This window comes from Saccharopolyspora terrae, from assembly GCF_004348435.1.
Lineage (GTDB): Bacteria > Actinomycetota > Actinomycetes > Mycobacteriales > Pseudonocardiaceae > Saccharopolyspora > Saccharopolyspora endophytica.
The window spans coordinates 1-57375 of sequence record NZ_SMKS01000031.1 but is presented as its reverse complement, the minus strand read 5'-3'; the positions used below and the strand labels follow the sequence as shown (position 1 = coordinate 57375).

The following is a 57375-nucleotide window of genomic DNA, read 5'->3' as shown; positions in this document are numbered from 1 at the left end:
TGTCCTTGAGGACGTCGAAGGCGCCGTCGTTGAAGATCGGGCAGTTCTGGTAGATCTCCACCAGCGCGCTGCCCCGGTGCTCGGCGGCGGCCTTGAGCGTCTCGGTGACGCTCGCGCGATCGGAGTCGATCACCCGCGCCACGAACGACGCCTCCGCACCCAGGGCCAGCGACACCGGGTTGAACGGGTAGTCCAGCGAACCGGCCGGGGTCGACTTGGTGACCTTGCCGACCTCGCTGGTCGGCGAGTACTGGCCCTTGGTGAGACCGTAGATCCGGTTGTTGAACAGCAGGATCTTCAGGTTCACGTTGCGGCGCAACGCGTGGATCAGGTGGTTGCCGCCGATGGACAGCGCGTCGCCGTCACCGGTGACCACCCACACCGACAGGTCCGGCCGCGAGGTCGCCAGACCCGTCGCGATGGCCGGGGCACGTCCGTGGATGGAGTGCATCCCGTAGGTGTTCATGTAGTACGGGAACCGGCTGGAGCAGCCGATGCCCGAGACGAACACGATGTTCTCGCGCTTGAGCCCCAACGACGGCAGGAAGCTCTGCACCGCGTTGAGCACGACGTAGTCGCCGCACCCCGGGCACCAGCGGACCTCCTGGTCGGACTTGAAGTCCTTGGCCTTCTGCGGCGCATCGGCGGCCGGCACCCCGGCCAGTCCGCCGAGCGACGGCATTCCCAGCTCGGTGGCGGTCACGCGGACACCCCCTGCAAGACATCGGTGAGCACGTTCTGCAGTTCTTCGGCTTGGAAGGGCAGACCGGCGACCTTGGTGTAGGACTGCACGTCGACGAGGTAGCGGGCGCGCAGCAGCATCGCCAGCTGGCCGAGGTTCATCTCCGGCACGATCACCCTGTCGTAGCCGCGCAGCACCTCGCCGAGGTTGGCCGGCATCGGGTTGAGGTACCGCAGGTGCGCCTGCGCGACCTGCAAGCCCTGCGCCCGCACCCGGCGGCACGCCGCGCCGATCGGGCCGAACGACGATCCCCAGCCCAGCACCAGCACCCGGGCCTCACCGGACGGGTCGTCGACGGTGAGGTCGGGGACGGTCACGCCGTCGATCTTGCGCTGCCGCAACCGGACCATGTGGTCGTGGTTGTCCGGGTCGTAGGAGATGTTGCCCTTGCCGTCGGCCTTCTCCAGACCGCCGACCCGGTGCTCCAGCCCCGGCGTGCCCGGAACCGCCCAGTCGCGGGCGAGGGTCTCCTCGTCGCGCACGTAGGGCCAGAACTCGCCCGAGCCGTCGGTGGCGTTGGGTTCGGTGGCGAACTCCACGCTCAGGTCCGGCAGCGACGTCACGTCCGGGATCAGCCACGGCTCGGAACCGTTGGCGATCGCCCCGTCGGACAGCAGCAGCACCGGCGTCCGATACTCCAGCGCGACCCGCACCGCCTCCATCGCGATCTCGAAGCAATCCGCCGGCGAGCACGGCGCCAGCACCGGCACCGGCGACTCGCCGTTGCGCCCGTAGAGCGCCTGCAACAGGTCGGCCTGCTCGGTCTTGGTCGGCAGACCCGTCGACGGGCCGCCTCGCTGGATGTCGCACACCAGCAGCGGCAGCTCCAGCGCCACCGCCAGACCGATCGTCTCCGACTTCAGCGCCAGACCCGGACCCGATGTGGTCGTCACGCCCAGCGAACCGCCGAAGGAGGCCCCCAGAGCGGCACCGACACCGGCGATCTCGTCCTCGGCCTGGAAGGTGGTGACGCCGAAGTTCTTGTGCTTGGCCAGCTCGTGCAGCACGTCCGAGGCCGGGGTGATCGGGTAGGTGCCCAGGAACACCGGAAGCTTGCTGCGCTGCCCAGCGGCCACGATCCCGTAGGCCAGGGCGGTGTTGCCGGTGATCTGCCGGTAGGTGCCCTCCGGCAGCTTGGCCGGAGCGACCTCGTAGGTCACCGCGAACGACTCGGTCGTCTCGCCGTAGTTCCAGCCCGCGCGGAAGGCCAGCACGTTGGCCTCGGCGATGTCGGGCTTGCGGGCGAACTTCTCCCGCAGGAACCGCTCGGTGCCCTCGGTCGGCCGGTGGTACATCCACGACAGCAGACCCAGCGCGAACATGTTCTTGCAGCGCTCGGCGTCCTTCTTGCCCAGTCCGGTGTCCGCCAGCGCGCCCTGGGTCAACGTCCCCATCGCCACCCGGTGCACCGCGTACAGCTCGTCGAGGACCTCGCCCTCCAGCGGGTCGCCCTCGTAGCCGACCTTGGTGAGGTTGCGCTTGGTGAACTCGTCGGTGTTGACGATCAGGATCCCACCATGCGGAAGATCGCCGAGGTTCGACTTCAGCGCCGCCGGGTTCATCGCCACCAGCACGTCCGGCCGGTCGCCGGGCGTGAGGATGTCGTAGTCGGCGAAGTGGAGCTGGAAGCTCGACACGCCCGGGAGCGTGCCTGCGGGGGCCCGGATCTCGGCCGGGAAGTTCGGCAGCGTGGCCAGGTCGTTCCCGAAGGCCGCGGCCTCCGAGGTGAACCGGTCGCCGGTCAGCTGCATGCCGTCACCGGAGTCACCGGCGAAGCGAATCACGACCCTGTTGAGCTTGCGGGTCCCGTTCGTCCGGTGTCCGTTCGTCGCACCCAATTGATCCGTTCCCCTTCAATTGCAGGCAACGTTCGTCCTGTGGCGAACGATACAGGTACAGGAGTGGCCGCGATCACGGAGTCGATCTTGACGACCACCGTGCGCGATCCTCCGCGCGGAACGATCCAGTTCCAGATCCCCGCGCAGGCAGGAGTACCTGTATCGATGGTGCAACCGGGAAGTGAACGGACGCTACGGGCTGCTCATCGGCAAATTTGTGATCTGCCACACCATGACTGGTTCCCATGATGCGGGAAAACGATCGCTCAACTGGCCGATGCCCACCCGGGGCCGGGTCGGATTACATCTCAAGCCGGGCTACAAGTCCGGTCGAGCCTGCCCGTGGAGGACACCATGCCGCTGCATCCGGAAGCCGAACCCTTCGTCGCACAGGCGAAGCAGCTGTTCCCCGACCTCGGCGGCGAGGTGACCGACGCCGCGACGGCCCGCAGGCTCTCGGCGGCCAGAGGCGATGACCGACCGCGCCCGGAGGTCGAGCGCGTCGAGGACCGGCTGATCCCGGGCTCCTACGGCGTGGAGATCCCGGTGCGGATCTACTGGCCGAGCACCGGGACCGGGCTGCCGCTGCTGGTGTACTTCCACGGCGGCGGCTGGGTCTTCGGCGACCTGGAGTCCCACGACGGCCTGGCGCGCTCGCTGGCCAACGAGGTCGGCGCGATCGTGATCTCGGTGGACTACCGGCTCGCGCCCGAGCACCGCTACCCCGCCGCCGTCGAAGACGCCTACTCCGCGACCGTGTGGGCCGCCGCCCACGCCGAGGAGCTCGGCGCCGACGCGTCCCGGCTGGCCGTGGCCGGCGACAGCGCAGGCGGCAACCTCGCGGCGGTGACCTGCCTGCAGTCCCAGGAGCGCGGCACCCCGGAGGTGGCCTTCCAGCTGCTGATCTACCCGGTCACCGACCACGACTTCACCACGCCGTCCTACGTGGACAGCGGGCCGGACTGCCTGCTGACCAAGCAGCACATGATGTGGTTCTGGGACGAGTACGCCCCCGACCTGGAGGTCCGCGACCACCCGCACGCCTCGCCGCTGCGCGCCGACGACCTCACCGGCCTGCCACCCGCGCACGTGCTCACCGCGGGCATGGACCCGCTGTGCAGCGAGGGCAGGCGCTACGCCGAGCGCCTCGAGGAAGCCGGTGTGCCGACCTCGACCCAGCACTGCCCAGGGCTCTTCCACGGCTTCGCCCCCGACGCCGAGGCGATACCGGTCGCGGCCGAGGCGATGCGCGAGGTCTACGCGGTGCTGCGCACGGCGCTCGGCTAGCGCTCCCGCCCCTGCAGTGGTGCGCTGGGGGCGAGACGAGAGCGGGGGGTGGGCCAGGTGGCCGACGAGGTCGATGTCGTGGTGATCGGCATGGGGCCGGGTGGCGAGGACGTGGCCGCCCGACTCGGACGTGCCGGGTTGTCGGTGATCGGAGTCGAATCGCGCCTGGTGGGCGGCGAGTGCCCGTACTACGCGTGCATCCCGACCAAGATCATGGTGCGCGCCGCTGACGCGCTGGCCGAAGCGCGCCGCGTGGGCGAGCTGGCCGGGTCGTCGACCGTCCGGCCGGACTGGTCCCCGGTGGCCGCTCGCATCCGCGACGAGGCCACGACCGGTTGGAACGACGAGATCGCGGTCCGCCGGTTCGAGGGCACCGGCGGTCGGCTGGTGCGCGGCGTCGGGCGGATCACCGCTCCCGGCGAGGTGACGGTCGGCGAGCAGGTGCTGCGGGCCCGGCGCGCCATCGTGCTCAACCCCGGAACCGAACCGGCCGTCCCACCGATCGAGGGCTTGGCGGGCACTCCGTTCTGGACCAACCGCGAGGTCGTGTCGATCGAGAAGCTCCCGGAGTCGCTCGTCGTGCTGGGCGGCGGCCCGGTGGGGCTGGAGTTCGCGCAGGTCTTCGCCCGGTTCGGCAGCGAGGTCACGGTCATCGAGGCGCAGCCGCAACTGCTCCCGCTGTCCGAGCCGGAGGCCGCCGAGGTGATCACCGACCGCCTGCTGGCCGAGGGGCTGCGCGTCCGGGTCGGGAGCGCCGTGCAGCGGGTGTCCCACGACGGGCGCTTCCAGATCTCCACCGAGGGAGAGCAGTTCGAGGCCGATCACCTGCTGGTCGCCACCGGCAGGCGCACGGACCTGGGCGCGCTCGGCGTGGCGGCCGTGGGCCTCGACGACACCGCCCGCACGATCTCCGTCGACGGCCGGATGCGCGCCACCGACGGCGTCTGGGCGGTCGGCGACGTGACCGGCCACGGAGCGTTCACCCACACCTCGGTCTACCAGTCGCGGATCGCGGCGGCCGACATCCTCGGCGAGCAGGTCACCCCCGCTGACTACCGCGCGATGCCGTCGGTGACGTTCACCGATCCGGAGGTCGCCACCGTCGGGCTGACCGAGACCCGAGCCGTCGCCGAACTCGACCGGGTGCGCACCGCGATCTCCCGGCTGCCCGAATCGACCAGGGGCTTCATCCACAAGGTCGGCAACGAGGGCCTGGTGAAGCTGGTCGCCGACGGCGATCGCGGTGTCCTGGTCGGTGCCACGGCCGTCGGCCCGTCCGGCGGAGAGATCATCGGCGCGCTGGCCGTCGCGGTGCACGCCGAGGTGCCGATCTCCCGGCTCAGCGAGATGATCTTCGCCTACCCCACGTTCCACCGGGCGATCGAACCCGCTCTCGACGAGCTCGCCGCTCCCTAGTCGCGGGCCGCGCCCCGGCGGCGCTTGCGCTCGTACATGTCCTGGTCAGCGGCGTGCAGCAGCTCGTCCCGGGTGGCGTGCGGATCGGTGGTGACGGCGAGCCCGACGCTGGTGCGCAGGCGCAGGGTCGTTCCGCTCACCGTCACCTCCCGGTTGAGGCGCTGCTCGATGCGGTCGCGCAGAGCGGCGGCTTCTGCTGCGCTCTCGACCAGCCCCACCACGACGAACTCGTCGCCACCGAGGCGCGCGACCGCGTCGCCTCCGGGGACCGCCTCCTGCAGCTCGTGGGCGGTGGCGATGATGACCTTGTCCCCCATCAGGTGGCCGTACTGGTCGTTGAGCGGCTTGAGCTCGTCGAGATCGGCCACGATGACGGCGAGCATCCCGTCTCCCCTGGCGATCCGCCTGAGCCCCAGGTCCATCAGGTCGGCGAGCATCGTGCGGTTGGCCAGGCCGGTGAGCGGGTCGTGCAGCGCGAGCTGCGCCAAGCGTGCGTCGGCGAGGCGGCGCTCGCCGATGTCGTCGTACTGGCTGACCACGAAGGCCGGCCTCCCGCTGGCCCCCGGGACCGCGGTGGCGCGGATCAGCATCCAGATCGCGTGGCCGTCCTTGCGCCGGTAGCGCTTCTCGATGTTGACGCTCTCCACCACGCCGTTGACGAGATCCTCCAGCGCCGCGCGGCCGCGCTCGTCGTCGTCCTCGAAGGTGACCTCGCTGAAGTGCTTGCCGAGCATCTCCTCGCGGGTGTAGCCGAGCATGTCGCAGAGCGTGTCGTTGACCTCGGTCCAGTACCCCTTGAGGTCCAGCAGCGCCATGCCGATCGGGGCGTTGGCGAAGCTGCGCTGCCACAGCAGTTCTGCCTCGCGGCGGCTGGTGATCTCCTGGCTCTGGGAGAGGAAGTAGACGGGTGCACCGAGGGCGTCCCGGATGAACGAACGAGAGACCAGCACCCAGATCACGCTCCCGTCGGAGCGGATGTAGCGCTTCTCCAGCGGCACCTCCGACTCGATCGGACCCTCGGCGTCGATGTCATCGGGGTGCGTCACGCTGCGGTAGTCGCGACCGACCAGCTCCTCCGGGCGGTAACCCAGCATCGTGCAGAACGCATCGTTGACGTGCAGGTACTTGCCCTGCAAGTCGATGATCGCCATGGCTGCCGCAGCCTGTTCGAAGAGCGGCTGCCAGGGGCTCGGCACAGCGTCTCCGCCCGGTGATGAGGAGTGGGACATACGAAACGCACGATAGCCGCCGCGCACCGGGCACGCATCGACTGACGAAGACCACATCTCCGCGTAAGACTCCGAACACGGTGCGTTACTATCCCGGCACCGATCCAGTCGAGCGCGGAGCGTGTGCAATGGCGGGAACCTCGGTGGGGCGCGCCGTCGATCAGATCCGGCGGATGCTGCGCAGTCAGGAACTGCTTCCGGGACAGCCCCTGCGGCAGGAGGCCCTGGCCGAACGGCTGGGGATGAGCCGGGTTCCGATCCGGGAGGCCCTCAAGTCGCTGGAGGCCGAAGGCGTCGTGCGCCACCAGCCGAACGTGGGCTACACGGTGACCCGGCTGTCCTCCGACGAGCTGCAGCAGTCGTACTTGATGCGCGCCGCGCTCGAGTCCACGGTGCTGCGCCGGGTTCCGCAGTTCAGCGACGCGCAGCTGGTCGATCTGCGCGAACTCAACCGGAGCATCGAGGCCGCCGCGGAGGCCACCGACGTGCTGCGGATGACCGAGCTCGACCACGACTTCCACTTCGTGATCTTCCGGAGCTCCCGGCTCGACCTGATCGTCGACGAGATCGAGCGAATATGGACCATGACCGAGCCGTACCGCTCGGTCCACTTCTACGACCAGGGCGCTCGGCGAAGACTGGTGCACGAGCAGCGCATGCTGATCGACGCGCTGCGCAAGGGCGAGACGGCCACCGCGATCTCGATCATGGACGCGCACCGCAACAGGCCGGCGCTCCCGCTCCCCGCCACCTTCGGCGCCGCGATCCCCTCAGCGCGCTGACGTCGTCGCGGCGCTAGAGCGATTCGATGCGGGCGGCGACGCCGTCCAGGACGCGGCGCAATCCGTACTCGAACGGAACGTCGGCCTTGCCCGGGCGGCGTTGCGCCACCGCGGCCATGACCTCGCAGACGGTCGGGAAGGCCTCCTGCTGACCGAACTCGGCCAGCATCGCCGCGCTGATCATCTGCGGTTCGTCGGAACCCCGGTCAGCCACGAAGGGGGCGCTGCCCCGGACGAAACCGTTGACCAGCAGCACGATGTTGAGCATGTCGGCCGGTCCGAGACCGGTGCCGCGCAGCGCCGCCAGCCCCGCTTCCAGGAAACCGACCTCGTTCGGCCCCATCACCCGCGGCCGGGTCACCAGCGCCAACGCCCACGGGTGGCGTTCGAAGACGCTGACGTTGGCTCGGGCCCAGGTTTCCATCGCGCTGCGCCAGCCGGCTCGCTTGCCGATGTCGGGTGGAGCGCCGATGGCCGTGTCGAGCATCAGGCTGGTCAACTCGTCCTTGCTCGGCACGTAGCGGTAGAGCGACATGGTGCCGACGCCGAGCTCTCCGGCGAGCCGTTGCATCGACAGCGCCTCCAGACCTTCGGAATCGGCGAGCTGGACGGCTGCCTCGACGATGCGGGGCAGGCTCATCGTGGGTTTCGGTCCGCGCGGTGGGCGGCTCCTGTCGCCCCAGAGCAGTTGAGCGCCACTGGGCTGGACGTGTCGATCGGGCATCGCTGTCCATCCTCGTGCTCGACGTCGGCGTCTTCGTCGCGCGTAGAGGCTACGCCGAACGGGTTAACAACCCGTGTTCTGCACGGCGTGTTCGGAGATTTCGCGAGTCCGGTTCGGCGGCATCACCCCCAGCCGATGCCGCCGAACCGCCCCGACCCCATCGCTTCGCAATCCCCTATTGCGTGCGGCATACGCATATTACCGCACGGCCCGACGGCGAGATCTAGAGGAGCTCCTCCGGCACGTCCACCAGCCGAGCGCGCAGGAACTCCCCCACCGCTTTGCCGATCGGATCGACCCGAAGGTTGCTGGAACCGCCGGTGCCCAGCAGTCCGCGCAGCACGAAGTGGACGGCGCGCAGGTTCGGGAACTCGTGCCGCACGATCTCCAGTCCCGCGGCCTCCGGCATCAACCGGCGCAGCTCCTCCGCGGTGAGCAGGCTCCGCAGCCACGGCCAGGCGTCCGGGTCCGACACCCACAGGCCCACGTTGCTGTTGCCGCCCTTGTCGCCTGCCCTGGCGTGCGCGACGCGTCCCAGCGGCACACGCCGAGTCGAACGCGGTTCCCAGAGCGGTGGCTCGGGATGCTCTGGCTGGGAGGGCTTTTCGACGACCGCGCTCGGTTCGACCTCGATGCGGGAACCGTCGTCGAGGACCACGACGTGCCCGACCGCGCCGACGTCCAGCAGCGCGGGCCAGTAGTCGATGCGCGTGCTCGGCGTCGCCGCCTGCCGTGCGGCGGTGTCGGTGAAGAAGCCCGGGATGCTCGACAGGTACAGCTGACCCACGCCGGCGACCAGTCGTTGCAGCGGTTCGCGTTCCGCCGCGGTGGCCATGATCCTCACCTGGGCGGTGGCGTCCCACTGCCGCTGCGGATCCTCGGCTGCGACACCGATCGCGGAGACATCGAGCTCGGCCTCGGCGTCGTCCAGCAGCGCCTCGGCCTGCTCGCGGATCAGCGCCACCTTCTCCTCGATGTCGAGACCGGTGGCGTAGAGGGTGGTGACGATCTGGTGGCCGATCGGCGCGAACAGCGCCACCTTGGTCGTCGGCGGTGGCGGCGAGCCGGTGGTGCCCGACAGCTCCACCCGGTCCGGCCCGATCTCGCTGAGCCGCACGGCGTCCAGGTGCGCGGTGACGTCCGGGTTGAGGTAGCGCGGCCCCTGGATCTCGTAGACCAGCTGCGCGGTCACGGTGTCCACTGTGACCGCTCCGCCGTGCCCGGAATGCTTGGTGATGACGGTCGTCCCGTCGGAGTCGATCTCGGCGATCGGGAAGCCCGGTGCGACCACACCTGGGATCTCGGTGAAGCCGGAGAAGTTGCCGCCGGTCGCGTGCGGCCCGCACTCGATGATGTGCCCGGCGACGACGGCCGCGGCGAGCTGGTCGAAGTCGGTGCGCTCCCACTCGTGCCACCAGGCGGCGGGGCCGACGGTCAGGGAGGCGTCGGTGACCCGCCCGCACACCACGACGTCGGCTCCTGCGCGCAGCGCGGCGGCGATTCCCCAGCCGCCGAGGTAGGCGTTGGCCGCCACCGGTCGCCCTCGCCAGCTCGACAGCGGTTCGCCGGTGTCCATGCTGGCCAGGTCGTGCCCCTCCGCCTGCAGCTCGTCCAGCCTCGGCAGCACGTTGTCGCCCTCGACGTGGGCGACCCGCAGGTCCGCTCCGGCTTCGGCGACCAGCCGCCGGACCGCCTCGGCCAGCCCCGCCGGGTTGAACCCGCCCGCGTTGACGACCACCCGCGTCCCGCGCTCGGCGATCGCGGGCAGGTGCGGTTCCAGCTGCGTCAGGAAGTACTCGACGTAACCGCGCGACGGGTCGTTGCGGTGCCGGGCGGAGAGCATCGCGAGGGTGAACTCGGCGAGGTAGTCACCGATGAGGACGTCGACCGGATCTCCCGCCATCGCCTCGTCGAGCGCGCTGCGCCTGTCTCCCAAGTAGCCCGAGAACCCTGCGATCCGAATCGGCCCAGCCATAGATCCCACCTCATCCGGGGTCGGCGAACTCGTCGGTGACGCTAGGCACAGTGAGGCGACGAGCACAAGAACGCGCCCGGGGCCCGATCTTGACTGCGCGCACGCGCGGCCCTTAACGTTCGCTAAGTTCCGCCGCGCACGGTTTCGCCCTGCAGCGCGCGGTTTTCGCAACCCTGCCTGGAGGAAGAGCCCGTGTCGACAGCAGAGCGGATCAGCTGCACCGTCACCGATGGAGTGGCCGACGTGCGGTTGAACCGCCCCGACAAGCTCAACGCCATCGACCAAGCGATGTTCGAGGAACTCGTCGCCACCGGCGAACGGCTGCGCGCGGATTCCAGCGTGCGCGCGGTCGTGCTCTCCGGCGAGGGGCGCGGTTTCTGCGCCGGCCTGGACTTCAGCGTCTTCGGCGAGATGGCCGAGGGCGCTCGCCCGCCGCGCCTGGAGACCGACGGCCCGGCCAAGGCGCTCGCGCAGCAGGCAGTGCACATCTGGACGCTGATGCCGCAGCCGGTGATCGCCGCGGTGCACGGCGTCTCCTACGGCGGCGGGCTGCAGATCGCGCTGGGCGCCGACATCCGGCTGGTCGCCCCGGACGCCCGGCTGTCGGTGCTGGAGATCAAGTGGGGCATCAACCCCGACATGACCGGCACCCAGGTGCTGCCGGAGCTGGTGGGCCGCGATGTCGCCAAGGAGCTGACGTTCACCGGCCGCGTGGTCAGCGGCGAGGAGGCCGTCGCACTGCGGCTGGCCACCCGCGTCGAAGAGGACCCGCACGCGGCGGCCCTGGCGCTGGCGCGCGAGATCGCGGGCAAGAGCCCGCAGGCCATCCGCGAGTCCAAGCGGCTGCTCGACCTGGCCGGGCGCATCCCGCTCGACGAGGGCTTCGAGGCCGAGCAGGTCGCGATCCACTCGCTGATCGGGACGCCGAACCAGCTGGAGGCGATCTCGGCGAACCTGGAGAAGCGCACCCCGAACTTCGCCGACCCGGCCTAGTCCAGGTCGGTCGCGGCGCTGGCCTGCACCGCGTCCGCCACGGCGGCCAGCGCGGGCGAGTCGAGCTTCCACTGCTGCCAGTACAGCGGCACGTCCACGCCGCGGTCCGGTGCGATGTCGACCAGCGCACCGGACCTCAGCAGCGAATCGGCCTGCACCCGCGGAACCATTCCCCAGCCGAGGCCCACCACGATGGCCTCGACGAACCCCTCCGAGGAGGGGACGAAGTGCCGGGGACCACCGGCACCCCGACCTCGGGTGATCGTGCGGGCGAAGGCGTCCTGCAGGTCGTCGTGGCTGTCGAAGATCAGCACCGGGACCTCGTCGAGGACCTGCGCGAGCGACCGCTCCCCCTTCCGCCCCGGAGCCACGCACGCCAGGTAGCGCATGTGCCCGAGCCGGCGCACCGAGCAGCCCTGGACGGGGTCCGGGGTCGAGGTCACCGCCGCCATCACACGCCCTTCCCGCAGCAGCGTCGTGGTGTGCGACTCGTCGGCGCGGTGCAGCTCGAAGCAGATCCCCAGGTCCTCGCGAACCCGCGCCAGGGCCGGCACGAACCAGGTGCTCAGCGAGTCGGCGTTGACCGCGATCGGCAGCGTGTTCGGCGCACCGCTGCCCGACATGCCGAGCTCGGCGGCCACGTCGCCCTCCATCCGCGCCAGCTGCCGGGCGAAGCGCACCACGACCTGGCCTGAATCGGTGAGCTGCACCGGCTTGCTGCGGATCACCAGGACGCGTCCGGTGCGCTGCTCCAGGGCTTTGAGCCGCTGGCTGACCGCCGACGGCGTCACGTGCAGCGCGGCGGCAGCGGCGTCCAGGGTGCCGCCGTCGACCACGGCGAGCAGCGTCCGGACGTGGTCCAAGGGCAGATCGAAGTTCACATCTCCTAATGGTAGTTCAGAATCGTTAGCTGTACTGTTCACCGATCGGCACCTAGCGTCGACCGCATGGCCAACGCCCTGCTCCCGATGTCCGCTGGTTTCGCGACCTGCATGTCCCTGATCGTCTCGATCGGAGCCCAGAACGCCTTCGTGCTGCGCCAAGGCCTGCGACGGCACGCCGTGCTGCTGGTGGTGACCATCTGCGTCGTCTCGGACGTCATCCTCATCGCCCTGGGAGTGGGCGGCTTCGGAACGCTGGTGACCAGCTCACCCACGCTGCTCACCCTCTGCACCGTGATCGGCGGCAGCTTCCTGCTCTGCTACGGATTCCTCGCCGCCCGACGGGCGCTGCGCCCCGCGTCCGGCCTCGAAGCCGGTACCGGAGAGACGTCATCGCGCAGGCGGGCGGCGCTGACGTGCCTGGCCATGACGTGGCTGAACCCGCAGACCTACCTGGAGACGATCCTGCTCATCGGTTCGGTGGCGGCCGGCTACGGCGCGATGCGCTGGGAGTTCGGAGCGGGTGCGCTGGCGGCCAGCTGCGTGTGGTTCGTCGCCCTGGGCTTCGGGGCGCGACTGCTGACCGGGTTCTTCTCCCGGCCGGGTTCGTGGCGCGTGCTCGACGGTGTGATCGCGGTGATGATGGTGTCGCTGGGAACCAGCCTGCTGGCAGGCGCGTGAGCTGTGGATTCATCCAAGGTGATCACTTGATGGTGTTGTCCTGCAGCGGTTTTCGCACGTGATCACCTGATCGTGTAGGCGCTTTTCGCTCGCACTTTCGAACGACGAGATGCACCATTGACACATGCGTTCGACAGGAGTCACCCGAGGATCGTCGCCCACTGCTGATGCACACCTCTTCACTTCAACGATGTTCGGCCATCAGGACCTGGAATCCGCTTCCGGAGCGCGACATTCGCTCGGCCATGGAGCTCGTGCCCCTGTCGAGCAACGCCGCCGAGCCGTGGCCCGCGAGCCACCGCCCGGCACGCGCTGATGCCCGAACGTCTTTGACCTCACCGATCCTCAGATGGCCGGCGCTCCCGGCGACATGGTGCTTGACAACTGCAGAGTGGGAAAAAGCGGGCGCTCAGACCCCCTCCGGGCGAGCGGGCCACTCCGGCATGAACTCGGGGTAGTCCTGGCTCACCCGGAGGGGGAACTCCGGAGGCCGCTTGGCCAGGAACGAACCGATCCCCTCGGCCGCGTCCGCCCCGGCACCGAGCACGTTGATCCCCTTGGAGTCCAACCGGTGCGCCTCCCACGGCGATGACGCGGAGAGCATTCCCCACATGAGCTGGCGGGCCACCGCCACCGACACCCCCGAGGTGTTCTCGGCGATCTCTCGGCAGATCGAGCGCGCGGTGGGGATCAGCTCGTCATCGGCGACCACACGGGACACCAGGCGGCCCGACAGCGCTTCCGCGGAGTCGAAGAGGCGCCCGGTCGCGGCCCACTCCATCGCCTGCGAGATGCCGACCACCCTCGGCAGGAACCAGGACGAGGCAGCCTCCGGGAGGATTCCCCGGCGGGTGAACACGAATCCGAACTTGGCGCTCTCGGCAGCGATGCGGATGTCCATCGGCAGCGTCATGGTCACTCCGACGCCCACCGCGGCACCGTTGAACGCGCCGATCACCGGCTTGCGCATCGCCGCCACCCGCAGCGCCACCGTGCCGCCACCATCGCGCGCAACCCCGTCGACCTCGCCGAGTTCGCGGTGGGCCTGTGCCCGCACGTCGTTGTTCTCGCCGTTGAAGGTGTCCTCCCCCGCGCTGAGATCCGCGCCCGCGCAGAACGCCCGGCCCGCACCCGTCACGATGACCGCGCGGACCGCGTCATCGGCCTCCGCGGCGTCGAAGGCCCCGATGAGCTCGCCGCGCATCACGTGGGTGAACGCGTTGAGCTGCTGCGGGCGGTTGAGGGTGATCGTGGCGATTCCCTCGGAAACCTCGTATCCGATCTCGGTGTACGTCATCGCACCATCCGTTTCGCGGGTTTGAAAACGACCTTGCGCAGTGGAAAAGTTCGGTCTGCAAGCACGAGCGCAGAAAGCGGGGCACCATGTCCGACGTCGAGTACCGGCAGTCCGCGTTCACGCCGCCCGCCGGTGCCACCGACATCCTGCTGGTCCGGCACGGCGAGTCCGCTCCGGCGGTCCCGGGCAAGCCCTTCGACCTCGTCGACGGGCAAGGCGATCCGGAACTGGCCCCGGCGGGCCGGGTGCACGCCGAGCGCGTGGGCCGACGACTCGCCGACGAGCGGCTGGACGCCCTCTACGTCACCAACCTCCGCCGCACGACCGAGACCGCCGCTCCCCTGGCCGCCAGGCTCGGTCTGGTCCCTCAGGTGGAGAAGGACCTGCGCGAAGTCCACCTCGGCGAGTTCGAAGGCGGACTGTTCCGGCAGAAGGTCGCCCAGAACGACCCGGTCATCCAGCGGATGCACAGCGAGGGCCGGTGGGACGTCATCCCCGGTGCCGAACGCGCCGAGGTGCTGCGCGATCGCGTCGCCGGAGCGATCAGCCGGCTCGCCGCCGCCCACCCCGACGAGCGCATCGCGGTGTTCACCCACGGCGGCGTGATCGGCGAGATCATGTCCATCGCCAGCGGCAGCCTCCCGATGGCGTTCCTCGGGGCGAGCAACGGTTCGATCTCGCAGATCGTGGTCACCGCCGGACGCTGGATCGTGCGGCGGTTCAACGACACCGCGCACCTGGACGGCGGGCTGGACGAGCAGCCCGCCGCCCTGAGCTGACACCGCGGCCAACGCGCGCTACTTCAACCCCAGCGCCCGGACGGCCTCGGTGGGGTCGCCCGGCGCGACCAGCGCGATCGCAGGTGTCGTCACACCGTTGTCAACGTACTGCTGGACGCGTTCGCGGCAGTGCTCGGCCGGGCCGTGCACCACCAGGTCGTCGACCACGCTGTCCGGGATCGCAGCGAGCGCGGCCTTGCGATCACCGGCGTCCCACGCCTCCCACATCGGGGTGAGCTCGTCGCGACCCAACCACTCGTGGAAAGCGCGGTAGACCGGCACGTTCATGTAGGCGGCGATGTGCCGTCGCGCCAACGCCCGCGCCGTGTCCGGATCGGTGTCCGGCATGACGAAGATGCGCGCCACGACCTCCTTGTCGGGGCCGCCCTCCCGCACGTAGGGCACGACGGTGCGCACGTCGTCCGGCGACAGCCAGTTGATGATCGCGCCGTCGGCCTCCCGCCCGGCCAGCTTCAGCATTCCCGGGCGCAGCGCGGCCACCAGCACGGGCGGCACCGGATCGGCCACCAGACCGGCGGTGAACCCCTTGACCTCGAAGGTGTCGTAGGACTCGGTGACCTTCTCACCGCTCAGCGCGCGGCGCAGGAACCGCACGGTGTCGCGCACCCGCTTGTACGGCTCGTCGAAGGGAATGCCGTTCCAGCGCTCCACGATGACGTTGGACGAGGTGCCCACTCCCAGCGCGAACCGGCCCGGGGCCGCGGCGGCGAGCGTGGCCGCGCTCATCGCCAATGTCGCCGGGCCGCGGGTGTAGACGGGCACGATCGCCGTGCCCAGCCGCAGTTGCGGAGCCCACGTGGCGGCCAGCGCCAGCGGGGTGAACGCATCGGCGCCGTTGGCCTCCGACGACCACACGTCGGTGTAGCCGAGGTCGGGCAGTTCGGCGATGAGTTCGCGCTGCTCCGGCAGCGAGAGCTCGGGCAGCGGAACGGAGATGCCCCAACGTCGATCCACGGATATCCCTTTCAGTTCAGTTCGCGTAGCGGGCTTTGAGCTTGCCCTTCACGAGTTTTCCGGTCGGTGTGCGCGGCATCTCGTCGACGAAGTCCACGCTGCGCGGCACCTTGTAGTGGGCCACCCGCTCGCGCGCGTGGTCGATGATCTGCCGCTCCAGCTCCGGTCCCGGTCGCGCTCCCGGCGCGGGTTGCACGACGGCCTTGACCGCCTCGCCCATCTCGGGGTCCGGGACGCCGAAGACGGCCACGTCGAGGATCGACGGGTGCAGCGCCAGCACGTCCTCGACTTCCTGCGGGTAGATGTTCACCCCGCCGGAGATGATCATGAATGCCTTGCGGTCGGTGAGGAACAGGTACCCGTCCTCGTCGAGGTATCCGAGGTCACCCGTCGTCGCCCAGTTGAGGTGGCCGGGATGTTTGGCCGAGCGGGTCTTCTCGGGATCGCCGAGGTACTCGAACTCGATCTCCTCGCGTTCGAAGAACACGGTGCCGACCTCACCGGCCGGCAATTCGTCGCCCGCTTCGTCGCAGACGCGGACGATGCCGAGCAGAGGTCGCCCCACCGAGCCCGGCTTCTCCAGCCATTGCGCCGAGTCGATCATCGTCATGCCGATGCCCTCCGTGGAGGAGTAGTACTCCTGCAGGATCGGGCCCCACCACTCGATCATCGCCCGCTTGACCTCGATCGGGCAGGGCGCGGCGGCGTGCACGGCGTTGCGGTGGCTGGAGAGGTCGTAGCGGTGGCGGGTCTGCTCGTCGAGCTTGAGCATCCGCACGAACATGGTCGGCACCCACTGGCTGTGGGTCACCTCGTAGCGCTCGATCGCCCGCAGCGCCTGCTCGGGTTCGAAGCGCTCCATCATCACCACGGTCCCGCCGATGGCGTGCACCGCCGCGCAGTAGCGCAGCGGAGCCGCGTGGTAGACGGGCGCCGGGGACAGGTAGACGGTGTCCTCGTCGAAGCCGTAGAAGCCGCGCAGCAGATCGACCAGTATGTTCCCCGGCTCGTGCACCTGGCGGTCGGGCAGTTCGGGCCGGATTCCCTTGGGACGGCCGGTGGTTCCCGAGGAGTACAGCAGGTCGGCACCGCACGGTTGCACCGCCGGGGCCTCGGCGGAGGCGGTGGCCAGAGCCTCCTCGTAGTCCCCGTACCCGGCCACCGGCCCGCCGTAGGCCAGCCGGACGCGCACGTCCGAGGTCAGTTCCGCGACCTGCTCGGGCAGCGCCCCCAAGCCGGCCGAGACCACGAGCGCGCTGGCGCCGGAGTCGTTGACGATGTAGGCGACCTCGTCTGGTTGCAGGTGGCTGTTGACGGCGCAGACGTACAGGCCCGAGCGCACGCCGGCCCAGTACACCTCGTAGGCGTGCAGGTTGTTGTCGGAGAGCACGGCGACCACGTCGCCCTTGGACAGCCCGGCGGCGCGCAGCGCGTTGGCCAGCCGCAGCGAACGCTCGTCGAGTTTTCGATAGGTCAGCACCTCGCCCGAGCCGGCCATGATCAGGGCCGGCTTGTCGGGCGTGGTGACGGCGTGGACACCTGGGTACATGCGGCTCCTCCTTGAACCTCGCGCACCGCCTTCGATTACCTCACTTGACGAGTCCCTCGACCTTCCCGAAGAGCCGGCTCGACTGCTCGGCGCTGGGCACCACGAACTTGCCCTCGGCCTCCACCAGCACCGTGTCCGGTGCCTCCGCGGTGCAGATCGTGGCCTTCGACTCGGTCCAGCGACCATCGACCCGCTCGACGCGACCGACGATCCGCAACGGGGTGGTCAGCGGCACCGGCCGCCGGTAGCGCAGCGACAGCTGCACCGTCATGCCGGGCGGCGCTCCACCTGCGGCGTGGGCGTGCCCGAGGATCTGGTCGAGCAGCAGTGCGCTCATGCCGCCGTGCACGTAGCTCGGCGGACCCTCGTAGGCCAGCCCGAGGGTGCAGGTGCCCACAGCGGCACCGTCGACGATCTCCACCTGCATCGGTGGGGCGATCGGGTTTCCCGGACCCACGGCCGGGCTGTAGAGGCGGCGCGGGCGCCGACCGTCGTCCACGGCGGCCAGCTGTCCGCGCTCGCGGCGTACCGCGTCCAGCGGGGGAACGAGCGCCCTCACCTGCGAGGTGATCTCGCGCAGGGTCTCGGTGTCCGCCTCGGTGGACACGGCGGCGTCGGTGAGGTCGCGCAGCGCGGAACCGAGCTCTCGCACCGCCTGCCGGCGTTCCCGCAGTTCGTCTTCGCTCTCGGCGGTCACGTTCGCTGATCCCTCCGGGGTCCCGACCAGATTTCGGCCTTCAGTTAAACCCGTCGCCCGCCCTCCAGTCCAGACAGACCGGCCGGTCGGTATGAGTTCCTTCCGGTACCGCACCGGATAGGCTTCGCAGGAGGCGAGTCGGGAGGTGTCGTGCCGCAACAGCGTGGAGAGCACTTCGTCCGCGCGGTGGAGCGGACCATGTCCGTGCTGCGGGCGTTCACCGCGGAGCGGGCCGAGCTGTCGCTGACGGAGGTCGCCCAGGCCGCGGACCTGGACAGGGCCGGTGCTCGCCGCATCCTGCTGACCCTCGTGGAGCTCGGCTACGTGCAGCAGACCGACCGCCGCTACGCGCTGACGCCCCAGGTGCTGGAGTTCGGCCACGCCTATCTCACCAGTCGGTCGTTGCCGCAGATTGCCGAACCGCACCTGCAGGAGCTGACCAGGCAGGTGCGGGAGATGACCGCGATGGCGGTGCTGGAGGGCACCGAGATCCGCTACATCGCTCAGGTGCCGAGCCCGAAGCTGCTGTCGGTGACGATCCCGGTCGGCACCCGGTTCCCCGCGCACGCGACCTCGATGGGCAAGGTGCTGCTGGCCGCAGTGCCGCCGGAGCGGCTGGAGGCCAGCCTCCGCTCGGTCGAGCTGGCACCGGTCACACCCCACACGGTCACGACCCGCCAAGAGCTGCTGGCGGAACTCGCCGCGGTACGCAAGCGCGGATTCGTGATCGCCGACGACGGGCTCGAGGAAGGCCTGCGCGGCGTGGCCGTCCCGGTCCGCGACACCGACGGCCGGGTGTTCGCCGCGGTCAACGTCTCCCTGTACAAGCACGGCTCCACCGAGGAAGGCGTTCAGCGCGAGATCGTGCCGCTGCTGGCGCGCACGGCGGCGCGCATCGAGGCCGACCTGCGGGTGCGGCCCGGAAACCGCTGAACAACGGTTCCCGGGCCGCACCTGGCGTCCCCGTGGCGGGTCTAGGGCGCAGGTCAGGCGTCGGGGTCCTCGACGTAGGTCTTCTCCGCGACGTGGATGTAGAAGTCGGGCTCGTCGACCGGGTGCTCCTGGAAGTCACCGAAGGTGTCGATGCGCTGGAACCCGACGTCGCGCAGCAGCCCGCGCAGGTAGTCCCTGCGCAGCGGGTACATGTTCAGGTGGTACTCGCTGCCGTCCGGGAACTCGTAGCGGTACCGGGCCAACCCGTCGTCGACGTGGTCGGGAACCGCTTCGACCTCGGTTCCGCAGTAGTAGTAGCTGCTCTTGCCGCCGGCCTTGCCGTCCAGCAGCGCGTCGTAGTTGCGCTGGTCGATGATCAGCACGCCGTCGTGCTTGAGCATCGCGTAGAACTCGGCGAGCGCCTTGCGGCGGTCGTGCTCGCTGAACAGGTGCGTGAACGAGTTGCCCAGGCAGATGACGGCGTCGAACTCACCGTGCACGTCGCGGTTGAGCCAGCGCCAGTCGGCGTTGACCACGCGCAGCAGGTGGCCGCCGTTGTCCATCCCGTTGCGGAACGCCTTCGCCAGCATCTGCGGGCTGCCGTCAGCGCTGACCGTCTCGAACCCGGCCTCGATCAGCTGCACGGAGTGGAATCCGGTCCCGGTCGCCACGTCCAGCACGCTGCGCACTCCGCGGGCCTTGAGCTGGTCGACGAAGAACCGGCCCTCCCCCGCGGCGCGGCGCTCCCAGTCGATCAGGTCGTCCCACTTGTCGACCATTCCGCCCACGTACTCCTGGGTGTAGTGGTCGGTTTCGCGGACCTCGAGCGGATCGTCGCCGAAGAACTGCTCACGAATTCCGGTCAGGACGTTCTCGGTCATGCTTCCTTTTTCCTCACATCGCTCAACAGTGGTGCGGCGCGCGCGATCGCCGAATTCAGCAGCGGAATTCCGATGCACCCGACGCTAGTCCGATGAATCCGGACAGCAAGACCCCTTCACCGCCCCGGCATGGCGGGACCACCGCGAGGCGTTGGTGACACGCGACGAAGAAGGGCGCTTCGACCAGTGCGTTCACGTGAGATCACCTCGGTGCTCGACTCGTCGGGTCCACGCCTTCGATCCGGTTCGCCCACCGAACCCGGCGATCGCTGAGCGAATTCCCAGCCTCCCCGGAACGGGGTACCCTGGTGATCTCGAATGCCACGCCGAGGCGCGGAAATCGGTACGCCCCGGCCGCATTCGAAGGACGGTGAGCAGAGTGCGACACCGATCAGCTCTCTCCCGCAGAACCTTGCTTTCCGGGGCACTGGCCACCGGAGCGCTCACCATGACCGGCAACACCACGGCCTGGAGCTCGCCCACGCACTTCGACAACCCGCTGGCGCTCAAACGTGCTGACCCGCACATCGTCCGCCACAACGACGGCACCTACTACTTCACCGCGACGGTCCCGACCTACGACAGCGTCGTGCTGCGCCGAGCGGCGACGTTGCAGGGGCTGGCCACGGCCGAGGAGCACATCCTCTGGCGCAGGCACGACAGCGGGGAGATGAGCAGGCACATCTGGGCACCGGAACTGCACCACGTCGACGGACGCTGGTACGTCTACTTCGCGGCGGGCAGTTCGGAGGACATCCAGTCCATCCGGATGTACGTGCTGGAGAACTCCAACCCCGATCCCCTGGCCGGAACCTGGGTGGAACGGGGCCGGATCCGCACCCCGTGGGACACCTTCGCCCTCGACGCCACGACCTTCGAGCACCGAGGCGTCCGCTACCTGGCCTGGGCCCAGCGCGAACCCGGTGTCGAGACCAACTCGAACCTCTACCTCGCACCGATGGACGATCCGTGGACGGTGGGCGACGAACCCGTGCGCCTGTCGATGCCGACTCACGACTGGGAGACACGCGGGTTCCGGGTCAACGAGGGGCCGGCGGCGCTCGCGCGCCACGGCAAGGTGTTCCTGACGTTCTCGGCCAGCGCCACCGACAGCAACTACTGCCTGGGGCTGCTCACCGCGTCGGCCGACGCGGACCTGCTCGACCAGACGTCGTGGGAGAAGAACCCGGAACCGGTGTTCGCCACCAACACCGGCACCGGCCAGTACGGGCCGGGGCACAACAGCTTCACCGTCACCGAGGACGGCGCTGACGTGCTCGTCTACCACGCGCGCCCGTACGACGCCGGCGTCGGCGATCCCAACCGGCACACCCGGTTGCAGACGTTCGAGTGGAAGCACGACGGTTCACCGGACTTCGGCGTACCGGTACCGGATTGAGAACGCGAAAAAGCGGTGCCCCGGCCGAAACCGGGGCACCGCCTCCGCGCGCTCGAACTCAGACCATCGGGCGTTCGGTCGGCTCGATCGGAGCCGGCAGCACGTCCCGGCCGACGAGGTAGCGGTCCACCCCGGCGGCCGCCGAACGGCCTTCGGAGATGGCCCACACGATCAGCGACTGGCCGCGACCCATGTCGCCGGCGCTGAACACACCATCCACGCTGGACATGAAGTTCTCGTCGCGGGCGACGTTGCCGCGCGCGTCGAGTTCCACGCCCAGGTCCTCCAGCAGACCGGGCTTCTCCGGACCGACGAAGCCCATCGCCAGCAGCACCAGCTGGGCCGGGATCTCCCGCTCGGTGCCCGCCACCGGCTCGAAACCGGAGTCGGTGCGCTGGACCTCGACCAGCCGCAGCGACTGCAGCCGGCCCTGGTCATCACCCACGAACTCCTGGGTGTTGACCGAGTACAGCCGCTCGCCGCCCTCCTCGTGGGCGGAGGTGACCCGGTAGAGCATCGGGTAGGTCGGCCACGGGTGCGCCTCGGAGCGCTCCGCCGGCGGCTGCGGCATGATCTCCAGCTGCGTCACCGAGGCCGCGCCCTGGCGGTGCGCGGTGCCGACGCAGTCGGCGCCGGTGTCGCCACCGCCGATGACCACGACGTGCTTGCCCTCGGCGTGGATCGGCGAGCGCTCGAAGTCGCCCTCCTGCACCTTGTTCGCCAGCGGCAGGTACTCCATCGCCTGGTGCACGCCGTCCAGCTCCCGGCCCGTGGCGGGCAGGTCGCGGGCCTGCGTGGCCCCACCGGCGAGCACCACCGCGTCGTAGTCGGCGCGCAACTGCTCCACGGTGACGTCGACGCCGACGTTCACCCCGGTGCGGAACTCGGTGCCCTCGGCGCGCATTTGACCGAGCCGCCGGTCGAGCCGGCTCTTCTCCATCTTGAACTCGGGGATGCCGTAGCGCAGGAGTCCGCCGATGCGGTCGGCCCGCTCGTAGACCACGACGCTGTGACCCACGCGCGTCAGCTGCTGCGCGGCGGCGAGCCCGGCCGGGCCCGAGCCGATGACGGCGACCTTCTTGCCGGTCCGCTTCGAAGGCAGCTGCGGCTTGACGTAGCCGGCCTCCCAAGCCTTGTCGATGATGGAGATCTCGACCTGCTTGATGCTCACCGGATCGCTGTTGATGCCGACGACGCACGCGGCCTCGCACGGGGCGGGGCACAACGTCCCGGTGAACTCCGGGAAGTTGTTGGTCGCGTGCAGCCGCTCGATCGCGGACTCCCAGTCGTCCCGCCACACCAGGTCGTTCCACTCGGGGATCAAGTTGCCCAGCGGGCAACCCTGGTGGCAGAACGGAATTCCGCAGTCCATGCAGCGGCCGGCCTGCTTGGTCAGCCGCGGCTGCTCGAATTCCAGGTAGACCTCGCGCCAGTCCTTGATGCGCACGTCCACCGGGCGACGCTGCGGAGTCTCCCGCGGCGTCGTCATGAATCCCTTGGGATCAGCCATGAGCCGCCTCCATGATCGCCTCGTTGACGTCGCGCCCTTCGCGTTCGGCGGCGCTCTGCGCCTCCAGCACCCGCTTGAAGTCGCGGGGCATGACCTTGCCGAACCGCTCGACCGCGGTGTCCCAGTCGGCCAGCAGCTCGCGGGCCACCGCCGACTCGGTCTGCTCGTAGTGCCTGCGCACCCGGTCGTGCAGGAACTCGCGGTCTTCGTCGTCCAGCGCTTCCAGGTCGACCATCTCGGGGTTGATCCGCTGGGGATCGACGTCGAGCACGTAGGCGATGCCGCCGGACATGCCTGCCGCGAAGTTGCGGCCGGTCGTGCCGAGGATCACCGCGCGACCACCGGTCATGTACTCGCAACCGTGGTCGCCGACGCCTTCGACGACGGCGATCGCACCGGAGTTGCGGACGCAGAACCGCTCGCCGACGATGCCTCGGACGAACAGCTCACCGCTGGTCGCGCCGTAGAGCAGCACGTTGCCCGCGATGATGTTCTGCTCGGCCACGAACGGCGCCTTCGCATCGGGCCGGACCACGATCCGGCCACCGGAGAGGCCCTTGCCGACGTAGTCGTTGCCGTCGCCCAGCAGCCGCAGGGTGATGCCCCGCGGGACGAACGCACCGAAGGACTGCCCGGCGGAACCGGTGAAGGTCACGTCGATGGTGTCGTCCGGCAGGCCCTCGCCACCCCAGCGCCGGGTCAGCTCGGAACCGAGCATCGTGCCCACGGTCCGGTTGACGTTGCGCACCGGCAGGTCCAGGCGGACCGGAGTGCCCTCCTTGAGCGCGCCCTCGGACAACTGGATCAGCGTGTTGTCCAGCGCCTTCTCCAGACCGTGGTCCTGCTCGGTGGTCTGGTGCAGCGATGCGCCCGCGGGCAGCTCCGGGACGTGGGTGATCGGCGCGAGGTCCAGGCCCTGGGTCTTCCAGTGCCGCACGGCCTCGGAGGTGTCGAGCAGATCGGCGTGGCCGATGGCCTCCTCGAGAGACCGGAAGCCCAGCTCCGCCAGGTACTCCCGCACCTCCTGCGCGATGAACTCGAAGAAGTTCACCACGTACTCGGCCTTGCCGGAGAACTTCTCACGCAGCTTCGGGTTCTGCGTGGCCACGCCCACCGGGCAAGTGTCGAGGTGGCAGACCCGCATCATGATGCAGCCCGAAACCACCAGCGGTGCGGTGGCGAAGCCGTACTCCTCAGCACCGAGCAGTGCGGCGATCACGACGTCGCGACCGGTCTTGAGCTGACCGTCGGTCTGCACCACGATCCGGTCGCGCAGGTCGTTGGCCAGCAGCGTCTGCTGCGTCTCGGCCAGGCCCAGCTCCCAGGGACCGCCTGCGTGCTTGATCGACGACAGCGGCGAAGCACCGGTGCCACCGTCGTGACCGGAGATCAGCACGACGTCGGCGTGCGCCTTGGACACACCCGCCGCGACCGTGCCGACCCCGACCTCGCTGACCAGCTTGACGTGAATGCGCGCCTGGGGGTTGGCGTTCTTCAGGTCGTGGATCAGCTGCGCCAGGTCCTCGATCGAGTAGATGTCGTGGTGCGGCGGCGGCGAGATCAGCCCGACGCCGGGCGTGGAGTGCCGCGTCTTGGCCACCCACGGGTAGACCTTGCCGCCGGGCAGCTGACCGCCCTCGCCGGGCTTGGCGCCCTGGGCCATCTTGATCTGGATGTCGTCGGCGTTGACCAGGTATTCGCTGGTCACGCCGAAGCGGCCGGAGGCGACTTGCTTGATCGCCGAGCGCCGCGAGTCACCGTTGGCGTCCGGGGTGAACCGGTCGGCGTCCTCGCCGCCCTCACCGGTGTTGGACTTTCCGCCCAGCCGGTTCATGGCGATCGCCAGCGTCTCGTGCATCTCCTGCGAGATCGACCCGTAGGAGATGGCGCCGGTGGCGAAGCGCTTGACGATGGACGAGACGGGCTCGACCTCGTCCACCGGAACGGGCTTGCGCACGCCGTCGCGGAACTTGAACAACCCGCGCAGCGTCATTAGGTCGCGCGACTGGTCGTCGACGGCCTGGGTGTACTCCTTGAACACCTCGTAGCGCCCGGAGCGCGTCGAGTGCTGGAGCTTGAACACCGTCTTGGGGTTGAACAGGTGCGGTTCGCCCTCGCGGCGCCACTGGTACTCGCCGCCAACGGCGAGCGTGCGGTGCGGCGCCTGAACACCGTCGACCGGGTAGGCGCGGCGGTGCCGTTCGGCGACCTCCGCGGCCAGCACGTCGAACCCGACGCCGCCGAGGCGCGAGGTGGTGCCGGTGAAGCAGCGCTGCACGACCTCTTCGCCCAGGCCGATGGCCTCGAAGATCTGCGCACCGGTGTAGGAGGCCACAGTGGACACGCCCATCTTGGACATGGTCTTGCGGACGCCCTTGCCCAGCGCCTTGATCAGGTTCGCGGTGGCCTGCTCGGCCTCGGTTCCCTTGATGACGCCGGTGCTGACGAGATCCTCGACAGTGGCCATCGCCACGTAGGGGTTAACGGCAGCGGCTCCGTAACCGATGAGGAGAGCGACATGGTGCACTTCGCGGACGTCGCCTGCCTCGACGATCAAGCCCACCTTGGTGCGGTCCTTCTCCCGCACGAGGTGGTGGTGCACGGCACCGGTGGCCAGCAGCGACGGGATCGGCGCGCGCTCGGCATCGGCCTGGCGGTCGGACACCACGAGCACATGCGCGCCGTCGGCCACCGCAGCCGAGACCTCATCGCAGATCTCGTCCAGCCGCGCGCGCAGCGCCGCTCCCCCACCGGCGACCCGATAGGTGGCGTCGATGACGGCGGGCTTGAGGTCAGGCCGGTCGCCGTCGTCGTTGATGTGCACGATCTTGGCGAGCTGGGCGTTGTCGAGCACCGGGAACGGCAGCACCAGCTGGTGGCACACCTCCGGGGCGTGGTCGAGCAGGTTGTGCTCGGGTCCGACGTGGGTGCCCAGCGAGGTCACCAGCTCTTCGCGGATCGCGTCCAGCGGCGGGTTGGTGACCTGCGCGAACAGCTGGGTGAAGTAGTCGAACAGCTGCCGCGGGCGCTCCGACAGGGCGGCGAAGCCGGTGTCGTTGCCCATCGAGCCGATCGGCTCGGCACCGGTGGTGGCCATGGGCTGCAGCAGCACGCCCAGCTCTTCCTGGGTGTAGCCGAAGACCTGCTGCCGGTGCACGAGCGAGTCGTGCGAGGGCAGTTCGCGCTCGCGCTCGGGCAGGTCGCCCAGCCGCACGACGCCCGCGTCCAGCCACTCCTGGTACGGGTACTCGTCGGCGAGCTCGCCCTTGATCTCATCGTCGTCGATGATCCGGCCGGCGTCGGTGTCGACCAGGAACATGCGGCCCGGCTGCAGCCGGCCCTTGCGCACGACCTTGTCGGCCTCGAACTCCAGCACGCCGACCTCGCTGGCCAGCACGACGAGTCCGTCCTCGGTGACCCAGTAGCGACCGGGGCGGAGACCGTTGCGGTCCAGCACGGCGCCGATCTGGGTGCCATCGGTGAAGGCGACCAGCGCCGGACCGTCCCAGGGCTCCATCAGGTAGTTGTGGAACTCGTAGAACGCCTTGCGCTTGGGATCCATCTCGGCGTGGTTCTCCCACGCCTCCGGGATCATCATCAGCACCGAGTGCGGCAGCGACCGGCCGCCGAGGTGCAGCAGTTCGAGGACCTCGTCGAAGGTCGCCGAGTCGCTGGCCTCGGGAGAGGCGATCGGGTACAGCCGCTTGAGCTCACCGGGGATGAGGTCGGTGTCGAGCATGCTCTCGCGGGTCCGCATCCAGTTGCGGTTGCCCTTGACGGTGTTGATCTCACCGTTGTGCGCGATGAACCGGTACGGGTGCGCCAGCGGCCAGGAGGGGAACGTGTTCGTGGAGAACCGCGAGTGCACCAGGCCGATCGCGCTGGCGAAGCGCTCGTCGCCCAGGTCGGGGTAGAACGCGCCCAGCTGCGCCTCGGTGAGCATGCCCTTGTAGACGATGGTGCGCGCCGACAGGCTCGGGAAGTACACGTCGGCTTCGTGCTCGGCGCGCTTGCGCACGCAGAACGCCCGACGCTCGAACGCCAGCGCCGTCTCGGCCTGCTGCCCGTCCTGGGCGCCGATGAACAGCTGCCGGAAGTTCGGCATGGTCTCGCGCGCCGAGGTGCCCGCGCAGTCCGCTGCGATGGGGACCTCGCGCCAGCCGAGCAGGCGCAGGCCTTCCTCGGCGACGATCCGCTCGATGACGGCCACGGCTTCTTCAGCGGCGGCGTCGTCGGCGGGCAGGAACGCGGTGCCGGCCGCGTAGGTGCCGGCTTCGGGGAGCTCGAACGGCACGACTCCGCGGAAGAACGCGTCCGGGATCTGCGTCAGCAGCCCGACACCGTCGCCGGTCTCGGGATCGGCACCCTTGGCGCCGCGGTGCTCCAGGTTGCGCAACGCTGTCAGTGCTTTGTCAACCAGGTCGTGACTCCGCCGACCGCGAAGGTCGGCGACGAACGCGACACCACAGGCGTCGTGCTCATTGGCCGGGTCATACAGACCACTGGCTTGGGCGCTACGCTGCGCCACGCTTCTTGCATGGTGGGATTGGGGCATCGGACCTCCCGTCGACAGGTCGCGGCGTGCAGCAGGGCATGACTCAGCCACTGCGAACCGCGGAACCTTTGGGGGCACTGACGAATAAGGATGCGCCGTTGCACTCTCGGTCAGTTTGAGGCACTGTACAGACCCAGCGGCTCGAAAGCTACCGCTAGGTAACTCGACGTTAAGAAAACGTGACGACTCTCAGACTGTGAGACGTCGTTGTCGCAAAGGCCGGGAGCCCGAGAATTGTGCACCACACATATGTCCTAAGGCGACAGCTGAGGACCATCAGTGGTGTTGTTCACGATCTTCTTGCGCAGCACCGAATGTAGCCCGAATCGCAGCTCACGCCATTCGGATTCGGTTCAGACCCGCACATTTCCGTAATTGTTGGTACACGGTCCGCAGTCGAGGGCGCAATCACCCGAATGCGAATGCGTTTTCAGACACCAGCCGGTTCCGGCAGCGGAGAGGGCTGCGGCGCGACGCTGACCTGCTCACGGCGGGCGTAGCGCACCAGCAGGACGACGAGAACCAGCCCCAGCGCCGTGTAGGGGTTCCCGAACAGGTGCGCCACCACATCCCACGGCGGGCCGGCGGGCATCCAGTTGAACGCCGCCGCCAGCAGCGTGACCAGCGTCCACGCGGCCACCGCCAACCAGGCGAAACTGCGCCGCCGGACGGCGAAGGCGAGCAGCACCAGCAGGCCGGGAGCGCACCACACCCAGTGATCCGACCACGACGTGGGTGAGATCAACAGCGCCAGCAGGGCGTTGGCCAACACCGCGAGCACCGGTTCCACCCGGCGGACGGCGAACGCGACCGCGATCGTGGCAGCGACCGCCAGCACCAACCACAGCCCGTTCTGGGCCACGACCGGAAGTTCCAAGCGCACCAGCGCGCCCATGATGGACTGGTTGGTGTGGAAGGCCGACCCGCTCACGCCGTGCGCGGGCCCTTTGCCGAACCAGTACTCCACCGCAGCGGAGTAGTTCAGCGCGAAACCCGACAGCGTGGCCAGCGCCGCGGTGAGCACGGCGACGGCGGCGGCGCGGTAGTCCTTGCGGAAGACCAGGAACAGCAGGAACGCGGCCGGGGTGAGCTTGACGGCCGCGGCCAGACCGATGAGCAGCCCGCGCGGCCAGCGCGGTGATTCGGCCAAGCAGTCAGCCATGACCAGGCCCATCAGCAGGATGTTGACCTGCCCGAGCCCGAAGGACGAGTAGACCGGCTCCAAGAACAGCGTCCAGGGCAGCAGCACCATGGCCACGGCCAGCGCCCCGCGCTTGCCCACGGCGGGCCACAGGTGCCGCGTCACCAGGTACAGCGTGCCGCCGATGGCGGTCAGGTCCAGCAGGTAGAGCGCGATGAGGCCGGCGCTGAAGGGCAGCAACGCCAGCGGTGCCAGCGGGGCGAGCGCGAACGGCGGGTACACCCACGGCAGGACGCGGCCGATGCTCACCGTCGGCGCGGTGTTCATGATGTCGCCGCCGGCCAGCCAGGTGTGCACCGCCCAGCGGTAGACCTGGTAGTCGATGGCCGACTCCTCGCCGATCCCCGCGCGAGGGGTGAGCAGCAGCAGGCCGAGCGAGGCCAGCACGAGCGGAACGGATATCAGCGTGATCGCGCGCGAGTTCGCCACCACGAAGGCGCGCAGGCGGCCAGGCAGACCGCCGAGGTCCAGATCAGGAACGGTGCCGATCCGTACCGTGGCCACCCTGTGTCCTCTCGTCCGAGCGGCACCGGTCGTGGTGCGTGATCATCCGATCACAGCGAGTTCGCCGAGCCGCGGGAATTCCCCGGTGAAGCCGGAAAACCTTAACCCACCTCGCGCGCGCTCCGGCATTCGCCTCGCCGGGCGCGATCGGATGTTCAGCCGACCAAATCCACCGGCTCCAGGACCTTCGCCAGCAGTTCACCCAGTCGAGCCCGCTCGGCCTCGCTGAGCGGTTCCAGCAGCGCTCGCTCGCGCTCCAGCTGAGCCGGGAAGACCCGATCCATGATCTCCCGGCCCCGATCGGTGAGCCGCACGTCAACCTCACGCCGGTCGCGGGCGGAGGTGCTGCGGGTGATCAGGCCTTCGTCCTCGAGCCGTGCGAGCCGCTTGGTCGTGGCGGCGCCGGACGACAGCATCTCCTTGGTGAGCTGGCTGGGGCGCAGGCCACCGCCTGCCCGGCGCAGGGCGCTGAGCACCTCGAGCTCCATCCGGGACAGCCGCAGGTCGTCGAGGACCTCGTCGTGCCGCTGGTTGGTCAGCGCCGCGAGCCTGCGCACCCGCCCGATGACCTCGATCGGGGACAGGTCCAGGTCCGGGTACCGCTCGCGCCATTGATCGCGGATCCGTCCGACGACGTCCAACGTCACACTCCTTCACGAGTAAAACACCTTGTAATATTTTACTAGTGAACGGTTCTTTGCTCCAGACCTTGCGCACCCGAGACGCCCTGCGCATCACGTCGATCTTCGGCGGAGTGCTGGTACCCGCTCTGCGAGTCGGCGTCTCCTTCGCCGTGCCGATCATCGCGTTGCTACTAGCAGGACGTCTGGACCTCGCACCGTTCGCCGCGCTCGGCGCGTTCACCTCGCTGTACTGCCGGGTCGACCCCTACCCGCGACGGGCGTGGCTGCTGCCGGTGGTGGCCGCGGGCCTGACCGCGAGCGTGGCCGCCGGAGCGGTGACCTCGGCGTTCGACGCCGGTGGCGTGGTCAAGGTGCTGGTCCTGACCCTGGTGGCGACCCTGGCCAAGCTGCTGGCCGACGTGGTGCGGCTGGGTCCGCCCGCAGGGCTGATGTTCGTCTTCGCCGCAGGTGCCGCCGCGTACTCGCCTCAGACCTGGAGCGGTTTCGCCGAGGTCGTCGCGATCACCGGGGCCTCAGCGGCGCTGTCCTACGCCCTCAGCATGGTGGGCGGCGCACTGCACCCGACTGGTCCGCACCGGTTGGCGACCGCGCGGGCTCTGCTGGCGGTCGCCGACCACCTGGAGGCGCCGAACGCGGCCGCCCGGCGCCGAGCCCACACCGCCCTGCACCACGCGCTCACCGCGCTGCCCTCCGGCGAGCGCCGAACGACCGTGCTGCTGCGCGGACATCTCGCGCACGCGCTGCACCTGCTGCACCACCCGGCGGACGCGGCCGCGGAACTGCGCACCGCCGCCAAGCGGATGCGTCGCGGTCGCGTTCCGGCGCCGGGCCAGCACCGGCCGCTGCCCCGGCCGGTGGTCGCCGAACGCGCCGGACTCGCCGAGTTCCGCACCAACGCGCTGCGGATGGCGGTGGCCTCGCTGGTCACCGGACTGCTCGCGTCGACGTTCCAGCTCGACCACGCCTACTGGGCGGTGGTCTCGGTCAGCTCCGTGCTCCAGTCGCACAACACCGCGACGACCTGGCAGCGCGCGGTGCAGCGCACCGCGGGCACCGTCGCCGGGTCGCTGCTGGCGCTGGGCATCTTCGCGGTCGACCCCACACCGGCGACGATCCTGGTGGTGATCGTAATCTGCCAGATCGCCGCGGAGCTGGTGGTCATGGCCAACTACGGGCTCGGCCTGACCTTCGCCACCCCGCTGGCGCTGTGCCTGGCAGCGCTGAGCCAGCCGACCGACCGCCTGCAGCTCGTCGCCGAACGGGTCGGCATGACGCTGTTCGGCGCGCTGCTGGGCGTCGGGGTCTGCCTGGTGCTGACCAACAGCCGGGCGCGGACGCGGTTGCGCGAGGCGCTGGAGGGCTGCCGCCGGGCCGCCCGGGACCTGCAGCGCTCCCCCGCCGATCCGCAGGCGCGCGAGCACCTGCTGCGCGCGCTCTTCGCGCTGCGCGACGCGCACCAGGTCGCGGCGGGCGAGCCGCTGCACCCGCACCACGGTGACCAGGAGGTCCTCGACACCGAGCACGAGGCGTACCGGCTGCTGGCCGCCACTACGGCTCCGGCCGGGCGAACCCCGTCCGGCTGACCCCTCTTACCTCGTCTCGGCCGATCATTCGACGCCGAGGCGGGCGAGCAGCTCCGCGCGCATCGCGACGAACTCCGGGTCACCGACCTCGCGCGGGCGCGGAAGGTTCAGGACCTTGTCGTAGCCGATGCGGCCCTCGTGCATGACCAGCACGCGGTCGGCGAGCAGCAGCGCCTCCTCGACGTCGTGGGTGACCAGCAGGATCGCGCAGCCGTGCCGCTGCCACAGCTCCCCGACGAGTTGCTGCGCCTTGATCCGGGTCAGCGCGTCCAGAGCCGAGAAGGGTTCGTCGAGCAGCAGCAGGTCCGGTTCGCGGACCAAGGCGCGTGCCAGGGACGTCCGCTGCGCCTCACCACCGGAGAGGACCTTCGGCCACACGTCCACCCGGTGGCCGAGGCCGACCTCTTCCAGCGCCGCGACGGCTCGCTGCTTGTCCGGTCGGCCGGGCAGGCCGAGAACGACGTTGTGCCACACGCGCTTCCAGGGCATCAGCCGAGGCGACTGGAACGCCACAGCACGGCGTTCGGCGACCTCGACGTCCCCGGTGACCTCCTGGTCGAGGTCGGCGAGGATGCGCAGCAGCGTCGACTTGCCGCAGCCGCTGGGCCCCAGCAGCGCGACGAACTGGCCGGGCTCGATGTCCAGGTCCAGCTCGCGCAGGACGGTGCGATCTCCGAAGCTGCGCGAAAGACCCCGGACGGCAGCCGGTTTCGTGGTCACTTCCCGCTGAACGCCGGTCGCCATGCCAGCACCACCCTTTCCAGTCCGCGAACGATGAAGTCGGCGACGAGGCCGAGCAAGGCGTAGAGCACGAGGCAGACCACAATCACGTCGGTCTGGAAGAACTCACGCGCGGTGTTCATCTCGTAGCCGATCCCGGCGGAGGCGTTGATGGTCTCGCCGAAGACCAGCGCCAGCCAGGCGGATCCGAGCGCGTAGCGCAGACCGACCAGGGCGTTGGGCATCGCGGCGGGCAGGATCACGTGGCGGACCTGCGCGAGCTGCCCCAGCCCGAGTGTCTTGGCGGCCTCGACCAGTCCGGCGTCGACGTTGCGGATGCCGCCGTAGATGTTCATGTACAGCGGGAAGGTGACCGCCAACGCGATCAGCACGATCTTGGGCTCCTCACCGATGCCAAACCAGATGATCAGCAGCGGGATCAGCCCGATGACCGGGACGGTGCGCAGCATCTGCATCGGCGCGTCGATGAGGTCCTCGCCGCGCCGGAAGAGCCCGGACAGCGTGGCCAGCAGCGTCGCGGCCACCACGCCGATGACCAGGCCCGCGCCGACGCGCTGCAGCGACACGGCGATGGCCTCCTGCAGCCGTCCTTCGGCGAACAGGTCCACGCCGGTCGCCAGGACGGTCGCCGGGGAGGCGAGCGTGTCGTCGCTGAGCACTCCGGTGGCGCTGAGCGCCTGCCACAGCGCCACCAGCGCGATGGGGCTGATGAGCTTGAAAGTCCAACGGGGGATGCGGGATTCGCGCCGGGCGGTGCGGGTGCGCACCTGGGTGACGGGTATCTGCTCACCCGTGCGGACGGGTGTCAGGTGTGTGGTCATGAGGGCTCCACGGGCGTGGGCGGACATGCGGAAGCGACCACCGGAGAAGGCTCAGCACGGTGGTGCGGGAGAGAGGAGGAGAGCAGCGTCAGGCGCGACACAGCGCCGAGGAGACGCGGGAGTAGTCCACGTAGCCCCGGATCGTCAGTGGCACCGACGGGATCATGGCGATGACGCTAGACCGCACGTCGCCGGCTGTAAACGGCACTCCACGTGCTGAGACGTCGCACCGTCTGCCCAGGTCAGATACCAGATGAGCTAGGTTGTCGGGGTGATCGAGGAGCTCCTGCCCGACGTGGTGGCCACCGCCGAGACCTTCGACGACCCACCCGAGGCGACGCTGTTCGACGCCGAAGCGGTCGAGATCGTCAAGGCGGTCGCCAAGCGGCGCCGCGAGTTCACCAGCGGCCGCTGGTGCGCCCACCGGGCGATGCGCGCGCTGGGCGTTCAGCCGGTGCCGCTGCTGCGCGGCGAGCGCGGAGCACCGCAGTGGCCAGCGGAGGTGGTCGGCAGCATCACGCACTGCGCCGGTTATCGGGGCGCGGCCGTGGCCCGGCGGCGACAACTGCGTTCGGTGGGGATCGATGCCGAGCAGCACGAGCCGCTTCCCGACGGCGTGCTCGACGTCGTCTCGCTACCCGTGGAGCGCGAGCACATCGCGGAGCTCAGCGCCCGCGACCCGGACATCCGCTGGGACCGAATCCTGTTCAGCTGCAAGGAATCGGTCTACAAGACCTGGTACCCGGTGACCGGCGAGTGGCTCGGTTTCGAGGACGCGGAGCTGGAGTTCGGCGCGGGCAGCTTCACGGCCCGGTTGCACAAGAGCGCCGGCGGGCTGACGGGTTTCAGCGGTCGCTGGCTGGTCCGCGACGGGCTCGTCCTCTCCGCCATCGCGCTGGAGTGATGACCGAAACGCGCCTTCCCGCCTCCCGAACGGCGCGGGAAGCGGGAAGACGTCGTCATCAGCGCGGATTCGGTGCGGTCACGCACCGTTCTTCAGGGCGCGGGCGACCTTGACCACGCGGTGGGCCTGGACGGACGCGGCGGCGCGGGTGACGTCGCCGACCTTGTTCTCGCCCTGCGCGTCGACGTGGCTGGTGCCGTAGGGGTTTCCGTCGACGAACTTGCTGCCGTCGGTGTAGCCCGGCGCGACCACGATGCCACCGAAGTGGTGGATGGTGTTGTACAGCGCCAGCAGCGTGGACTCCTGCCCGCCGTGGGCGGTCGAGCTGGAGGTGAAGCCGCTGTAGACCTTGTCGGCGAGCCTGCCCTGCGCCCACTCGCCGCCGAGGGTGTCGATGTACTGCTTGAGCTGGGCGGCGATGTTGCCGAAGCGGGTCGGCGAACCGAAGATCACCGCGTCGGCCCACACGACGTCGTCCGGGGTGGCCTCCGGCACCGAGCGGGTGGCTTCGACGTTGGCGCGCCAGGCCGGGTTGCTGTCGATGGCCGAGTCGGGGGCCAGTTCGGGCACTCGGCGCAGCCGCACCTCGGCACCCGCCGCCTCGGCTTCGGCGACCAGGGTGTTGGCGATCTCAGCGCCGATCCCGGTGGACGAGTAGTAGATGACGCTGACCTTGACGGCGTTGCTCACGGTCCAAAACTCCTGTTCACGCGGCAGATCGCCCGAATCGGTCGATCTCTTGCAGGCAAGACAATACCGAGGAATTGTCTTCCTCGCAAGCGACTTTCCGGAAAACGTCTTTCATGTAGCATCGGGCTCCACGAACATGCAGTGAAGGAGCGTTGCGTTGAACGAGGCGATCGGTCCGGACAGCGCCGTCGACGACGACGAGATCGTCACCTGGTGGGGCCTGGTCATCGAGGGCTACCACGTCACGGCCGCCAAGCTGGCCACCGCGATCATGGACGGGTACGGCCTGCCGATGGCCTCCCTCGACATCCTTCTCCGGCTCGTGCGCTCCCCCGACAGCAGGATGCCGATGACCAAGCTCGCCCGTGAGGCGGCTCTGAGCAGCGGCGGGTTCACCAAGGTCGCCGACCGGCTGGCCAAGGCCGACCTGATCTGCCGCGTGCCCAGCGAGACCGACCGCCGGGTCACCTACGCCGAGCTGACCGACCACGGCCTGGACGTGGCCAACCGCGCCCGCGAGACGGCGGCCCAGGTCCTGCGCGAGCACGTCCTCACTCCCCTGGGCCAGGACGACTCGCGAGCCTTGGCCCAGGCCATGCGCACGCTGCGCGAGGCCAACACGCCCGAGGACTGAGCCCGGTTCAAGTCCTGGGCGGTTTCGGCACGCATCAGGAGCGGCGCGCGGAATCCGCTTGCGCCGAGCAACCTCTGAGCAGCTGCTAGAGGACGTCGGCGACCGCGGTGCCGGTCTCGTCCAGCGCCAAGCCGAGGTCGGCGCGTTCGACCAGCCAGCGGCTGGGCCGGTAACGCGGGTCGCCGGTGGCGGAGTGCAGCGCGCGCAGGATCGTCAGCACCCGGCGCGCTCCCAGCTGCTGACCCCACTCCAGCGGTCCGCGCGGGTAGCCCAGCGCGAGGCGCACGGCGGTGTCGATGTCGCCGGGTGTGGCCAGCCGCTGCTCGGCGATGAAGCAGCTGGTGTTGACGATCGCCGCGAGCAGGCGCTGGGCGATCATCCCCGGGCCGTCGCGCACGACGGTCACCGCGCGTCCAGTCGCGGACAGCGCCGCCCAGGCCGCGCGGGCCACGTCCGGGTCGGTGGCCGGGTGCACGGTCAGCGTGCACCGGGTGGCGTTGCTCAGCGGGTCCACGCCGCAGACGCGCTCGGCGGGCAACCGGGCCGCCGAGGCCGCGCTGTGCCCGTAGGGCGTGACCAGCACGATCTCCGCCGAGGACGGTTCGTCACCGCCCTCGACCGGCACGCCCGCCTCCGCCAGCGATTCCAGCAGCGCGGTGTCGTCGGCCCACACCGTCGCGCCGGTGACCTCCGGCGCGACGGCCTCGGGCCGTTCCTGCTTGACGCCGTCCTCGTAGCGGTAGAACCCCTCCCCCGTCTTGCGGCCGAGCAGTCCCGCCTCCAGCCGAGCGCGGGTGATCGGGGACGGGCGCAGCCTGGGGTCGCCGTAGTAGCCGGTGAAGATGCTCTCCATCGCCGGGTGCGTGACGTCCAGCCCGGTGAGGTCCATCAGCTCGAACGGCCCCATCTTCAGTCCGAGCACGTCCCGGGCGATGCGGTCGACGTCCTCCGGGGTCGCCAGGTCCTCCGCGAGGATCTGCAGCGCTTCGGTGATCAGACCGCGCCCGGCGTGGTTGACCAGGAATCCCGGCGTGTCGGTGGCCCGCACCGGCGTGTGCCCCAGCCGGCGGACCAGTTCGGTGAGCGCGTCCGGCAGGTGGGCGGCCGTGCGAGCGCCGGGGATGACCTCGACCAGGCGCATCAGCGGCACGGGGTTGAAGAAGTGCAGGCCGGCGAGCCTGCTCGGGTCCTGCAGAGCGGTGGCGATCGAGGTGACCTGCAGCGAGCTGGTGTTGGTGGCGAACGCGGTGTGCTGCGGGCAGGTCCGTTCGAGCTCGGCGAACAGCTGGCGCTTGGTGTCGAGGTCCTCCCGGACGGCTTCGACGACCAGGTCGCAGTCGGTTTCGCTCAGCGGGTCGGAGACCGGAACGAGCCGGCGCGTCGCGGCGGCGGCCTCCTCGGCGCTCATCCGGCCCTTGCCCGCGAGCTTGTCGTACATCCGGCCGATCTCGGCCACCGCGGTCTCGACGGCCTCCGGTCGAGCATCGGCGAGCTCGACGGTGATGTCGGCGGCCGCGCAGATCTGGGCGATGCCGCGCCCCATGACACCGGTGCCGATCACCCGCACGGTCTTCACGCGCTCCGCCCACTCGCCCGGCAGCATGGTCGACTCCTTCGTTGACGACACCGATTCCGGTCAGCTTCGCACGCCTCGCCGAGAGCGTCCAATACCGAATTCACACCCCGGTGAGACGCGTTCGGACATAATCGCCGCTTCTTACGATCCGCGCTGAAGCTGTGCTACCAACGAAAGAACGACGTCCGAAACGGCGGCGTGCCAACGCGAAGGAGCAAGTGATGCGCGAAGCGGTGATCTGCGAGCCGCTGCGGACCCCGATCGGCCGGTTCGGCGGAGTGTTCAAGACGGTGTCGGCGGTGGAGCTGGCCGCCACCGCGATCAAGGGCCTGCTGGAGCGCACCGGGCTTCACGGCGAGGAGATCGACGAGGTCATCCTCGGCCACTGCTACCCCACCTCGGACGCCCCTGCGATCGGCCGGGTCGCCGCGCTCGACGCCGGGCTTCCGGTGGAGGTCGGCGGAACCCAGATCGACCGCCGCTGCGGGTCGGGCCTGCAGGCCGTGGTCGACGCCGCGATGCAGGTGCAGACCGGGGTCAGCGACGTGGTGCTGGCCGGTGGCGCCGAGAGCATGAGCAGCGCGCCGTTCTACACCACCGAGGCCCGCTGGGGCATTCGCGGCAGCGGACTGGAGCTGCACGACTCGCTGGCCCGCGGCCGCACGACGGCGGGCGGCGAGAACTACCCCGTTCCGGGCGGGATGCTGGAGACCGCCGAGAACCTGCGGCGCGAGTACGGCATCGCGCGGGAGGAGCAGGACGAGCTGGCGGTCCGCTCGCAGCAGCGCGCCGCCGAGGCGCAGCAGGCCGGGCGCTTCGACGACGAGCTGGTGCCGGTGCCGGTGCGCTCCCGCAAGGGCGAGGTCGTCATCGACGTCGACGAGCACCCCCGGCCGGACACCACGCTGGAGCAGCTCGCCGGCCTCAAACCGGTGCTGGGCAAGAACGACCCGGACGCGACCGTGACCGCGGGCAACGCCAGCGGCCAGAACGACGCCGCTTCGATCTGCGTCGTCACCACTCCGGAGAAGGCCGCCGAGCTGGGACTCCGCCCCCTCGTGAAGCTGGTGTCGTGGGCGCGGGCCGGCGTGCCGCCGCGGACCATGGGCATCGGTCCGGTGCCGGCGACGGCCAAGGCGTTGCAGCGCGCCGAGATCGGCCTGGCCGATGTGGACCTCATCGAGCTCAACGAAGCCTTCGCGGCGCAGGTGCTGGCCTGCACCCGCGAGTGGGAGTTCAAGCCCGCCGACTTCGACCGGCTCAACGTCAACGGTTCCGGCATCTCCCTCGGGCACCCGGTGGGCGCCACGGGTGGCCGGATCCTCGCGACGCTGTCGCGCGAGATGCAGCGCCGCGAGGCCCGCTACGGGCTCGAGACCATGTGCATCGGAGGCGGGCAGGGCCTGGCCGCCGTCTTCGAACGGGTCTAGAAACGCCGGTCAGCAGGCAACGATCCACAGTGGAGGGCGGGCGATCGTCGGTGGCGGGGACTAGGCTGGACGGCGTTCTCAGCGATCTGTTTCGAGGAGCTGTTCATGGCGATCGCCACCGCTGACAAGGTCGACCGCGAAGCTCTGCTGGAGTTCCTGCGACCGAGGCACAAGGGCGTCCTGGTCACCAGCCGAGCCGACGGTCGGCCCCAGATGTCGCCGCTGACCTGCGGTGTGGACACCGAGGGACGGCTGGTCATCTCGACCTACCCGGAGCGGGCCAAGACGCGGAACCTGCGCCGCAACCCGCAGGCCTCGGTGTGCGTGGTCTCCGACGAGTGGAACGGCCCGTGGGTGCAGGTCGACGGCACCGCGGAGGTGCTGGACATGCCCGACGCGCTGGACGGCCTGGTCGAGTACTTCCGGTGCATCTCCGGCGAGCACCCGGACTGGGACGAGTACCGGGAGGCGATGGTCCGCCAGGACAAGTCTCTGATCCGGATCACCATCGACCGCTGGGGCCCGATCGCCACCGGCGGTTTCCCGGCTCGACTCGCCCAGGACTGAACTCGTTCACCGACGCCCCGGTCCCGCGTGGACCGGGGCGTCAGGCCGTCCGGACCCGGACGTTGAAGGCCCGGGAGAAGCGAGCGCTGCGCAGGAACACCGACAGCAGCATCAACCACCCGAAACCGACGCACAGCGCGATGCGCTGGTAGAGCCCCGCGTGGGGCTCGAAGTCGGCAACCCCGGCGAAACCGAGCACGGCCAGCACGAATCCGATCGCGCAGGCCACCGCGGTCGCGAAGCAGTAGGCAGCCCACCAGGGGTGTTCGGTCGACCAGAACAGCCGGCCCTGCAACCAGCTCGCGACGGGAACCCCCAGGAACACGCCGATCGCGAAGAACTGGTGGAGCACACCGGTCGCGGTGATCTCCCCCACCTCACCCGGCGGGTAGCCGTTGACCGGGTCGGTGGTGAAGAAACCGGCACCGATGAGACCGACGCCGATCGCGATGATCAGACCGGGAATCCACCAGTCGCCGCCCAACCGCAGCAGCACCGACCGCGCCCCGAACGCGAAGCTGGCGACCAGGACACCGCTGATGCAGAAGTTCACCGCCTGCGCCCAGCCGAGCGAACCGATCGCCAGCGAACTCACCGAGTGGCGGAGCGGGTCGTAGTCCGACCGCACCGAACCGAGCACCAGGAACACGGCCACGAACAGCACCGCGCCTGCGGTCCCGCAGCGAAGCAGCGTCCGTTCATCCCGAGCCTGCAGCATGCGCGGCAGCCTAGCCGGTGACATCACCTCCAGATCCCACGGTCGTGACCAGCATCGCCGCGCGCTCAGCCCCGTCCCAGCGCGCGGACGGCCGCGCTCCCGCCGATGAGCAGCACCAGGGCGGCCACCGCCCAGCGCCGCTTCTCCTGCGTGGTGTGCCCGGCCTCGTCGGCGTCGGGGTCCTCGAACACCGAGGCGGGCGAGGCGGTTTCCGACGGTTCGGACGGCTCCTCGACCGGTTCAGGCGGCACCGGTCCGCGGGTGGGCGTGGGCGTCACCGTCGGAGCGGGCCGCGTGGGAGCCGACGTCGTCGGGGGCGCCGTCGTGGACGTCGCGGGCGCCGGCGGCGTTGGTCGTGTCGTTGTTGGTGGCGGCGGCGGTGTCGTCGTTGGTGACGGTGGCGACGGAGTTGGTGGTGGACGTCGCAGGCATCCCGCGGCGTCGGAACTGGACATGTGCGGCACATCGGCCAGTTTCACCAATGCTCCGCCGCTGCCGAGCCGGTACGTCCCGCCGCTGTGGTTGGCGGTGACGTAGAGCGCCCGGTCCCGCCCGATCACGACGGACCCGTAGCTGTCGGACAGCAGCCCGGGCAGCCGCACCACCGGATCGACGGCGCCGGTGCGGTGGTCGATCCGGATCACCGCCGGGATTCCCGCGTAGGTCTGGGCGACTCCGTAGAGCAGCCCGTCGGGGCCGACGTCGAAGTCGTCGACCCCGAACGGACCGTGGTGCTCGTCGAGTTCGACCGAGGACAGCACGTGCCGGAACGTCGGGCTCGCAGGATCGACGTCCACCGCGTGCAGGTGGTCGTCTTCGAGGACGTACCAGCGGTCTCCTGCGATCGCCCCCGCCGTCGGGTGGTCCAGCGGGTTCCACCGGGTGTCGGTACGCCCCGCGATGACCGGTCCGAGGTCCAGCGGTCGATCGCTCGGCCACAGCACGACCACGTGACCACCGTCGGAGAAACCCGACGCGATGCCGTAGGCGAAGCCCTGCGCGGTCGAGTACCCGAGAGCGTTCACCCGGCACGGCAGCGCACCGACCCGGGTGTCGGTGAAGTCGGGCAACACCACCCGGTGCAGCACCGAGGCGCTGCCCCGGGTGCGGACCTGCAGCGCCTCGCACGCCGGATCCGCCTCGGCGGCCGGGGCGACCACCGCTGCCAGCAGCGCGAGGGCCCCGGCTAGCCCCGCCCGAGACGTGCGAGCGCCCACTGGAACGCCTCCGGTTCGATCCGCGACCCGCCGCTGAACGGGTTCTGCAGCTGGAAGATCGCGAACAGCAGCAGCGCCAGCGCACCGGCCAATGTGGACACCAGAACGATGTGCGGGAACAACTTCGTGCCACCGAAGAGGTTCGGCAGCAGCACGCACCCCAGGCTGCCCACGATCAGCACGAACCACACGACCGCGACGACCCCGCGGTCGAACGCCCGGGTGAGCCGTTCGTGCCGTTCCGCGTAGACGTCCTTGAGCTTGTCCAGTGCCTCGGACTTGCGGCCCTCCTGGAACTCCCCGTCGGCCGGCGCGTTGACCACCACCGTCCGGATCTGGTCCAACCGCCCCCAGCCCGGCCCACCGACCGGAGCTCCGCGCTGCATCTGCGGCCATTCGGCGCCGACGACGCCGTCGAGGTAAGCCACGCTGTGCCTGCGCACCTCGGCAGCCGTCGGCGCCGGCAGGGATTCCACGGCCCAGGACACCGCCACGAGGTCTTGGGCCTCCTGGTAGGCGCCCTGCCTGGCGTCGGTGACCGCGTCGAAGAGCGTCACCAGCACGAACGCCAGGACCACGGCCTGCAGGCCGCTGACGATGGTGAAGACCTGCCCGGCGGCGTCGTTGTTGCTCGGTCTCCCCTCGTCCTGGCCGATCCTGCGCACCAGGTAGCCGATCAGCGCCGCGCCCAGCGATGCGCCGAGCACCCAAACGGTTCCGCTGAGGACCAGGTTCATTCCGCGATTCTCGCGGTCGTCTCGCGGACGACGTCAGGTTGTCGCGGTGCGGGCACCACCTGCGCTTCGGGCTCCAGCAGGTCACCGACCTCGCAGCCCAGCACGCGGCAGATGATGTCGAGATCGTCCAGCTTCAGGCTGGCGGGGGTCTTCGACCACAGGCCGGACATCTTCCCGGCGGAGATCACCAGGCCGTGCTCGGCGAATCTCCGCTGCAGGTCGGTGGCCTTCCAGATACCGCGCTGCGCCGCGACCAACCGCAGGTTCCACTTCACGCGAAATCGCCTCCTGGAGAGAAGAGTCAACCGGTTCGCCGATTCTGATGGTCCTTCACCTATCTCGACCGAACCCGGGAAACACCCGGCAGAACCACATCCCGAACAATACGCCCAAGATCGCCGGTAAATGGATAACCCGATTCGTGGAATTCGAGTTCACACATCCGTCGCCCGGGTGGAGCAATGGGGTCCCGAAATCTCCCGTTCCACCTCCCCCGCAATGGGTCACCAGGCTGATCCGACCCCGGAAACGACTAGCGTGACGGGAGCTGCGCGCCACCCTGCGTGGCGCAATGGGACCATCAGGTGATCATGGCGCTCCCCTGCGCTGACCACTGCGTATAGCGCCATTCGGCACTTTCGGGTGACTGTACGGCCGAGTGGGCTGGTGCTAGCGTTCCACCTGGAAGCAACGCCGGGACCGCCAATCCGACCCCGGACAACAATTCCTTCCACCCCTCTCGAATTCCTCGACGACATTCGCCGATTCACCTTTCGTGTCCACCTTCGCGCCGGACCGAACCCCTCGAGCACTCTCCCGACGATTTGTCAGCTCTATGATTGGTGGTATTTCTGTCGTGACTGCGACCGATCCGAACCCCGCCGACACCGAAGCGCCGCAGTTGAGCCTGAGCACCACCGCGGCCAGGAACCTCGCGACCACGACCAAGTCGGTCCCGCAGATGCAGGGCATCACCTCGCGGTGGCTGCTGCGCATGCTGCCGTGGGTGCAGGCCGCGGGTGGCGTGTACCGGGTAAACCGCAGGCTCACCTACACCCTCGGGGACGGCCGGATCACCTTCAGCAACACCGGGGCCGATGTCCGCGTCATCCCCCAGGAGCTCCAGGAACTGCCGCTGCTGCGCGGTTTCGACGACGAGTCGGCGCTGCGCGCGCTCGCCGACCGGTTCGTGCAGCGCCAGTTCGAACCGGGCGAGGTGATCGCCAACTCCGGTGACCCGGCCGAGGAGGTGGTGCTCATCGCGCACGGCAAGGTCAACAAGATCGGCACCGGCGAGTACGGCGACCAGACCGTGCTGGAGGTCCTCGCCGACGGGCAGTACTTCGGCGCGCAGGTGCTGGCGGGCGATTCCGTCGAGTGGGACGCCAGCTACAAGGCGGTGACGCCCTGCACCGTGCTCTCGCTCGGCCGGCGGACCTTCCAGGAGCTCAACGGCTCCTCGGAATCGCTGCGCGAGCACGTCCGGGAGGTCCTCGCCGGGCCCGGTCGGCCGCACAACCCGCACGGCGAGGCCGACATCGACATCGCATCGGGCCACTCCGGCGAACCTTCGCTGACCGGCACGTTCGTCGACTACGAGCTCGCTCCGCGCGAGTACGAGCTCAGCGTGGCCCAGACCGTGCTGCGGGTGCACAGCCGGGTCGCCGACCTCTACAACCAGCCGATGAACCAGACCGAGCAGCAGCTCCGGCTGACCATCGAGGCGTTGCGCGAGCGCCAGGAGGAGGAGCTGGTCAACAACCGCGGCTTCGGCCTGCTGCACAACGCCGACCTGCGGCAGCGCATCCCCACCCGGACCGGGCCTCCGACTCCCGACGACCTGGACGAGCTGCTGACCCTGGTGTGGAAGGAACCCGGCTGCTTCCTGGCACATCCGCGCACCATCGCCGCGTTCGGCCGGGAGTGCAGCAAGCGCGGCCTGTACCCGCAGAGCATCGACCTCGGCGGGCACCAGGTTCCAGCATGGCGAGGTGTGCCGATCCTGCCGTGCGACAAGTTGCACGTCAGCGACAAGCGCACGAGCTCGGTGCTGCTGATGCGGCTCGGCGAGCAGAACCAGGGCGTGGTCGGTCTGCACCAGACGGGCCTGCCCGACGAGTACCGACCCGGGTTGTCGGTGCGGTTCATGGGGATCAACGAGCAGGCGGTCATCTCCTACCTGGTCAGCACCTACTACTCGGCGGCGGTGATGGTTCCGGACGCGCTCGGCGTGCTCGAGCACGTCGAAGTGGGCCGCGAGAGCTGACCGCGCGGGCCGGTCGCGCAGGCCGGCCCGCTCCTCTCCCCGATCAGAGGAGTTGACACACCTTGACCGCCACCGAGAACCCGGCTCTGAGCCTGAGCACGCAGGCTGCGCGCAGGCTTTCCACGACCACAAAAACGCAGCCGCAGATGCAGGGCAGGACCTCCCGCTGGTTGCTGAGGATGCTGCCGTGGGTCGACGTCGAAGCAGGGACCTACCGGGTCAACCGGCGGCTGACCTGCGCAGCGGGCGACGGCCTGATCACCTTCACCAACACCGGCGACGAGGTCCGCGTGATCCCTCGCGAGCTCACCGAACTGCCGCTGCTGCGCGGCTACGACGACTCGGCGCTGAGCGCTCTGGCCGACCGGTTCGTGCAGCGCCACTACGAGCCGGGGCAACTGATCTCGGTCGGCGGGGAACCGGCGACCGAGGTGGTGCTGATCGCGCACGGCAAGGTCGACAAGATCCGCAGCGGCGAGTACGGCGCGGACACCGTCACCGACACGCTGGCGGGCGGCAGGTTCTTCGGCTCCCAGGTGCTGGCGACCGCGCAGTCCACATGGGACAGCACCTACCGCGCGGTCACGCCCTGCATCGTGCTCGCCCTCGACCGCGCGGCGCTGCACGAGGTCACCAGGCAGTTCGACGAGCTGCGCGCGCACGTGGCCGCCGAGTACGCCTCGCCGACACCGGCGACGAACAAGCGCGGTGAGATCGACATCGCGCTGGCCTCCGGTCATTCCGGCGAAACCGCGCTGCCCGGAACGTTCGTCGACTACGAGCTGGCACCGCGCGAGTACGAGCTCAGCATCGCGCAGACCGTGCTGCGAGTGCACAGCCGCGTCGCCGACCTCTACAACCAGCCGATGAACCAGACCGAGCAACAGCTCCGGCTCACCGTCGAGGCGCTGCGTGAGCGCCAGGAGCACGAACTGCTCAACAACCGAGACTTCGGGCTGCTGCACAACGCCGACCTTCAACAGCGGCTGCACACCCGAACCGGGCCGCCCACCCCCGAAGACCTCGACGAACTGCTGTCCCGCCGCAGGAAGTCGCGGTTCTTCCTGGCACACCCCCGCACCATCGCCGCGTTCGGCAGGGAGTGCAGCAAGCGCGGCCTGTACCCGCAGACCACCGAGGTGCAGGGGCACGCGGTCCAGTCCTGGCGCGGCGTGCCGATCCTGCCCACCGACAAGATCCCGATCAGCGCCAAGGGCACCACCTCGATCCTGTGCATGCGCACCGGCGAGGACGACCACGGCGTCGTCGGGCTGCGCCAGACCGGGATCTCCGACGAGCACGAGCCCGGACTCTCGGTGCGCTTCATGGGCATCAACGAACAGGCGGTCCTCTCCTACCTGGTCAGCGCCTACTTCTCCGCCGCGGTGCTGGTCCCGGACGCGCTCGGCGTCCTGGAGAACGTCGAAATCACCCGCTGAGCGAAGGGAACCCGCAATGACGACGATGCAGCAGGACGCGAACCGCGCCGGTCAGGCCTTCGAGGCGCTGACCAGCAGCCGAACCATGGTCGAGCCCGCGTTGCGAGCGGCGGTGGACCGGCTCCCGGACCGGATGCGCCAGGTCGCCGGCTACCACCTGGGGTGGCTCGACGAGCGCGGGAACCCGGTGCGCGCCGACCGGGGCAAGGCGATGCGGCCGACCATGGTGCTGCTCAGCGCCTCGGCCGTCGGTGGCGATCCGGCGGACGCGGTGCCGGCCGCGGTGGCCGTGGAACTGGTGCACAACTTCTCGTTGCTGCACGACGACGTGATGGACGGCGATGTCACGCGCCGACATCGGCCGACGGCCTGGACGGTGTTCGGCAACGCCACCGCGATCCTGGCCGGCGACGCGTTGCTGACGCTGGCGGCCGACGTGCTCGCCTCCTCGCACCACCCGGAGGCGGCCAGCGCGGTGCGGATGCTCAGCAGCGCGGTGCTCGGCCTCATCGACGGGCAGAACTCGGACCTGGAGTTCGAGACGCGTGCCGACGTGGACGTCGCCGCGTGCCAGCGGATGGCCCGCGACAAGACCGGTGCTCTGCTGGGGGCCGCGTGCGCGCTCGGCGCGCTGCACGGTGGCGGCTCGCCGGAGCAGATCACCAGGATGCGCAGCTTCGGGGAGCGGCTGGGGCTGGCCTTCCAGCACATCGACGACCTGCTGGGGATCTGGGGTGATCCGGCGATGACCGGCAAACCCGTGTTCTCCGATCTGCGCACCCGCAAGAAGACGTTGCCGGTGGTCTCCGCGCTGACCTCGGGCTCGAGCGCGGGCCAGCGGCTGGCGTCCCTCTACTACCGGGAGCAGCCGCTGGTCAGCGGCGAGCTCGCCCAGGCCGCGGAGCTCGTCACGCTCGCCGGCGGGCGGGCGTGGAGCCAGGCCCAGGCCGATGAACTGCTCGCCTCGGCGTTGACCGATCTCCGCAGAGCGGAGCCGGTGGAGGACGCGGCAGAGGCGCTCTCGGCACTGGCCCACCTGGTGACGCGCCGGGACCACTGAGTCCCGGCGCCCGGAAACGACGGCTCCAGCCACCACCGCCGCCCCTCCTGGCTGGAGCCGTCCCCGGTCTCCGGGCGGTTCGCCTCGACGCGAACCGCCCGGTTCAGCCCTTCCGGCGGCTGCGGGCGAGCAGGCCGATGATGCCCGCGGCCACCGCGGAGATGACGAACGAGGTCAGCGCAGCGCTCATCCAGGTCGGGACGGTGAACCCGATGGCCTCGCGGGCGCCGGTCCACAACGCGGTCCACCAGCCCAGTTCGCCGGGGTTGATCAGCTGGAAGGTCGCGAAGCCCAGCAGCCAGGCGATCAGCATCCCCCAGCGGGAGGGGGCCTGCGCCGAGACGTCCCACTCGCGGTTGCGGGCGTTGTAGAAGTAGTCCACCGCCAGCACGCCGAACATCGGCACGAACACCGATCCGATCAGCAGCAGGAAGTTGGAGAACTGCTCGATGTCCATCGTCAGCGCTGCCAGCGTGCTGACCACGCCGACGATCAAGCTCAACAGCCGCCGATCGGTGCTGGGGCGCAAGTTCTGGATGGACACCGCGGTCGAATAGGTGTCGGCGAAGGACTGGTCGACCTCGCGCAGCACCAGCACCGCGAAGAACAGCACGCCCAGCGGCGCCGCCAGCAGCGGGTCGAACGCCTTGTCCCCGTCGAACCCGACCAGCGCCAGACCGAGCAGTCCCAGCAGGTAGCAGGCGATCTGGGTGACCGAGTAACCGACGGTCGCCGCGGTGAACGCACCGCTGGCCGACCGCGAGTGCCGCGAGTAGTCCGAGGCGACCGGCAGCCAGGACACCGCGACGGCCAGCGCCGCGTCGGCACCGGGCCAGAACCCCTCCCAGGACCCGTCGTTCATCGGCGGCAACGGCTGGAGCAGCAGCTGCACGAAGAAGTAGACCATCGCGATGAGCACGGCGATGCTCACGTAGCGGCGCAGCAACCTCAGCGCACCGAGGGGGCGCAAGGTCAGCGCGGTGGTGAGGGCTCCGGCGATGAGCACGTACAGCCACTGCGGTCCACCGCCGAACAGCGCCTCGGCGCCCTGGGCGATCACCAGCAGCTCGAACGTCCCCCAGCCGACCAGCTGGAGGATGTTGAGCACGGTCGGCACGTAGGACAACCGGGTGCCGAACAGGCCGCGCAGCAGCATCATCGCCGGTGCGCCCGTGCGGGCTCCGGGGATGGCCGCGATGCCGACCATCAGGCTGCCCAGCACGGTCCCGACGACGGTCGCCGTCACCGCGGCCGCGAAGGACAGCTGCGGCACGCCAGCGGGCGCGAGCACCGCGAGCGCACCGCTGAATCCCAGCAGGCTCACACCGAGGTTGCCCCAGAAGGCTCCTTGGTCGAGCACCCCCAGCGTTCTGGGTGCCGGTTCGTCCAGGGTGTTCGGAACTTCGGACCGTTCGACGTCAAGCGCCATCGACAGCTCCCTACGCCGGCATTATCCGGACAGGTTCTGCGGTCGGTGGCGCGCTGCGTGCCACCCTCTCAGCCCGATTCGCCCGAGCTCCCGCGTGGATAAGTCGGGCAGACCCTACCTGATCGGGTGAAGCGGGGTCAGTCAGCGCCTCCTGTTGCCGAACAGCCCGCGGGTGACCTCGCGGCCGACGGCGCTGGCCGCGGAGCGGAAGAACGAGCGCACGGCCGGGTTCTCCATCGCCTTCTGGAACATCCCCGCTTCCTCGCGCGCGCCCTTCTGCTGCGGGGCCTGCCCCTCTTCCGCAGCGGGCTCGGTGACCTTCTGGGCGAGCTTCTCGTAGGCGGACTCGCGATCGATCGTCTCGGAGTACTTGGCGTGCAGGTCGGAGGACTGGGCCGAGGAGCGGACCGCGTCCTCGCCGATGGTGCCCATCAGCGAGCGCGGCGGGCGCAGCCGCGTCCAGGCCACCGGTGTCGGAGCGCCGGTCTCCGACAGCACCGTCACGATCGCCTCCCCGATGCCGAGGCTCGTCAGCGCCTCGTCGAGCTGGTAGTGCTCGGTGGTCGGGTAGGTCTTCACCGTCTTGGACAGCGCCTTCTGGTCCTCGGGGGTGAACGCGCGGATCGCGTGCTGGACGCGGGCGCCCAGCTGCGAGAGCACCGGGTTGGGCAGGTCGGTGGGCAGCTGGGTGCAGAAGAAGACGCCGACTCCCTTGGAGCGGATGAGCTTCACCGTCTGCTCGATGCGGTCGAGGAACGCCTTGGACGCGTCGTTGAACAGCAGGTGCGCTTCGTCGAAGAAGAACACCAGCTTCGGCCGGTCCAGGTCACCGGCTTCGGGCATCTCCTCGAAGAGCTCGGCCAGCAGCCACATCAGGAACGTGGAGAACAGCACCGGGTTGGTCTGCACGTCGTCGAGCTCGAGGAGGTTGACCACGCCCTTGCCCTCGGTCTGCCGGAGCAGGTCGGCCACCTCCAGCTCGGGTTCGCCGAAGAACTCGTCCCCGCCCTGGGCCTCCAGGTTCGACAGCGCCCGCAGGATCACCCCGGCGCTGGCGGCCGAGACACCACCGATGCCCTTGAGGTCCGCCTTGCCCTCGTCGCTGGTCAGGTACTGGATGACCGACCGCAGGTCCTTGGTGTCCAGCAGTCCGAGCCCGCGCTGGTCGGCCCAGTGGAAGATCAGCCCGAGGGTGGACTCCTGGGTGGCGTTGAGCCCGAGCACCTTGGACAGCAGCAGCGGCCCGAAGCTGGTGATCGACGCCCGGATCGGCACCCCGCGGCCGCCGGTGCCCAGCGAGAGGAACTGCACCGGGTAGGACGAGGCCTGCCAGTCGTCGCCGACGTCCTGGGCGCGCGCGGTGAGCTTCTCGCCGCCCTCGCCGGGCTGGGCGAGCCCGGACAAGTCGCCCTTGATGTCGGCGAGCACGACGGGAACCCCGGCGTCGGAGAGCTGTTCGGCGAGCAGTTGCAGCGTTTTGGTCTTGCCGGTGCCGGTCGCACCCGCGACCAGGCCGTGCCGGTTGAGCGTGGCCAGCGGGATGCGCACCTGGGCCGCGGCATCGGCCTCGTTGTCGATGACCACCGCCCCGAGGTCGACGGCGGCTCCGCCGGAGGTGTACCCGGCCGCGATCTGCTGAGCAGCGTTGTTGTCGGTCACCGCGGTCTCCTCCCATCGGCACGTTCCCTTCGGAAGGTAGGTCGGTCCGGCCGCCGAGCCGGGGAGTGCCACTCGGTCGAGGGACAGGCGGGCGCGTCCGCACTAGCACCCCGAACGAGCCGCCAAAAGGCTCGTTGACCACCGGAAAGATCTCCTTCGACGGCATGGGATGCATCGCTCGATGGAGTTAGAGTCTGGTCGGACCACATGGCTGTGAGCGAGCGTGCGTGAGGAGTGCGTCGTGACCGGATTGGACCGCCTGCGGGCGCGCGTCAGAACCGAGGAATCCCTGGTCGTGGCGTTCTCGGGTGGCGTGGACTCGGCGCTGCTGGCCGTGGTGGCGCACCAGGAGCTGGGGTCGCGGATGCTCGCGGTCACGGCCGTGTCCCCGAGCTTGGCGGCCGACGAGCGCAAGCGGGCCAAGCGCTTCGCGCGCGAGCACGGCCTCGCCCACGTCGAGGTCTGCACCGACGAGGCCGATCGGCCCGAGTACGCCGCCAACGACGGAAATCGCTGCTACCACTGCAAGTCCGCGCTGTTCGACGCGGTGGAACCGCTGGCGGCGACGATGGGCGCCACCATCGCGCTGGGCACCAATGTGGACGATCTGGGAGATCACCGGCCGGGCCAGCGCGCGGCCGCGCAGCGCGGCGCGATCGCGCCGATGGTCGACGCCGGGCTCACCAAGTCCGACGTCCGCCAGGCCAGCGCCGAGCTGGGTCTGTCCACTGCGGACAAACCGGCCGCGGCGTGCCTGGCCTCCCGCGTCGCCTACGGCGATCCGGTCACCCCGGAGGTGCTGGCCCGCATCGAGCGGGCGGAGGCCGCCGTCCACGCCCTGGGGTTCCCGGTGTGCCGGGTTCGCGCGCACGGTCAGGGCACGGTGGCCCGCCTGGAGGTGCCCGCCGAGGACATCGACCGCGCGGCAGCGCACCACGCCGAGCTCGACGCCGCGGGCCGGGAAGCGGGCTTCGAGTTCTGCGCGCTGGACATGGCCGGGTTCTCCAGCGGCCGGATGAACGTGCTGCTCCCGCTGCTGCCCACCCGGACGGCGTCATGACCGGCTTCAGCGATCTCGGCTACGCCAGGGTCGACACCGACCGCGAATCCCGCCAGGGGCTTCCGGAGGTGGTCTACGGTCCCGGCAAGCTGCCGGAGGAGATCACCGGCATCGTGACCGAGCTGCTGGCGCGCAGCACCGGCCCCGTCCTTGTCACCAGGGTCGAACCCGAGGTCGCGGCGGCGGTGCGGGTGCCCGGGGGCGACTACGACGAGACGGCGCGGTTGCTGGTGTGGCGACCGGCCGAGCAGCGCGATTTCCGGCTGTGCGTGGCCACGGCGGGCACGTCGGACTGGCCGGTCGCGGCGGAGGCGGACGCGGTCGCCTCCGCGATCGGCCTGCGCACCCACGTGGTCCGCGACGTCGGGGTGGCGGGCATCCACCGGCTGCTCGCCGCGAGCGAGGACCTCGAGCAGGCCGACGCCGTGGTCGTGGTGGCGGGCATGGAGGGCGCCCTGGCCAGCGCCGTCGGCGGCCTGGTGTCGTGCCCGGTGATCGCGGTGCCGACCTCGACCGGGTACGGAGCCTCGCTGGACGGCGTGACGGCGCTGCTGGCGATGCTCACCTCCTGCGCTGCCGGGCTGACCGTGGTCAACATCGACTCGGGTTTCTCCGCCGCGATGGCCGCGCACCGGTTGGCCGTGGTGGCCCGGCGATGATCCTCTGGCTCAACCCCGCGACCGGGCTCTCCGGCGACATGCTGCTGGGCGCGCTGCTCGGGCTCGGAGCCCCGCTGGAGCGGGTGCGATCGGCGATCGAGTCCACCGGCCTGCGGGAGTGGTCGTTGGACGCCGAGCGGGTCCAGGTGGACGGGATCGCGGCGACCAGAGCGGTCGTGACCACCGACGATGACGCGCCCGAGCGGCACGCGGCGGAGCTGATCGAGCTCGCCTCCCGCGCGCGACCGGAACCCGTTGCGCAGCTGGCGGTTTCCGCGCTCGAAGCGATCGCGCGGGTGGAGGGCCAGCTGCACGACCGCGATCCGGCGGAGGTGCACCTGCACGAGGTCGGCGGCCTGGACACCATCGTGGACACCGTCGGAGTGGCGGCGGCGTTGCACGAACTGTCGGTCACCGCAGTGCATGCCGCTCCGATCGCGCTGGGGTCGGGCACGGTCCGCTGCGCGCACGGAGTGCTCCCCGCGCCCGCTCCGGCGACCTTGCGCCTGCTGGAAGGCGCGGCGGTGGTCGGCGCGGACCTCGCCGGGGAGACGGTCACGCCGACGGGCGCGGCCCTGGTCGCGGCGATGGGCACCCGGTTCACCCCTCCCCCGGCGATGACGCTCGGCGCCACCGCCTACGGGGCCGGGACCAAGCGCTTCCCGCAGCGCCCGAACGTCCTGTCGGCCTCGCTGGGGTCCTCCCACACCGGGTCGGAGACGATGGTCGTGGTGGAGTGCAACGTCGACGACGTCACCGGCGAATCCCTGGGTCACGTGGTCGAACGGCTGCTCGACGCCGGCGCGGCCGACGCGTGGACCAGCCCGGCGACGATGAAGAAGTCCCGCCCCGCCCACGTCCTGCACGTGCTGTGCACCCCCGGGGTCGAGGCGGAGCTGACCGAGATCGTGGTGGCCGAGACCGGCACGCTCGGCACCCGTCGGCACGAGGTCCAGCGCACCGCGCTCCCCCGCCGCACCACGACCGTGTCCGTGCGGGGACATCGGATCCGCGTCAAGCACGGCCCGCACCGCAGCAAACCCGAGCACGACGACGTCGCCGCCGCGGCGAAGGCCCTCGGCCTCCCGCTGCGCACCGTCACCGAGATGGCCCTGGACGAGGCGCGCGGCTGAGATCCCACCCGAACTCACCGGGGACGGTCGGTCCGGCTCGGTACCCTCCGAGGCATGGCCATCAAGTTCGAGAACGTCGGCATCGCCGTGCGCGACCTCGAAGCGACGATCTCCTTCTTCACCGACCTCGGCCTCACGGTCGTCGGCCGCACCGCGGTCAGCGGGGAGTGGGCCGACACCGCCGTCGGCCTCGACGACAACCACGCCAAGGTGGCGATGCTCCAGACGCCGGACGGCGGGCACCTCGAGCTGTTCGAGTACCTCCACCCCGAAGCGATCGAGACCGCGCCGACTCGTCCCCACGAGATCGGCATGCACCGCGTCGCCTTCTCGGTCGACGACATCGACGAAGCCCTGGCGATCGCCGCCGAGCACGGATGTCGTCCGCTGCGCGGCGTGGCGACCTACGAGGACGTCTACAAGCTCACCTACGTCCGCGGCCCCAGCGGCATCCTCGTGATGTTCGCCCAGGAGCTGAAGAAGAGCTGACGGCGCACGCGATCGCCGACCGCGACGAGACCACCGGCCGCCGGGTGCGCGGGCCCGAGGATGCCGAAGAGCATCAACGTTGAGATCGACCGCTTCCGGGATGCCCAGCGACGATCAGATCGTGCCGACGAGCTTGTCGGGCGTGATGGGCAGGTCTCGGACGCGGACGCCGGTGGCGTGGTGCACCGCGTTGTCGATTGCGGCCGCGGTGCCGCAGATGCCGATCTCGCCGATGCCCTTGGTGCCCATCGGGTTGACGTAGGGATCGTCCTCGTCGATCCAGTCGACCTCGATGTCTCCGACGTCGGCGCACGCCGCGACGTGGTACTGCGCCATGTCCCGGTTGATCACGTGCCCGTAGCGCGGATCGACGTGGGCCTCCTCGTGCAGGGCCATCGACATGCCCATCGTCATGCCTCCCATGAGCTGCGAGGCACCGGTCTTGGCGTTGACGATGCGCCCGGCGGCGAAGATGCCGAGCATGCGCGGCACCCGCACCTCGCCGGTGTCGACGTTCACCCGCACCTCGGCGAACTGAGCGCCGAAGCTGTGCATCGCGTAGGTGCCCTGATGCGGGTTGTGGGGCATCCGACCGGTCACCACCACACCTTCCTCGGGCACCGGCTCGCCGTCGGGCAGCTCCATGCGCAGCCGGCGCGCGGCGTCGACGATCGCCGAGCCCCAGCAGGTGATCCCGGTCGAACCGCCCGCGCCGGAGGCCCAGGGCAGGTCGGTGTCGCCGATGCTGAGCACGACACGATCGACGTCAGCGCCCAGGGCGTCGGCGGCGATCTGGGTCAGCGCGGTCCACGCTCCGGTGCCGATGTCGACCGCGCCGAGCAGCACCCGGTACCGGCCGTCGGGCCTGGCCTGGATGGTGGCCTGGGTGCCGGGCTGCGAGTTGACCGGATAGGTGGAGGCGGCGACACCGGTGCCCACCAGCCACTCGCCGTCGCGGCGGGCGCCCGGAACCGGGTCGCGGTCGGCCCAGCCGAACCTGCTGGCGCCTTCGCGCAGGCAGGCCACCAGGTTCCGGCTGGAGTACGGCAGCCCGGTGTCCGGATCGGTCTCGGGTTCGTTGCGGATGCGGAACTCGATGGGGTCCAGCCCGCAGGCGATGGCCATCTCGTCCATCGCCGTTTCCAGCGCGTACATCCCGGGGCACTCGCCCGGTGCCCGCATCCACGTCGGCACCGGCAGGTCCAGCTGCGCCAGCCGGTGGGTGATCCGGCGGTTCGGTGCGGCGTACATCGTGCGCGTGGGTTTTCCGGCCAGTTCGGGGAAGCTCTTGAAGCGGGCGTCCTGTGCGATCACGTCGTGGCCGATGGCGGTGAGGCGTCCGCTGGAGTCTGCGCCGAGCCGCACGCGCTGGATCGTGGCGGCGCGGTGCCCGACGATCGGGAAGACCTGCTGGCGAGTGAGCACCAGCTTCACCGGGCGCGGTTCGACGCGCTGGGCGGCTAGGACGGCGGCCACCAGGTGTGCGTGCGCGGGCCCCTTGGACCCGAACCCACCGCCGACGTGCGGTGCGACGACGTGCACGTTCTCGGCGTCGACACCGAAGAGCTCGGTGAGCGCGTCGCGCACCCAGTGCACGCCCTGCGTGGAGTCGTAGACGGTGAGCTCGCCTTCGGACCACGCGGCGGTCGTGGCGTGCGGTTCCATCGCGATGTGGTGCTCCTGCGGCACGGTGTAGACCGCGTCGTGCGCCATCACCGACCCGGCGAGCGCGGCGTCGAGCTCGCCCTGGTCGAGGTCGTCGTCGGCCGGTACGAGATCGTCGCGGTCGGCGTCGAGGTCCGCGTCGTGCTCGTCCTGCTCGTACTCGACGCGCACGAGACCGGCTGCGGCGCGGGCGATCTCGGAGGATTCGGCGAGCACTACGGCGATCGGCTGTCCCCGGTAACCGACCTGCGGTGATTGCAGGACCGCGAGTTCGGCGTCGTCGGTGGAGGCGAGCTCGGGAGCGTTGTGGTGGGTGACCACGTCGAGCACTCCGGGCTCGTCCAGCGCCGCGGTCGCGTCGATGGTGGTGATGCGCCCGCGCGCGATCTGCGATTGCACCAGGTGGGCGTGCACGGGCTTGTCGACCGGGTGTTCGGCCGCGTAGAGCGCGCGGCCGCGGACTTTCGCCTCCCCTTCGAGGCGGTCGAGTGGAGCTCCGAGGATTCGGGTGGCGGCGGTGCTCATCTCGACACCCCCGCCAGGTCCGCGAGCGCTCCGGTAATCATGTTACGCACCAGCTGCACCTTGAAATCGTTACCGGGCAACGGATTCGCCGCCTCCAGCTCGGCATCGGCGGCACGGCGGAAGTCGTCCGCGGTCGCCGGCTCACCACGCAGCACCTGCTCGGCGGTGGTGGCCCGCCATGGCTTGTGCGCCACCCCGCCCAGCGCGAGCCGCACGTCGCGGACCGCGCCGTCGGCGACGTCGAGGGCGGCCGCCACCGAGACCAGCGCGAACGCGAACGAGGTGCGGTCGCGGGCCTTCCGGTAGCGGGAGGTCACCGCGAAGTCCAGCGGCGGCACGTCCACCGAGGTGATGAGCTCACCGTGTTCGAGCACGGTGTCGCGTTGCGGTTCGTCGCCGGGCAAGCGATGCAGGTCCACCAGGTCGATGCGGCGGCTTCCGCCGGGACCGACGGTGTTGACCACGGCGTCGAGCGCGGCCAGCGCCACCGCCATGTCCGAGGGGTGGGTGGCCACGCATTCGCGGGAGGCGCCCAGGATCGCGTGCTCCCGGTGGAAGCCCTCGCGGGCCGAGCAGCCGCTGCCGGGTTCGCGCTTGTTGCACGGTGTCGTGATGTCCTGGAAGTAGCCGCACCGGGTGCGTTGCAGCAGGTTTCCCCCGGTGGTGGCGAGGTTGCGCAGCTGCGGGGAGGCACCCGCGAGCACTGCCTGGGACAGCACCGGGAAGCGCTGCCGCACCAGCGGATCCGCAGCCAGCGCGCTGTTGGTGACCGAGGCACCGATGCGCAACGTGCCGTCGTGGTCCTCGATCTGGTCGGAGGTCAGCCGACGCACGTCGACGAGGACTTCCGGCGCGGCGACCTCCAGCTTCATCAGGTCCACGAGGTTGGTGCCACCGGCCAGGTACTCGGCTCCGGGCGTCTCGGCGAGCACGCTCACCGCCGAGTCCACGTCGGCGACGCGCTCGTAGTGGAAGGGTCTCATCGGGTCACCGCCTCGTTGACCGCGCGAACGATGTTGGCGTAGGCGCCGCACCGGCAGATGTTGCCGCTCATCCGCTCCCGGATCTCATCGTCGAGATCGGCGCCCTCGGCGGTCACAGCGCTGGGCTCTCCCGCCTTCAGCTCTTCGACGGCGGCGACCGCGGAGACGACCTGCCCAGGCGTGCAGTAGCCGCACTGGAAGGCGTCGTGCCGGATGAACCCGCGTTGCAACGGGTGCGGCTCGCCGTCAACGAGGCCGTCGGCGGTGCGCAGGTGAGCGCCGTCGTGCGCCACGGCGGGCATCAGGCAGCTGTTGACGCGCCGGTCCTCCAGCAGCACGGTGCAGGCGCCGCACTGGCCGTGGTCACAGCCCTTCTTCGCGCTGGTGATCCCGAGCCGTTCGCGCAGGGCGTCGAGCACGGTCGTGCGGGTGTCCACGGTGAGCCGGTGCTCGGTGCCGTCGACGAACAGCGTGATGTCGGCGTCCACGATCCCTCCAACGTCGTGCGTCCACCTCGCTTACCCGAACCCGCGCCGACCCATGCACGACCGATCAGTGCAGGTCGCGCCACGGGTCGGATTTTTGCGCGAGGCGGCGAGCCATGTTGCTCAACCCGTACGAGCGCGGGTTCGCCCGGCCGAGCTCCTCGAGGTCGAGCGGGGTGGCCGCCGGTGCTCCGGGGCGTGCGCGCAGCGAGTAGGGGGCGATCATGGTCTGGCCGTAGGCGTTGCGGTTGGTGTCCAGGAAGATCCGGTCGCCGCGCTTGTTCTTGCGCTGCTCCGTGGTCAGCCGCTGCGGATCGTCGCGCGCGGCGCGATCGGCCAGCTCGCGCACCTGGGAGCGGATCTCGTCGAACCCGTGGTCGCCGTTCAGCGGTGCCGCGATGTGGAATCCCTTGCCTCCGGTGGCCTGCAGGTGCGGAGCGAATCCTTCGTCGGCGAAGCGCTCGCACATCGTGCGCACCACGTCCCGCAGCGTCGCGAGGCTGACGTCCTCCGGCGGGTCGAGGTCGAGCACCGCCAGCACCGGGCGCTCCAAGTCCTCCACTGTGGACAGTGCGATGTGGATTTCCAGGCACGCCTGGTCGGCGAGGTAGAGCAGCGCGTCCTCGTCGTCGACGAGCACGTGGTGCACCGGGGGTCCGCCGCCGCGCTGCGGAACCGAAGCGCGCGGGATCGACTCCGGGAAGTGCCTCGACGCCTCCTTCTGGAAGAAGCCCTCCGCGCCGATCCCGTCCGGGAACCGGCGCAGCGTCACCGGCTTGTCCCGCGCGTGCGCGATCAGCTGGCCGGACACCGCCCGGTAGTAGTCGAACACGTCTTGCTTCCGGAAGGAGTCCTGCGGGTAGAGGACCTTGTCCGGGTTGGACGGTCCGGCGCGGTCCTGCGTGTCGTTTCGCGGCATGGCAGTGCAGTACCCGGGCGCCGGGACCCCTATTCACCTGGTCGTGAGCAGCGTTCGCAGCACAGCGTTAAAACATTCGGGTGACAACGGGAACCGTTGGCCGTTCTTTTTGTTCCTATTGGCTGTAAGCGAGTTGCGGCGAACGCCGAGCAAGGAGATCTCGATGGAGCAACACGTGTACGCGGAACTCATCGGCGGCCCCGAGGACGGCCGGTCGTTCATCATCCCCGCGGTCGACGAGGACTTACCCATGGGCGAGTTCGCCTTCCCCTCGCCCCGCGACGGGGAGGACCCCTGCTCGCCCTACGCGTGCTACAACCGGCGTGACCAGCGCGCCGACGGCGTGTGGCGCTACCAGTACGCAGGCGAGCAGAACGTCGCCCCCTAGTAGTGCTTTGTTAGGTGTGGATCTTGGTGTGGGATGATCTTGTTTTGTGAAGCAGGGTGATCTCGCTCGGGTGCGTGGCCGGTTGGAGGAGTTCGCGGCGGAGGTGTTCGCTCCGCTGGCGCGGTC

The 57375-nt window shown here is 69.9% G+C and carries 49 protein-coding genes, 1 pseudogene and 1 riboswitch (1 of these 51 only partly in view); of the genes and pseudogenes, 21 read left to right on the top strand and 29 right to left on the bottom strand.

What is annotated here, in order from left to right; translation table 11 throughout:
- Nucleotides 1–703, bottom strand: partial view of a 2-oxoacid:ferredoxin oxidoreductase subunit beta gene (locus tag E1181_RS18165; RefSeq protein WP_132676332.1) — the 5' portion only. Its footprint begins 359 nt before the window's first position; 703 of the gene's 1062 nt are visible here — the first part of the coding sequence; the start codon lies at nt 701–703; its stop codon lies off the left edge, out of view.
- Nucleotides 700–2580 (bottom strand): 2-oxoacid:acceptor oxidoreductase subunit alpha, encoded by a 1881-nt coding sequence (locus E1181_RS18160; protein WP_132676330.1) that lies wholly within the window; start codon nt 2578–2580, stop codon nt 700–702. Before E1181_RS18160 ends, E1181_RS18165 begins: the two co-directional genes overlap by 4 nt.
- 354 nt (nt 2581–2934) lie before the next feature.
- Here E1181_RS18160 and E1181_RS18155 point away from each other — a divergent pair, with 354 nt between their 5' ends.
- Both E1181_RS18155 and E1181_RS18150 read left to right on the top strand, forming a co-directional pair.
- Nucleotides 2935–3867: an alpha/beta hydrolase gene (locus tag E1181_RS18155; RefSeq protein ID WP_132676328.1), complete on the top strand. Its 933-nt coding sequence runs from the start codon at nt 2935–2937 to the stop codon at nt 3865–3867.
- Nucleotides 3868–3924: 57 nt separating this feature from the next.
- Nucleotides 3925–5283, top strand: a complete 1359-nt coding sequence (locus E1181_RS18150; RefSeq protein WP_165944663.1) for a dihydrolipoyl dehydrogenase family protein — start codon at nt 3925–3927, stop codon at nt 5281–5283.
- On the opposite strand, the gene E1181_RS18145 is transcribed toward E1181_RS18150, so the two are convergent.
- Entirely contained in the window at nt 5280–6512 is a 1233-nt protein-coding gene (locus tag E1181_RS18145) for a sensor domain-containing diguanylate cyclase (RefSeq protein ID WP_132676324.1), read from the bottom strand. The two genes, E1181_RS18150 and E1181_RS18145, sit on opposite strands and share 4 nt — an antisense overlap.
- Nucleotides 6513–6640: 128 nt before the next feature.
- On the opposite strand from E1181_RS18145, the gene E1181_RS18140 reads away from it, so the two are divergent.
- Nucleotides 6641–7294: a GntR family transcriptional regulator gene (locus E1181_RS18140; protein ID WP_165944662.1), complete on the top strand. Its 654-nt coding sequence runs from the start codon at nt 6641–6643 to the stop codon at nt 7292–7294.
- Between the two features lie 13 nt (nt 7295–7307).
- Here the strand turns inward: E1181_RS18140 and E1181_RS18135 are convergent, their stop codons facing one another.
- Both E1181_RS18135 and E1181_RS18130 read right to left on the bottom strand, forming a co-directional pair.
- Nucleotides 7308–8018, bottom strand: a complete 711-nt coding sequence (locus E1181_RS18135) for a TetR/AcrR family transcriptional regulator (protein WP_132676320.1) — start codon at nt 8016–8018, stop codon at nt 7308–7310.
- Nucleotides 8019–8241: 223 nt separating this feature from the next.
- Nucleotides 8242–9993, bottom strand: a complete 1752-nt coding sequence (locus E1181_RS18130) for an acyclic terpene utilization AtuA family protein (RefSeq protein ID WP_132676318.1) — start codon at nt 9991–9993, stop codon at nt 8242–8244.
- A 192-nt stretch (nt 9994–10185) separates the two neighbouring features.
- Here E1181_RS18130 and E1181_RS18125 point away from each other — a divergent pair, with 192 nt between their 5' ends.
- Nucleotides 10186–10986 (top strand): crotonase/enoyl-CoA hydratase family protein, encoded by an 801-nt coding sequence (locus E1181_RS18125; RefSeq protein ID WP_235876856.1) that lies wholly within the window; start codon nt 10186–10188, stop codon nt 10984–10986.
- Here E1181_RS18125 and E1181_RS18120 read toward each other — a convergent pair.
- Nucleotides 10983–11867 carry a LysR family transcriptional regulator ArgP gene (locus E1181_RS18120; protein ID WP_132676316.1) on the bottom strand — a complete coding sequence of 295 codons (885 nt, stop codon included), beginning with the start codon at nt 11865–11867 and terminating at the stop codon, nt 10983–10985. The genes E1181_RS18125 and E1181_RS18120 overlap by 4 nt on opposite strands.
- 66 nt (nt 11868–11933) lie before the next feature.
- Here E1181_RS18120 and E1181_RS18115 point away from each other — a divergent pair, with 66 nt between their 5' ends.
- On the top strand, nt 11934–12548 hold the full coding sequence (locus tag E1181_RS18115; RefSeq protein WP_132676314.1) for a LysE/ArgO family amino acid transporter: 615 nt from the start codon (nt 11934–11936) through the stop codon (nt 12546–12548).
- A 409-nt stretch (nt 12549–12957) separates the two neighbouring features.
- Here E1181_RS18115 and E1181_RS18110 read toward each other — a convergent pair whose 3' ends face one another.
- Complete coding sequence (locus E1181_RS18110) at nt 12958–13845, bottom strand: enoyl-CoA hydratase-related protein (RefSeq protein WP_132676312.1); 888 nt, start codon at nt 13843–13845, stop codon at nt 12958–12960.
- Between the two features lie 86 nt (nt 13846–13931).
- Between E1181_RS18110 and E1181_RS18105 the strand changes: the two genes are divergently transcribed.
- Nucleotides 13932–14624, top strand: coding sequence for a histidine phosphatase family protein (locus E1181_RS18105; RefSeq protein ID WP_132676310.1), 693 nt, complete (start codon nt 13932–13934; stop codon nt 14622–14624).
- A gap of 18 nt (nt 14625–14642) precedes the next feature.
- Here E1181_RS18105 and E1181_RS18100 read toward each other — a convergent pair whose 3' ends face one another.
- The 3 genes from E1181_RS18100 to E1181_RS18090 are packed head-to-tail and all read right to left on the bottom strand — an operon-like array spanning nt 14643 to nt 17845.
- Entirely contained in the window at nt 14643–15599 is a 957-nt protein-coding gene (locus E1181_RS18100) for an LLM class F420-dependent oxidoreductase (protein WP_132676308.1), read from the bottom strand.
- 16 nt (nt 15600–15615) lie between these two features.
- Nucleotides 15616–17148 carry an acyl-CoA synthetase gene (locus E1181_RS18095; protein WP_132676306.1) on the bottom strand — a complete coding sequence of 511 codons (1533 nt, stop codon included), beginning with the start codon at nt 17146–17148 and terminating at the stop codon, nt 15616–15618.
- A gap of 40 nt (nt 17149–17188) precedes the next feature.
- Nucleotides 17189–17845, bottom strand: a complete 657-nt coding sequence (locus E1181_RS18090) for a PaaI family thioesterase (protein WP_132676304.1) — start codon at nt 17843–17845, stop codon at nt 17189–17191.
- Between the two features lie 150 nt (nt 17846–17995).
- On the opposite strand from E1181_RS18090, the gene E1181_RS18085 reads away from it, so the two are divergent.
- Nucleotides 17996–18778 carry an IclR family transcriptional regulator domain-containing protein gene (locus tag E1181_RS18085; protein ID WP_235876855.1) on the top strand — a complete coding sequence of 261 codons (783 nt, stop codon included), beginning with the start codon at nt 17996–17998 and terminating at the stop codon, nt 18776–18778.
- 71 nt (nt 18779–18849) lie between these two features.
- Here the strand turns inward: E1181_RS18085 and E1181_RS18080 are convergent.
- A pseudogene (locus tag E1181_RS18080) lies at nt 18850–19659 on the bottom strand (glycine/sarcosine N-methyltransferase); the annotation flags it as partial.
- A 448-nt stretch (nt 19660–20107) separates the two neighbouring features.
- On the opposite strand from E1181_RS18080, the gene E1181_RS18075 reads away from it, so the two are divergent.
- Nucleotides 20108–21058, top strand: coding sequence for a glycoside hydrolase family 43 protein (locus E1181_RS18075; protein WP_132676300.1), 951 nt, complete (start codon nt 20108–20110; stop codon nt 21056–21058).
- 58 nt (nt 21059–21116) lie between these two features.
- Here the strand turns inward: E1181_RS18075 and E1181_RS18070 are convergent, their stop codons facing one another.
- From E1181_RS18070 to E1181_RS18055, 4 genes are all read right to left on the bottom strand, one after another.
- Entirely contained in the window at nt 21117–22568 is a 1452-nt protein-coding gene (locus tag E1181_RS18070; protein ID WP_132676298.1) for a glutamate synthase subunit beta, read from the bottom strand.
- Nucleotides 22561–27123, bottom strand: a complete 4563-nt coding sequence (gene gltB / locus E1181_RS18065; protein WP_132676296.1) for a glutamate synthase large subunit — start codon at nt 27121–27123, stop codon at nt 22561–22563. Before gltB ends, E1181_RS18070 begins: the two co-directional genes overlap by 8 nt.
- A gap of 430 nt (nt 27124–27553) precedes the next feature.
- On the bottom strand, nt 27554–28828 hold the full coding sequence (locus tag E1181_RS18060; protein WP_235876854.1) for a glycosyltransferase family 87 protein: 1275 nt from the start codon (nt 28826–28828) through the stop codon (nt 27554–27556).
- 155 nt (nt 28829–28983) lie between these two features.
- Entirely contained in the window at nt 28984–29469 is a 486-nt protein-coding gene (locus E1181_RS18055; RefSeq protein ID WP_132676294.1) for a MarR family winged helix-turn-helix transcriptional regulator, read from the bottom strand.
- A gap of 44 nt (nt 29470–29513) precedes the next feature.
- Here E1181_RS18055 and E1181_RS18050 point away from each other — a divergent pair, with 44 nt between their 5' ends.
- Nucleotides 29514–31055: an FUSC family protein gene (locus E1181_RS18050; RefSeq protein WP_132676292.1), complete on the top strand. Its 1542-nt coding sequence runs from the start codon at nt 29514–29516 to the stop codon at nt 31053–31055.
- 24 nt (nt 31056–31079) lie between these two features.
- On the opposite strand, the gene E1181_RS18045 is transcribed toward E1181_RS18050, so the two are convergent.
- Both E1181_RS18045 and E1181_RS18040 read right to left on the bottom strand, forming a co-directional pair.
- A complete protein-coding gene (locus E1181_RS18045; RefSeq protein WP_132676290.1) occupies nt 31080–31799 on the bottom strand; it encodes an ABC transporter ATP-binding protein in 720 nt (239 codons plus the stop codon).
- Nucleotides 31772–32617, bottom strand: coding sequence for an ABC transporter permease (locus E1181_RS18040; RefSeq protein WP_207922198.1), 846 nt, complete (start codon nt 32615–32617; stop codon nt 31772–31774). Before E1181_RS18040 ends, E1181_RS18045 begins: the two co-directional genes overlap by 28 nt.
- 271 nt (nt 32618–32888) lie before the next feature.
- Here E1181_RS18040 and E1181_RS18035 point away from each other — a divergent pair, with 271 nt between their 5' ends.
- The gene (locus E1181_RS18035) at nt 32889–33521 is read left to right on the top strand and encodes a 4'-phosphopantetheinyl transferase family protein (RefSeq protein WP_132676286.1); all 633 of its coding nucleotides are present in this window, start codon (nt 32889–32891) and stop codon (nt 33519–33521) included.
- Nucleotides 33522–33599: 78 nt separating this feature from the next.
- Here E1181_RS18035 and wrbA read toward each other — a convergent pair whose 3' ends face one another.
- Entirely contained in the window at nt 33600–34211 is a 612-nt protein-coding gene (gene wrbA, locus E1181_RS18030; RefSeq protein WP_132676284.1) for an NAD(P)H:quinone oxidoreductase, read from the bottom strand.
- A gap of 157 nt (nt 34212–34368) precedes the next feature.
- Here wrbA and E1181_RS18025 point away from each other — a divergent pair, with 157 nt between their 5' ends.
- The gene (locus E1181_RS18025) at nt 34369–34845 is read left to right on the top strand and encodes a MarR family winged helix-turn-helix transcriptional regulator (RefSeq protein ID WP_235876853.1); all 477 of its coding nucleotides are present in this window, start codon (nt 34369–34371) and stop codon (nt 34843–34845) included.
- An 85-nt stretch (nt 34846–34930) separates the two neighbouring features.
- On the opposite strand, the gene E1181_RS18020 is transcribed toward E1181_RS18025, so the two are convergent.
- On the bottom strand, nt 34931–36448 hold the full coding sequence (locus E1181_RS18020) for a 3-hydroxyacyl-CoA dehydrogenase (protein WP_132676282.1): 1518 nt from the start codon (nt 36446–36448) through the stop codon (nt 34931–34933).
- A gap of 194 nt (nt 36449–36642) precedes the next feature.
- On the opposite strand from E1181_RS18020, the gene E1181_RS18015 reads away from it, so the two are divergent.
- Together E1181_RS18015 and E1181_RS18010 are read left to right on the top strand one after the other, a co-directional pair.
- Nucleotides 36643–37851, top strand: a complete 1209-nt coding sequence (locus tag E1181_RS18015; protein ID WP_132676280.1) for an acetyl-CoA C-acetyltransferase — start codon at nt 36643–36645, stop codon at nt 37849–37851.
- 105 nt (nt 37852–37956) lie between these two features.
- On the top strand, nt 37957–38418 hold the full coding sequence (locus E1181_RS18010) for a PPOX class F420-dependent oxidoreductase (protein WP_408010110.1): 462 nt from the start codon (nt 37957–37959) through the stop codon (nt 38416–38418).
- Nucleotides 38419–38458: 40 nt separating this feature from the next.
- Here the strand turns inward: E1181_RS18010 and E1181_RS18005 are convergent, their stop codons facing one another.
- The 4 genes from E1181_RS18005 to E1181_RS17990 all read right to left on the bottom strand — a co-directional run bounded on the left by E1181_RS18005 (nt 38459) and on the right by E1181_RS17990 (nt 41365).
- A complete protein-coding gene (locus tag E1181_RS18005; protein WP_132676276.1) occupies nt 38459–39136 on the bottom strand; it encodes a DUF998 domain-containing protein in 678 nt (225 codons plus the stop codon).
- Between the two features lie 65 nt (nt 39137–39201).
- Nucleotides 39202–40353, bottom strand: coding sequence for a DUF6923 family protein (locus tag E1181_RS18000; RefSeq protein ID WP_132676274.1), 1152 nt, complete (start codon nt 40351–40353; stop codon nt 39202–39204).
- Nucleotides 40323–41090: a bestrophin-like domain gene (locus E1181_RS17995; RefSeq protein ID WP_132676272.1), complete on the bottom strand. Its 768-nt coding sequence runs from the start codon at nt 41088–41090 to the stop codon at nt 40323–40325. The genes E1181_RS18000 and E1181_RS17995 overlap by 31 nt, the downstream gene beginning before the upstream one ends.
- Nucleotides 41087–41365 carry a helix-turn-helix domain-containing protein gene (locus E1181_RS17990; protein WP_132676270.1) on the bottom strand — a complete coding sequence of 93 codons (279 nt, stop codon included), beginning with the start codon at nt 41363–41365 and terminating at the stop codon, nt 41087–41089. Before E1181_RS17990 ends, E1181_RS17995 begins: the two co-directional genes overlap by 4 nt.
- Before the next feature lie 581 nt (nt 41366–41946).
- Between E1181_RS17990 and E1181_RS17985 the strand changes: the two genes are divergently transcribed.
- From E1181_RS17985 to E1181_RS17975, 3 genes are all read left to right on the top strand, one after another.
- On the top strand, nt 41947–43356 hold the full coding sequence (locus E1181_RS17985) for a family 2B encapsulin nanocompartment shell protein (protein WP_408010107.1): 1410 nt from the start codon (nt 41947–41949) through the stop codon (nt 43354–43356).
- Between the two features lie 62 nt (nt 43357–43418).
- Nucleotides 43419–44795, top strand: a complete 1377-nt coding sequence (locus tag E1181_RS17980; protein WP_235876852.1) for a family 2B encapsulin nanocompartment shell protein — start codon at nt 43419–43421, stop codon at nt 44793–44795.
- Nucleotides 44796–44811: 16 nt separating this feature from the next.
- The gene (locus tag E1181_RS17975; RefSeq protein WP_132676266.1) at nt 44812–45855 is read left to right on the top strand and encodes a family 2 encapsulin nanocompartment cargo protein polyprenyl transferase; all 1044 of its coding nucleotides are present in this window, start codon (nt 44812–44814) and stop codon (nt 45853–45855) included.
- Nucleotides 45856–45958: 103 nt separating this feature from the next.
- Here E1181_RS17975 and E1181_RS17970 read toward each other — a convergent pair whose 3' ends face one another.
- The gene (locus tag E1181_RS17970; RefSeq protein ID WP_132676264.1) at nt 45959–47284 is read right to left on the bottom strand and encodes a purine-cytosine permease family protein; all 1326 of its coding nucleotides are present in this window, start codon (nt 47282–47284) and stop codon (nt 45959–45961) included.
- Nucleotides 47275–47388, bottom strand: a riboswitch (TPP riboswitch). Its footprint overlaps the gene before it by 10 nt.
- A gap of 37 nt (nt 47389–47425) precedes the next feature.
- Nucleotides 47426–48943: a helicase HerA-like domain-containing protein gene (locus E1181_RS17965; RefSeq protein ID WP_132676262.1), complete on the bottom strand. Its 1518-nt coding sequence runs from the start codon at nt 48941–48943 to the stop codon at nt 47426–47428.
- Nucleotides 48944–49184: 241 nt separating this feature from the next.
- Between E1181_RS17965 and larE the strand changes: the two genes are divergently transcribed.
- From larE to E1181_RS17945, 4 genes are read left to right on the top strand one after another with little or no spacing between them, the layout of a single operon-like run.
- Nucleotides 49185–50003 carry an ATP-dependent sacrificial sulfur transferase LarE gene (gene larE / locus E1181_RS17960; protein ID WP_235876851.1) on the top strand — a complete coding sequence of 273 codons (819 nt, stop codon included), beginning with the start codon at nt 49185–49187 and terminating at the stop codon, nt 50001–50003.
- The gene (larB, locus tag E1181_RS17955; protein WP_132676258.1) at nt 50000–50662 is read left to right on the top strand and encodes a nickel pincer cofactor biosynthesis protein LarB; all 663 of its coding nucleotides are present in this window, start codon (nt 50000–50002) and stop codon (nt 50660–50662) included. The genes larE and larB overlap by 4 nt, the downstream gene beginning before the upstream one ends.
- Nucleotides 50659–51795: a nickel pincer cofactor biosynthesis protein LarC gene (larC, locus tag E1181_RS17950; protein WP_132676256.1), complete on the top strand. Its 1137-nt coding sequence runs from the start codon at nt 50659–50661 to the stop codon at nt 51793–51795. Before larB ends, larC begins: the two co-directional genes overlap by 4 nt.
- Nucleotides 51796–51849: 54 nt before the next feature.
- Nucleotides 51850–52284: a VOC family protein gene (locus E1181_RS17945; protein ID WP_132676254.1), complete on the top strand. Its 435-nt coding sequence runs from the start codon at nt 51850–51852 to the stop codon at nt 52282–52284.
- A 114-nt stretch (nt 52285–52398) separates the two neighbouring features.
- Here the strand turns inward: E1181_RS17945 and E1181_RS17940 are convergent, their stop codons facing one another.
- From E1181_RS17940 to ligD, 4 genes are all read right to left on the bottom strand, one after another.
- Entirely contained in the window at nt 52399–54474 is a 2076-nt protein-coding gene (locus tag E1181_RS17940; protein ID WP_132676252.1) for a xanthine dehydrogenase family protein molybdopterin-binding subunit, read from the bottom strand.
- Nucleotides 54471–55457, bottom strand: coding sequence for an FAD binding domain-containing protein (locus tag E1181_RS17935; RefSeq protein WP_132676250.1), 987 nt, complete (start codon nt 55455–55457; stop codon nt 54471–54473). The genes E1181_RS17940 and E1181_RS17935 overlap by 4 nt, the downstream gene beginning before the upstream one ends.
- Nucleotides 55454–55945: a (2Fe-2S)-binding protein gene (locus E1181_RS17930; protein ID WP_132676248.1), complete on the bottom strand. Its 492-nt coding sequence runs from the start codon at nt 55943–55945 to the stop codon at nt 55454–55456. The genes E1181_RS17935 and E1181_RS17930 overlap by 4 nt, the downstream gene beginning before the upstream one ends.
- 64 nt (nt 55946–56009) lie before the next feature.
- Nucleotides 56010–56861 (bottom strand): non-homologous end-joining DNA ligase, encoded by an 852-nt coding sequence (ligD, locus tag E1181_RS17925; RefSeq protein ID WP_132676246.1) that lies wholly within the window; start codon nt 56859–56861, stop codon nt 56010–56012.
- A gap of 163 nt (nt 56862–57024) precedes the next feature.
- Between ligD and E1181_RS17920 the strand changes: the two genes are divergently transcribed.
- On the top strand, nt 57025–57249 hold the full coding sequence (locus tag E1181_RS17920) for a hypothetical protein (RefSeq protein WP_132676244.1): 225 nt from the start codon (nt 57025–57027) through the stop codon (nt 57247–57249).
- Nucleotides 57250–57375: the final 126 nt, after the last annotated feature.

What these genes read in the sequence shown, in the direction of transcription:
- E1181_RS18110 (WP_132676312.1), bottom strand. Translation starts at nt 13,845, where the DNA reads ATGACGTACACCGAGATCGGATACGAGGTTTCCGAGGGAATCGCCACG.
- E1181_RS17970 (WP_132676264.1), bottom strand. Translation starts at nt 47,284, where the DNA reads ATGGCGCTTGACGTCGAACGGTCCGAAGTTCCGAACACCCTGGACGAA.
- E1181_RS18155 (WP_132676328.1), top strand. Translation starts at nt 2,935, where the DNA reads ATGCCGCTGCATCCGGAAGCCGAACCCTTCGTCGCACAGGCGAAGCAG.
- E1181_RS18130 (WP_132676318.1), bottom strand. Translation starts at nt 9,993, where the DNA reads ATGGCTGGGCCGATTCGGATCGCAGGGTTCTCGGGCTACTTGGGAGAC.
- ligD (WP_132676246.1), bottom strand. Translation starts at nt 56,861, where the DNA reads ATGCCGCGAAACGACACGCAGGACCGCGCCGGACCGTCCAACCCGGAC.
- E1181_RS18105 (WP_132676310.1), top strand. Translation starts at nt 13,932, where the DNA reads ATGTCCGACGTCGAGTACCGGCAGTCCGCGTTCACGCCGCCCGCCGGT.
- larB (WP_132676258.1), top strand. Translation starts at nt 50,000, where the DNA reads ATGACCGGCTTCAGCGATCTCGGCTACGCCAGGGTCGACACCGACCGC.
- larC (WP_132676256.1), top strand. Translation starts at nt 50,659, where the DNA reads ATGATCCTCTGGCTCAACCCCGCGACCGGGCTCTCCGGCGACATGCTG.
- E1181_RS18040 (WP_207922198.1), bottom strand. Translation starts at nt 32,617, where the DNA reads ATGACCACACACCTGACACCCGTCCGCACGGGTGAGCAGATACCCGTC.
- E1181_RS18135 (WP_132676320.1), bottom strand. Translation starts at nt 8,018, where the DNA reads ATGCCCGATCGACACGTCCAGCCCAGTGGCGCTCAACTGCTCTGGGGC.
- E1181_RS18020 (WP_132676282.1), bottom strand. Translation starts at nt 36,448, where the DNA reads ATGCTGCCGGGCGAGTGGGCGGAGCGCGTGAAGACCGTGCGGGTGATC.
- E1181_RS17935 (WP_132676250.1), bottom strand. Translation starts at nt 55,457, where the DNA reads ATGAGACCCTTCCACTACGAGCGCGTCGCCGACGTGGACTCGGCGGTG.
- E1181_RS17995 (WP_132676272.1), bottom strand. Translation starts at nt 41,090, where the DNA reads ATGAACCTGGTCCTCAGCGGAACCGTTTGGGTGCTCGGCGCATCGCTG.
- E1181_RS17945 (WP_132676254.1), top strand. Translation starts at nt 51,850, where the DNA reads ATGGCCATCAAGTTCGAGAACGTCGGCATCGCCGTGCGCGACCTCGAA.
- E1181_RS18095 (WP_132676306.1), bottom strand. Translation starts at nt 17,148, where the DNA reads ATGTACCCAGGTGTCCACGCCGTCACCACGCCCGACAAGCCGGCCCTG.
- E1181_RS18005 (WP_132676276.1), bottom strand. Translation starts at nt 39,136, where the DNA reads ATGCTGCAGGCTCGGGATGAACGGACGCTGCTTCGCTGCGGGACCGCA.
- E1181_RS17975 (WP_132676266.1), top strand. Translation starts at nt 44,812, where the DNA reads ATGACGACGATGCAGCAGGACGCGAACCGCGCCGGTCAGGCCTTCGAG.
- E1181_RS17920 (WP_132676244.1), top strand. Translation starts at nt 57,025, where the DNA reads ATGGAGCAACACGTGTACGCGGAACTCATCGGCGGCCCCGAGGACGGC.
- gltB (WP_132676296.1), bottom strand. Translation starts at nt 27,123, where the DNA reads ATGCCCCAATCCCACCATGCAAGAAGCGTGGCGCAGCGTAGCGCCCAA.
- E1181_RS17940 (WP_132676252.1), bottom strand. Translation starts at nt 54,474, where the DNA reads ATGAGCACCGCCGCCACCCGAATCCTCGGAGCTCCACTCGACCGCCTC.
- E1181_RS18070 (WP_132676298.1), bottom strand. Translation starts at nt 22,568, where the DNA reads ATGGCTGATCCCAAGGGATTCATGACGACGCCGCGGGAGACTCCGCAG.
- E1181_RS18045 (WP_132676290.1), bottom strand. Translation starts at nt 31,799, where the DNA reads ATGGCGACCGGCGTTCAGCGGGAAGTGACCACGAAACCGGCTGCCGTC.
- E1181_RS18145 (WP_132676324.1), bottom strand. Translation starts at nt 6,512, where the DNA reads ATGTCCCACTCCTCATCACCGGGCGGAGACGCTGTGCCGAGCCCCTGG.
- E1181_RS18115 (WP_132676314.1), top strand. Translation starts at nt 11,934, where the DNA reads ATGGCCAACGCCCTGCTCCCGATGTCCGCTGGTTTCGCGACCTGCATG.
- E1181_RS18015 (WP_132676280.1), top strand. Translation starts at nt 36,643, where the DNA reads ATGCGCGAAGCGGTGATCTGCGAGCCGCTGCGGACCCCGATCGGCCGG.
- E1181_RS18140 (WP_165944662.1), top strand. Translation starts at nt 6,641, where the DNA reads ATGGCGGGAACCTCGGTGGGGCGCGCCGTCGATCAGATCCGGCGGATG.
- E1181_RS18075 (WP_132676300.1), top strand. Translation starts at nt 20,108, where the DNA reads ATGACCGGCAACACCACGGCCTGGAGCTCGCCCACGCACTTCGACAAC.
- E1181_RS18010 (WP_408010110.1), top strand. Translation starts at nt 37,957, where the DNA reads ATGGCGATCGCCACCGCTGACAAGGTCGACCGCGAAGCTCTGCTGGAG.